Genomic DNA, 55426 nt, shown 5'->3' with positions numbered 1-55426 from the left:
CATCCTCGAAAGCGTGGAGAAGACCGGGCGCCTGGTGGTGATCGATGAGGCCAACCCGCGCTGTTCCATGGCCACCGATATTTCCGCGCTGGTGGCGCAAAAGGCCTTTGGCGCGCTCAAGGCGCCGATCGAAATGGTCACCGCGCCGCATACGCCGGTGCCGTTCTCCGATGCCCTGGAAGACCTGTACATCCCTGACGCGGCGAAAATCGAGCAAGCCGTGCTCAACGTGATCGAGTGGAGCAAGCGCTGATGAGCCAGATTCATACCTTGACCATGCCCAAGTGGGGCCTGTCGATGACCGAGGGCCGGGTCGATGCCTGGCTCAAGGAGGAGGGCCAGGCCATCGCCAAGGGCGAGGAAGTGATGGATGTCGAGACGGACAAGATCTCCAGCAGCGTCGAGGCACCGTTCTCCGGAATCCTGCGCCGGCAGGTTGCCCGCCAGGACGAAACCCTGGCAGTCGGCGCCTTGCTCGGCATCGTCGTCGACGGCGAAGCCAGCGACGCCGAGATCGACGCGGTCATCGAGCAGTTCCAATCCAACTTCCTGCCCGGTGACGCAGCCGATGAAGACAGCGGTCCGACACCGCAGAAAGTCGAGTTGGACGGCCGGGTGATTCGCTATTTCGAACGCGGCGAGGGCGGCGTGCCGTTGGTGCTGGTGCACGGTTTCGGCGGCGACCTGAACAATTGGCTGTTCAACCATGAAGCACTGGCTGTCGGACGTCGGGTCATTGCCCTGGACCTGCCGGGCCATGGCGAATCGTCGAAAACCCTGCAACGCGGCGACCTGGACGAGCTGAGCGGCGTGGTGCTGGCCTTGCTCGATCACCTGGACATCCACGCTGTGCATCTGGTGGGGCATTCCATGGGTGGGGCGGTGTCGCTGAATGCCGCGCGTCTGATGCCCCAGCGGATACGGTCCTTGACCTTGATCGGCAGCGCCGGGCTGGGCGCGCAGATCAACGGCGGCTACCTGCAAGGTTTCGTCGAAGCGGCCAACCGCAACGCCCTCAAGCCGCCACTGGTGCAACTGTTCTCCAATGCCGAGCTGGTCACGCGCCAGATGCTTGACGACATGCTCAAGTACAAGCGCCTGGAAGGCGTGGACGCCGCCCTGCGGCAACTGTCAGCGACGCTGTTCGCCGACGGCCGCCAGCAGATGGACCTGCGCGATGTGGTGCAGGCCGGCCACGTACCGACCCTGGTGATCTGGGGCAGCGACGACGCAATCATCCCGGCGGCCCACAGCGAAGGGCTGGATGCCCAGGTCGAAGTGCTCTCCGGCCAGGGCCACATGGTGCAGATGGAAGCGGCCGAGCAGGTTAATCGATTGATTATCGAGTTCATTGGACAGCACTGACCAAGCGGGCGGCGATGAATCGCCGCCCCATAAAATACTCTGGAGGCAACTATGAACGTTTCAATCAAGCCGACCCGCAGCATGCGCGCCGCCGTCTGGCATGGCCGCAACGACATTCGCGTCGAAGACGTGCCACTGCCGGTTTCGCCGCCCGCCGGTTGGGTGCAGATCCGCGTGCAATGGTGCGGCATCTGCGGCTCGGACCTGCATGAATACGTGGCCGGGCCGGTGTTCATCCCGGTGGACGCGCCGCACCCGCTGACCGGGATCAAGGGCCAGTGCATCCTCGGCCACGAGTTCTGCGGCGAGATCGTCGAACTGGGCGCCGGCGTCGAAGGTTTCAGCGTCGGCGAGCCGGTGGCGGCCGATGCCTGCCAGCACTGCGGCACTTGCTATTACTGTACCCACGGGCTCTACAACATCTGCGAGAACCTGGCCTTCACCGGGCTGATGAATAACGGTGCGTTCGCGGAGTTGGTCAACGTGCCGGCGAACCTGCTCTACAAACTGCCTGCCGACTTTCCGACCGAGGCCGGTGCGTTGATCGAGCCGTTGGCGGTGGGCATGCATGCGGTGAAAAAGGCCGGCAGCCTGTTGGGGCAGAACGTGGTGGTGGTCGGTGCCGGAACCATCGGCCTGTGCACGATCATGTGCGCCAAGGCGGCCGGTGCGGCCAAGGTCATCGCCTTGGAGATGTCCGGTGCCCGCAAGGCCAAGGCCCTGGAAGTCGGCGCCAGCCACGTGATCGATCCGAACGAGTGCGACGCCCTGGCCGAAGTTCGCCGCCTGACCGCTGGCCTGGGGGCCGATGTCAGTTTCGAATGCATTGGCAACAAGCACACCGCCAAGCTGGCCATCGACCTGATCCGCAAGGCCGGCAAATGCGTGTTGGTGGGCATTTTCGAGGAACCGAGCGAGTTCAACTTCTTTGAACTGGTCTCCACCGAGAAACAAGTGCTCGGCGCGCTGGCTTACAACGGTGAGTTCGCCGATGTGATTGCCTTCATCGCCGACGGACGCCTGGACATCTCGCCGCTGGTGACCGGGCGCATCCAGTTGGAGGAGATCGTCGGGCAGGGCTTCGAGGAACTGGTGAACAACAAGGAGCACAACGTGAAGATCATCGTGTCTCCCGCACGGATCTGAGAGCGCCCGGGTGGGCGATTTGGCGATGGCCGGCAGCGGCCATCGCTTTTTTTTCAGGTATAAGCCAGCAGGCGGCCGCAGCAGATCACCGCGATCCATAGCGCCATGGACACCAGCGCCTGGATTCTGGCCAGGCCGGGTGCCTTGTGGCCGATATTCCATTGCTGGACGCCGCGGTAGGTTCCAACGTGGAACACCAGGGCGTTGAGGCCCGCCGTCGCGATCAGGCAGAGCTTGAGGACGAAGACGTCGTTGCCGGCAAAGTCATGGGGGTGCGCGCTGAACATCATCAGCCCGGCAGGTACGATCAGCAGCAGGGCCGCAATGGCCCAGGTCAGCAGATGACGGGCCAGGGCGGTCACGGCGATGCCCTTGGACAGCCCCAGGATGCGCAGGTCGAACATCACCACCGCGCCCACCAGCACCGAAAAGCCGATGATGTGCACGACTTCCACCAGCGGGTAGAGCCACAGCTCGCTGCGCATGGCCACCGCCAGGGATGAATCCGTCAGTTGGTCCATCCAGCCTTGGGTCGCGCCAGCCTCGGAGGCCTGCATCAGCGCAACTCGGTCGTCTTGTCGTCGATGGTGATGCGTTCGGCGCGCAATTCGTCGGGTTTGTTGCGGTTTGCATAGCCGACCACGGTGGCCCGGTTACCCGCTTTGAGCATGTCTTTGGTCAGGCCCCGATTCTCCATGCGTGACGGCGGGGCCAGCACGACGGTCCAGGTTTTATCGGTGGTTTGCAGGCGCACGTAGCCATGGGGATGGGAGTAACCGGCTTCCTTGATAGTGCCGTCGAGTTCCAAGGGGGTGCTGGCGTCGTATTCGCTCCAGCCGTGATGAGCGAGTGCTGCCGTGGCCATCAGCATCGACGCCAAACCGATGCAACGAAGGATAACGTTCATGGCAAGGTCTCCTTTTGGGGGGCGGTTCAACCGGGCAAGTAATCACGCCAGATCCGCCGTTCATCGAGTTGAAGTCGCTGTTCCTCGTTCTTGCGCAACGGTCGGTCGCAGTCGAGAAAGAACTCATCGAGTTGTGGCGGCTCGACGTGGGTGGCGCTGAGCATGGTGTGGACCTGCCCACGATGATGGATCTGATGTTCGAACAGGTGCAACAGCAGCCGGTCGATTCGTTCACGCACGACACCGTCGGCCCGCACCAGGTCGACGCAGCGGGCGAGGTCTTTTTCTCGCAGTGATTCGCAGAAGGCCACAAGCCGCTGGTCGGTTTGAGTCTGGCTCTGCATGAACTGGGCAAAGGGCAGGATCTCGGAGAAATCCTTTATCTGGCCGTCACGATCACCTTCAAGGGCGGTGAGGTAGTAACGGTCCACTTCCAGGATGTGGCAAAGCGTGGCTTGGATGGACGGGAAGAACCCCGTGCGTTGGGCCACATATTCGGCCTCGCTCAGTTGCGCGCAGGTGTTGAGCAGCCTGTGATTGGCCCATTGGTTGTTCAGGGCCTGGGCCAGGAAATAGTTCATGGGAAGCCTCCCTGTCATGGCCGCCACAAATCCTGTGGGAGCGGGCTTGCTCGCGAAGACGGCGGCACATACAGCATAGTCCTACCAGACAGACCGCTTTCGCGAGCAAGCCCGCTCCCACACAGGCCTCCTTACTTTCTTGGGGGAGGTCTTAAAGCCCAACATCCGGCAACGCCGGCCGATTGGCCATGGCCTTGGCCATGATCTGCTCCACATACACTCGGTCTTCCTCTGGCAAGGCCAGGCGCGGTGGGCGGGTGAGGGCGCTGCCGCGGCCGGCGATGGCTTCGCACAGCTTGATGCATTGCACCAGGTCGGCGCGGGCGTCCAGGTGCAGGATCGGCATCAACCATTCATAGATTGGCATCGCCTCGGCAAAGCGTCCGGCACGGGCCAGGCGGAAAATGGTTTCGCCTTCTTTCGGGAACACGTTGGACATGCCCGAGACCCAACCTTCGGCGCCCACGGCAAGGCTTTCCAGCACCACGTCATCGAGGCCGGCGAACAATACAAAGCGATCGCCGACTTCGTTGCGCACGTCGATGAAGCGCCGGGTGTCACCGGAGGAGTCCTTGAAACACACCACGTTGTCGCAATCGGCCAGGGAAATCAGGATGTCCGGCGTCACGTCATTCTTGTAGATCGGCGGGTTGTTATAGACCATCAGCGGCACATCGGCGTGACGGGCCACGTAGCGGAAATGCTCGGCGGTCTCGAAGGGTTTGGAGCCGTAGACCAGCGCCGGCATCAGCATCACCCCGTCGACGCCGACCTTGCGCACCGCGTTGGCGACCTTGGCGGCCTGCACGCTGGTGAACTCGGCCACGCCGCAGATCACTGGCACGCGGCCACGGGAGGCGTCCACCGCCACTTCAGTCACGGCGATTTTTTCCTCGGCGCTCAGGGACGTGTTTTCCCCCACCGAACCACAGACCACCAGGCCGGAAACGCCATCGCGAATGACGTTGGAAATCACTTGGTGGGTTTTTTCCAGGTTGATGGAAAAGTCATCATTGAATTGAGTGGTGACGGCAGGGAACACGCCGCTCCAGTTGATGCGTTTGCTCATGGGTTGTCTCCGGTGGTTAATGGTTTGTGGCGAGGGGATTTAGCGAAACGTCGCACCGCCCCGTTGGGCCGCGAAGCGGTCCTGAAATCTGGCGACTCGGTGTATCAGTAGGAACCAGGGGGCTGCTTCGCAGCCCAACGGGGATGAATCCCCTCGCCACAGGGGTGTGTGCAAGTTGAAAGATCATGCGCCAGGCCAGGTGTCGGAAAGCCGATAGCCCTGCGGCCACGGATCGGCCGGGTCGAGCAGCAGCTGATGGGTTCCGGTGATCCACGCCCGGCCGGCGATGCACGGGTAAATCGCCGGGCGTCCGGCCACGTCGGTCAGTGAGTCGATGCGGCAGTGGAATTCGGAGCCGATGATCGAGCGTCCGATAAACCGCTCGCCCACCTGCATCAAGCCCTTGGCCTGCAACACCGCCATGCGTGCCGAGCAGCCGGTGCCGGTGGGGGAGCGGTCGATCTTGCCGGGCTGGATCACCACGGCGTTGGCACCAGTGGCGATGCCGTTCTCCTGGACGATGGGCGCGGCGATCTGGCAGAACGAGATGTGCGACCAATCAGGATTCAACGGGTGCACGAAGCCCAGTTGTTCGTTGGCGGCGCGGGTGATCTTCAAGCCCACAGCCACCAGCTCGGCAGCTTCATCGGGGCGAATGGCAAAGCCCAGGCGTTGGGCGTCGACGATGACAAAGCTGTCGCCGCCATAAGCGGTGTCCACCTGCAGGGAGCCCAGGCCTTCGACTTCGATCCAGGCATCGAGGCGGTCGGCGAAGGAGGGCACGTTCTTGATCTCGACCCGTTGCACCTTGCCGTCGCGGCAGTCGGCCACCGCTTCGATCAGGCCGCCGGGTGCTTCCAGCACCAGTCGGGTCTGGGGTTCGGTCATCGGCAGGATGCCGCTGTCCAGCAACACGGTGGCGACGCACAGCGAGTTGGAGCCGGACATCGGCGGGGTATCGGCCGGCTCCATGATGATCCACGCCAACTGCGCCCGCGGGTCCTTGGCCGGCACCAGCAGGTTGACGTGGCGGAACACACCGCCACGGGGTTCGTTGAGGACAAAGTTGCGCAGGGTCTGGTCCTGGGCGATCCAGCGTGACTGCTCCCACACCGTGGCACCGGGGGGTGGGGCGACACCGCCGACGATCACATCGCCGACTTCGCCCTCGGCGTGGCAACTGACTACATGGATGATTTTTGATGAGCGCATGAGTCAAATCCTTGGGTTGTCTGGTCGGGCCTCATCGCGAGCAAGCTCGCTCCCACATTGAAATGCGTTCCCCTGTGGGAGCGAGCTTGCTCGCGATAGGGCCATCCGCTATTTCACCGACTTGAGAAACGCCGCCGTCTCCGGCTGCATCGGGTTGCCGATCACTTGGTCCGGCGGGCCGATTTCATGGACCCGCCCATTGCAAAAGAACGCCACGCGGTCGGACACGTCCCGGGCGAAGCGGATCTCGTGGGTCACCAGCACCATGGTCATACCGTCTTCGGCGAGCATGCGCATGGTGTCCAGCACTTCGCCCACCAGTTGCGGGTCCAGGGCCGAGGTGGCTTCGTCGAAGAGCATGTAGTCCGGCGACATCGCCAGGGCCCGGGCGATCGCCATGCGTTGCTGCTGGCCGCCGGAAAGCTTGCCGGGGAAGGCCTTGAGCTTGTCCCCCAGGCCCACATGTTCAAGCTGCTGCACCGCCAGCGCCTCGGCGTCCTGCTTGCTCTTGCCCAGTACCTTGCGTGGCGCCAACATCACGTTCTCCAACACGGTCAGGTGAGGGAAGGCGTTCCATTGCTGGAACACGATCCCGATCTTCTGCCGCAAGCGATTGAGGTCAGTGGCCCGGTCATGAACCTCGATGCCGTCCACGCGGATGCTGCCTTTCTGAATCGGTTCCAGGCCGTTGATGCACATCAGCAGGGTCGACTTGCCAGAGCCGGAACCGCCGATGATCGACACCACTTCGCCCTTGTCCACCGTCAGGCTCACACCCTTGACCACTTCCAGGTCGCCGAAGGACTTGTGCACATTTTCGATCTCAATCATTTTCCTGCCACCTTCTTTCCAGGCGTGCGCCGAGGCGGGCGACCACCAGGCTCATGACGTAGTAAATGAGGCCCGCGATGCACAGCACCAGCAGGGGTTCCTGAATGCGTGTGACGATGGTTTGCGAGGCCCGCAGCAATTCGACGATGCCGATCCACATCACCAGCGCGGTGTCCTTCATCACGCCCAGCACCAGGTTCAGCCAGCCGGGAAAGGCCACCCGTGTGGCAATCGGCAGGACGATGAAGCGCAGGTCCTGCACATAGCTCAGGCCCAGCGACCGGCTGGCCCGGCGGGTGCTCAACGGCACCGCCAGCACGCCACCGCGCACGATCTCGGTGAAGTACGCCGCGGCGTAGATCCCTAGTACGATGCAGCCGACGGCAAAGGCGCTGAGGTTCAGGCCGGCGATGCTCTTGAGGGAGTTGAATAGCACGAACTGGATCAGCAGCGGCACACTGCGAAACACGTCCAGCAGCCAGGCCAGTGGCAGGCTGGCCCGCGGCAACAGCGCCCGCAACAGGCCGAACAGCAACCCGGCGAGAGTGCCCAGCAGGATCGACCACACGGTCAGTTGCAGCGTGACCCAGGCCCCCTCGAGCAAATACAGCAGGTCGTTAACGCTGAGGCTTGTAGAAAACATGACCCACCCTCCTCAGTAACGAAACAACCGCCAGGACAACAGCCGGGCCAACCCGACGATCAGCTTGGCGATCAGGTAATACAGCACCGCCGCGAGGGCGAAGTATTCAAAGGTGCGGAAGGTCTTGACGTTGTATTCCTGGGTGACACCGGTGAGGTCGTTGTTCAGGCCGACCACCACCCCCAGGGACGTCATCAGCACCGCCCAGACCATCTGGTTGGTCAACGGGTAGAAGACGATGCGCAACAGTTGCGGGACGATGATCATCCGGTAGGCCTGGAAGGCACTCATCCCCAACGAACGGGCGGCGCGCATTTGCGTACCGGGCACGGCCTTGAGGCCGCCGCGAAAGTTTTCCGCCAGGTAGCCGGCGTTGTTGAAGGTGATCCCGGCCAGCAAGGCCAGCCAGGAACTGACGTGCAGCCCGAGGGAGCCGAGGCCGAAGTAGAGGATGTAGATCTGGAATAGCGAGGGCGTGTTGCGGGCGATGGATACCCAGCCATTGCCCACGCCTCGCAGCAAGCGATTCGGGGCCTGGCGCATCACCGTCAGCACCAGGGCGATCAGCACGCCGAAAATCATCGACAGCGCGGCAGTCTCGAAGGTCACCCAGGCCCCGGCGAGCATGTCGGGCAGGGCGCGCAAGGCTGGGCGCCATTGGAAGCTGTAGTCAAACATGGGGCTGGCTCCCAGTGCGGGTGGGTTGCAGCCACGTCGGCGGCTGGCCGCGAGTCGCGGCGGTGCACGCGGCCTCGACGCAATCGGCAAGGGCGGCAAAGTGCACGCCGCGACCGACCAGGCCGGGTGCGTAGTGGGCGTACTTACCGGAGTTGGTCATCAGCGTGGTGGCGTGGGGCGGAATCACCGGCTCACCCAACATGCACCAACAGGTGTCGGTCACCAGCACCGCGCCGAAGGCCTCGATGGCGGTCAGATACCCGGCTTTGCGGGCCTGCTCCAGCACCGCCCGGCCGCAGGTGATTGCCAGCACCACGTAGGGATGCTTGACCCGGCCCGCGCACAAGGCCGCGAGGGCGGCGAATTCGCTGAGGGAAAAATGCGGATTGCCCAGGGACACCACGTCCACCCAGTTATCTCGGGCGCTGTTGAGTTCGCGCCAACTGGCAAGCAGGCCCGCGGCATCGACGCGTTCCTGTGGCAACGCGACGTCACGCTCCAGGACATCGGCCGGGTCGAGGGCTTCTGGTGTCACCCCGGCGATGTGGAACAGCGGCGCGGCGCTGGTGGTGGCGAACGCGGCGCCGAAGGCCTTGAGGTCGTCCAGGCTCGGTGCGGCGTGTTCCAGGCCGCGTATCAGCGGAATACGCCGGCCGGCCAGACTACCGATGTGGTAGCCCAGCAGCGGATAGAAACTGTCGTCGACCTCGCCCAGCGCCGGCACGTCGACGATCAGCCGGGCCTTGCGCGGGTCGTCGAGATGGCAGCCAGTCAACGGTGCTCGCCCGCACAGGGCGATGCAAATATCGAGGAAGTCCGGGTACTTTTGCGTGCGCGCGCCCAACACGCTGTTGGCATAGACCACCGCGTTGGATTCGGCCCAGACGATTTGCTCGCCAGCCTTTGGCGCGGTGTCCAGCAGATAGGGGGCGCAGGTGAAACTCAGCTGGGCGCCCATCGCCATGTAGGCATCGCCCAGGGCACTGGCCGGCTCGCCCAGGGCAGGATCGACGCCCAGTTCGCGCCAGCGACGCTGGTCCACGGAGATGGAATTGAGGGTGGTGGGTACACGGACTTTCGCGCCCCACTGCACCAGTTGTTCAGCAAAGCGCAGGCTGGCTGGACCGGTGTAGATACAGCCGTCGATGTGGGCCTGGGTCACGTCCAGCAATTGCGTAGCGCCCTGGATCTCGGCCATGCGCAGCACGATATGCATCGCCACTTGGGCGGCCTTGCCATGGCTGCCGTCGAGCAATGCCCGGTCTTGTTCGGTCAGTTCCAGGGTTGAGAACGTGGGCGGCTGGGACGCCGCGTACGAACCTTGCCAGCCGTCGTCGAGGGGCCGGCCAGACAAGGTCAGGACATCGCCTTCCAGACGGACAAAACCCTGGCCGCGCAGCCCATTGAAGGCCTCGTGTCCCACGCACAACACCGGCAGCGAACGCTGGAAAATCACCTGCGCCACCAGCACGCCCAGGGTCAGGATTTCATCGGCTTCGGCCAGCACCAGGGCCGCGGGGGCGTGGCCGTTGCTGATCAGTTCCATCAAGACGCTGCTGCCGGTGCAGGAGCCGCGTCCGCTGGGAATCGCCAAGACGCGCCCGGCCAGGCGCTGGCCACTCAAGGGGTGGTGCCGGTCGATGACCTCGCCACTGGCTGGATCGACTCCACCCCAGAAACTCAGCCCCACCTCGGCGAACAGCAGGGCGCCCTGGGCGGCACCCTCCACCAGGCTGCGGCCTTTCACATGGACAGGCGTGCTTGGCATGCGCCGATCCTCAGTAGTAGACCTGGGGAACGGTCAGGTTGGCCGGCGGGATGTCGGTGCCGACCCATTTGACGAACAGCTCCTTGTAGCGGCCCGTGCGCACCTGCTGGTTGACGAACAGGTTGAGGTAGTTGAGCAGGCCGTACTCGCTGCGCTTGGCGCCAAGGGACACATAGTCGATGACGTAGGGCGCGTCACCGGCGATCTTCAGGCCCTTGTACTTGCCCGACTTGATGGTCGCGGCGGCCACGGTGTTGGTCACCACGGTGGCATCGATGTGCCCCTGGGCGACGGCCAGCAGGGTGTCGTTCTGCGACTGGTAGGCGCGGAAGCTGCCGCTGCCCCAGCTCTTCTGGTCCTTTTCCAGGGCGATGGCTTCGTAGGTACTACTGGTGTTGCCCAAGGCCTTGCCCTTGAGGTCGGCGTAGCTGTTGATGCCGGTGTTGTCGCGGGTCAGCACCACCATCTGGAAGGCGAAGTAGGGCACGGTCAGGCCGACGGTCTTGGCTCGCTCCAAGGTGTCCGAAGTGGAAGCGACGATGACGTCGGCTCGGCCGGACAGCAGCGCGGGGATTCGGTCGGAGAACGGCGTTTCCACCACTTCGGCGTCTACGCCGAGGACCTTCGCCAGGTCTTGGCAATAGTCCACGTCGAAGCCCGCCGGTTTGTTGCTTTCGTCGCGAAAGCCCATGGGCGGGAAGTCCAGGGTCACGGCGCAGCGCAGTTTGCCGGAACCGATGATGTCGTCGAGTTTGTCGGCGTGGGCCGGGGCGATGAAAAGCGGGGTCAGGACAACGCTGAGGGCTACGGCCAATGCAGGGTTTTTCATAAATGCCTCGCTGTCGAATAAATGCGGTGAGATATCGTATTGAGGATTTCGTATACGATATTAAATAAGCAATCGGCATGCCTGTTTCTGGTTGAGTCGCAGTAATTGTGTTGGAGGACTGACCTAGAGGCTTTTCCGGCGGGCGGTGGCGTATCAGGGCAGGGTGCTACGTTGGCCTGTGGTGTTACAGATGGGAGCAACCACGGGACCCGACGCCCCATCAGGGAACAAGGATCAGCGCTGATTCTCGCGATATTGGCTCGGGGACAGGCTGGTCAGGGCGCGGAACTGGCGACTGAAGGCGCTGTGATCGGTGTAACCGCAGCGCAGGGCGATCTCGGTGATCGGCAGGTCCTGGTCGAGCAACAACCGCGAGGCTTCCTCCAGCCTTGCCTTGTGAATCATCTGCCGCGGTGTGAGTTGGAAGATGCGCTTGCAGTGGCGTTCCAGTTGCGCCACCGACAATTCGGCGATGGCGGTCAGCTCGGCAAGGCTGATGGGGCGGGCGAAGTGCTGCTTGATATGGGCGTCCACCGCCGCCAGTTTGTGAAACGCCGGGTGGCCCGATTGCGGCAGTTGCAGGTCGCGGGAAATGCCGGCCAGGCCGACGATCCGGCCATCCGGATCGTGCAGGGCGAGCTTGTGGGTCAGGCACCATATGGGCTGGTTGCCGTAATACAAATGCAGTTCGAGCTGGTCGGCCAACTCCCGCCCGCTGGCCAGCACTCGGCGATCCTGTTCGGTGTACAGCGGGCCGAAGCGTTCGGGGAACACCTGGTCGGCGGTGAGGCCGAGCAGGTCGCCGCGGTGTTTGAAACCGCAGCGCCGGGCCAGGGTCTGGTTGACGAAGGCGTAGCGGGCCTGCGGGTCCTTGATGAAAAACACCACATCCGCGAGGGTGTCCAGCAGCGGGGCGATGGGTTGCAGGCTGCCTAGCAGGGTGTCGAGGTCGCAAGGGGCTAGGGAGGTGAGCGAGGGGTACATGGTCTGGATTCTGAGAGGACGCAGAGATCATAGAGCCAAAACCATTGAGGCAGGAAGGTCTGGAACCGACTCGGTCTACTGTGGGAGCGGGCTTGCTCGCGAAGGCGTCGGCACATTCAAAATCGTTGCAAACTGAGCCACCGCTTTCGCGAGCAAGCCCGCTCCCACAATAGAATCTCAGTCCGGTTCAGGTGGGTGGAGTTTCTGCCAGGTTCAGCAAGGTCTCGATCCGCGCCGGGCTGAAGGGCGGGCGCGGCAGGGGCGCAGGCCAGCCGAACAGGTGTTCCAGGGCGGCGCCGCACACTCGGCCCTGGCATGCGCCCATGCCGCAGCGGCTGGCCAGTTTCGCTTCACGCCAGTTGTCATGACCGGCCAGTTCCCCATACGGCACGTCCTCGCAGCGGCAGACCAGGGTATCCGCCGTGGCCAGGGTCTTGAGTCGTGGATCGAGGGCGAAGGCCGTGTTCAGGGCCCGGGCGAACCCCTGCCAACGTGCGCGACGCGGCCACAGCTGTTGGGCGGCGCCGCTGTTGCCGACGGCGGCATGGCCGGCGATGGCGCCTTCCACCAGCGCTAGTTCGCTGCCGCCGAAACCGGTGCACTCACCGGCGGCGTAATGTTCGCGGCGAGAGGTCGCTTGCCAGGCGTCCACCGCCAGCGCCTGGTTTTCAACCGCGCAGCCCAGGGCCAGGCCCAACTGGGTATTGGGAATGAGCCCGAAACCGCAGGCGAGCCGATCGCAGGCCAGTTCAATCGTCTTGCCTTGCTGTTGCAGGCGCACGCCCTCCAGCCGGTCCCGGCCGAGCGCCTCCACCACATGGGTGTCGGTGCGGTAGTGCCGGTCGAGCAGACTGAACGATTGGAAAAACTTCCCCGGCCAGCGGGGCAATTGCGCGGCGAAACCGGCGACGGCGCCGCGACGGGCCTGCTCGGCGATGCGTACCACCTGTGCGCCCTGATGTTTTGCCGTGGCGGCGCTGGCCAGCAGCAAGGGGCCGCTACCGGCGATCACCAGCCGTTCGCCTCGCACCGGCAAGCCGCCCTTGATCAAAGCCTGCAAACCGCCGGCGCCAGTCACGCCAGGCAGTGTCCAGCCGGGAAACGGCAGCAGCAACTCACGGGCACCCGTGCAGAGGATCAAGCGCTCGTAGCTGATCTGCCAGCCGCGCTCGGCGTCTTCCACCAGCAAGGTTTTATCCGCCGCGCAGGCGATCACGCGAGTACCGGCATGGCAGCGTACGTTGGCGCAGGTGTGCAGTTGATCGCGCAGGCGTCGGGCGGCGCCGGGCAGGTTGGCCTGGGGGCCGTCGCGCCAGATCTGCCCGCCGGGCAGCGGGTTGTCATCCAGCAGCACGATGCGTGCGCCGCTGCTTGCCGCGGCGAGGGCAGCGGCCATGCCTGCGGGGCCGGCGCCGATGATCAGCAGGTCGGTGGTTTCGTTCATGGTCGGGTCTGCACATGCATGCCATCGAGGCACAAGGTCTGGCAGGCCAGGCGGCGACGGCCATCGATCAACACCCGGCACTCCTGGCAGATGCCCATGCCGCACAAAGGGGCGCGACGCTGGCCGCTGACGGACGTGCGGCTGCAACCGTCCGCACCCAAGGCCAAGGCCGCCGCGACGCTGGTGCCGTTGGCAACCGAGAGCGGGCGGCCGTCGAGGAATAGATCAGGCATAGGAACAATCCCCCAGGGGTAAATGGACATCAGCGTCAAACGCCCATCCCGTGGCGAGGGAGCAAGCTCCCTCGCCACGAGGACTTGTGTCGGGCTTCAGGCATGGGCGGGTTCTCCCAGGAAACGCTGTGGCAGGTAAGGCTGCGCGGGCAGTGGCGAGGTTTCGTCGAACAACTGCGCCACCAGCAGATCGGCCGTCGCGGGTGCCGTGGTGACGCCCAGGCCTTCATGACCGACCGCCAGCCACAGTCCCTTGCATTGTGGATGTTGACCCACCAGCGGCAAGCCGTCGGGGCTCGCCGCGCGGAAACCGGTCCAGGCCCTGATGCCGTTAAGATGCGCCAACCCAGGCATGTATTCGACGGCACGCTTGAGCATTTTCGCCAGCATCCAGCCTTCCACCTGCGGATCGACGGTACCGAACTGCCGTGAGGCACCGATGAACAATTGTCCGGTCGGACGTGGTTGGATATTGCAGGCCACCGACGGCCCGCTGGCGTTATGGGCGCTGGTGACGTAGCCCAGTTCCACCAGGGTATGAGTGACGGTGGCGGGGTAGCGGTCGGTGATCAACAGGTGGCCCTTCTTCGGCTCGATCGGCAGTTCCGGGCATAACTCGGTGGCCTGGATGCCATTGGCGAGGACCACTGCGTCGGCGCTCAGCCAACGACCGTCGCCGAGGCGCACGCGGTGACCGTCGACTTCGCTGACCTGTGCCCGCTGCTGGCGAATGTTGGGCGCGTCCAGCATCCAGCGGGCGGCTGCCGGAGCGTAGAGGATGCCGTCGCCCTTGATCAGCAGCCCGCCTTCCAGCCCTGGGCGTAGCTCGGGCTCACGTTGATGCAGAGCGGCTTGGCCGATCAGTTCACAGGCTTCGCCATGGGCCAGCAGGTTCAGGTATTTGCTGTGGGCCACCGCCATTTCTTCGGCATTGGCCGCCAGCCACAAGGTGCCGTTGTTGCGCCAGGCACAACCCTCGGGCATGGCCGGGGCCAGTTCGCGCCAGCGTTGCAGGGAATATTGACTGAGGGCCAGTTCCGCCGGGTTGTCATCCAGCACCAGCAGATGCCCCATACCGGCCGCCGTGGCGCCGTGCCAACCGGCGTCCAGCACCAACACGTTGACGTTGCGCCGGGCCAATGCCTGAGCACAGGCCGCGCCAATAATGCCCGCGCCGATGACGATCACATCGGCGACATGGCCCTCGCTCACGGACGAATGCCCCAGGCGAACGGGTCGTCCGCTTCGATGATCAGGGTGGTTTCGGCACTGATGTAGGCGCGACCGCGAATGGTTGGCACGATGCGCTCGCCCGAGTGTTCGTAGGAGCCTTCGAACTCGCTGCCAATGACACTGGCCTGGCGCCAGATCTGGCCAGGCTGCAGTTTTCCATCGGCCGCCAGGCACGCCAGTTTGGCGCTGGTACCGGTGCCGCAAGGGGAGCGGTCATAAGCCTTGCCCGGGCAAAGCACGAAGTTGCGGCTGTCGGCTTGCGGGTCATCGGCAAACAGTTCGATATGGTCGATCAGGCCGCCGTCCTCGCCGCGAAAACCCTGTTGCTCCAAGGCTTGCTGTACGGCGTAAGTGTAGGCGGTCAATGCGTCGAGGTTATCGCCGGCCACACGCTGGCCATGTTCGGCGATCAGGAAAAACCAGTTGCCGCCCCAGGCCACGTCGCCGACCACCTGGCCGATGCCGGGCACTTCCAGGGCCAGTGCCTTGCGGTAACGGTAGGCCGGCACGTTGCGCACGCTGACCGAGCGGTCTTCGTGCAAGGTTGCCTGTACCGTGCCCACCGGGGTTTCGATGCTGTGCACGCCGGGGCCGATCCTGCCCAGGTGGGCCAGTGACGCCACCAGGCCGATGGTGCCGTGGCCGCACATGCCCAAGTAGCCGCTGTTGTTGAAAAAGATCACGCCGGCACAGGCGCTCGGGTCCACCGGCTCGCAGAGCAGCGCCCCCACCAGCACATCGCTGCCCCGTGGCTCCAGCACGCAGGCGGTGCGCCACGCGTCATGCTCGGTGGCCAGGCGTTGCTTGCGCTCGGCCATGGTGCCCTGGCCCAGGTCAGGAAAACCGTCGGTGACCAGTCGGGTCGGTTCGCCGCCGGTATGGGAATCGATCACGGTGATGCGTTTCATGGGAGGGCCACGTCCGTTCAGATGAGTGATGGCAAGCGTGGCCTGCGCCCGGGGGTGACGGCTTGATGGTTTTATCTGTCGTCGATGACGAAATCGGCACAGCGTTGGCCCATCAATGGCTGGAAGGCAGGAACTTGAACAAGGTCTCGCAGACCCCGGCAATGTGCTCGTCCAGCAGCGCCACGGCCCGCTCGACATCACCGGCGCGGCAGGCCTTGATGATTTCCCGGTGCTCGTGATCGGCACGGTCCTTACCGGCCGAAAGGCTCATCTGCATACGCAAGTAACGCTCCAGCTTATCGTGGACCGAGCGAATCAGACTCACCATGAACGGCCGTTGCGCCGGTTCGTAGAGACAGGCGTGCAGTTGCCAGTTCAGTTCGGCCCAGCGCCCGACGTCGTCTTCACCGACGAACTCTCGGCAGATGCTTTCGGCGCGGGCGAAGGTGTCTTCGGTCATGTTGGGAATCGCCAGGCGCAGCACTTTATCTTCCAGCAACATTCGCACTTCGAACATCTGCGCCAGCTCCGCCTCGGAAATGCGCGTCACCATCGCCCCGCGATTGCGCTGGAACATCACCAGGCCCTCGGCCTCCAGACGCTTGAGGGCCTCGCGCACGGGGATCTTGCTGACATTGAACTGGCGGGCGATGTCATCCTGGCGAATCGGCTCGTCCTCGGCAAAATGACCAGCCACGATGGCATCGCGCAGATGGCGGGTGATGATTTCCGAGGTGGAAGGGGTGTTGCCCAGGTCAGGCAGGTTGAACTTGGATAAAGTCACGGCGGCGGGTCGTTCGGCTTAGGTGGGGATATGGTATACGACTTTGCCGGGACGGTCGTTGGGGCTTTGAACCGTTAGGTCGACCCCAATTTGTGGCGAGGGGATTTATCCCCGCTGGGCTGCGCAGCAGCCCCCAACAATGTATAAACACCTGCTACAGCGGGTGATGGATTTAAGGGCTGCTGCGCAGCCCAACGGGGATAAATCCCCTCGCCACAAGGGTTTGTGTTCAGCCGTGGGACAGGTGGCTCACATAAGCCTCGGTCCGGACGATGCGCCATCCTGTAACAGACACCCCAGCCAACAACGCCAGGCCGAACACGATCAACGCCACGTCAGCGCCGAAATGATCGGCCAGCAACCCGGTCACCACCACCGGGATGCTGAACCCGACATAGGCGAACAGGAAAAACCCGGCACTGACCCGGGCCTTTTCCGCGCCAGCCATGGCCGTGACGGCCGACAACCCACCCAGATACAGGAAACCGTAGCAAGCGCTGCTGGCGCCCAGCGCTCCCAGCAACACGGCGAGCAGGGAGCCGGCGCTCGCGCCCCAGGCCAGCAACGCATAGCTCGCAGGCAGGATCAACAGGCCCAAGCCCGTGGCCCTGGCCGGCGACATGCGCCGCACCCAAGGCTGGAAGAGCAAGCCGCAACTGATGACCGTGAAGGTCGACAGGCCCGACCAACGCTGCAAATCGTGGGTTGCCAGCACCGACGGCAATATGGCGATGACCAGGCCCGAAGTCGCCCAAGCCAACAGCATGGAAAAGCTGTAGGGCAGGCTACCGGCGGGAAACAAAGGCAGGCGCAGCAGCGGCGCGTCTTTGATTTTCCGCGCCGGGTCCGGTAGCCGCCAGACCACGACAATCGCCAGGGCGGCCAACAGCAGCTGCAACCAGAAGCTGCCAGGCGTGGCGCTGGGATGGACGAACAGGAACAGACTGGTCAACGCCGCGCCCAGGCCAAAACCCAGTGAGGTGCTGGCGGTGACCCGGTTGGCCGGCGAGCGGGCATCGCGGGTTGCCATGAGCTCTGTCATATAGGCGGTCGACGTGGCCGAGGCCAATCCCGTGCCGACCCCCATCATCAAGCGCGCCACGCCCAGCGCCACCAGGCTCGGCCAGAGCAACGTCACCAGCGTCGCCAACATCGACAGCCCGAGTGCGACCAGGATCAACGGCTTGCGGCCCACCAGGTCGGCCAACCCACCGAACGCCAGCAGAACCGGCAACACCCCTAGCACATAACCGGAAAACGCCACCGCCGTGGCCCCAGCCCCGGAGCCGGACAACTGCGCGTAGGTGGTGTACAGCGGCGCCTGCAAGTTGACCGCGAGGGTGATCAGGCAGAGGCCGAAAGCCAGCCCCCAGGAATGTCGATGCTGTGGGTTCAAGAGTGTTCCTTAAAGGGTGTGCATGAAGTCCCGGGGACTATCACCGCCGGGCACAACGCAAACAAGGAACAGCCGCCGGTCATTTGTGTTTAACTGTTTTCCAGAAAATCGAGAACACTTAGCCAAGAGTGCCCGCCGTGGACCTGAAGATTGATCGCAACACTACCGAGCCCATGATCCGCCAGCTCGTGACGCACCTCACGGGCTGGATCAGCGCCCATGGCATTCGCCCCGGCGCGCGAATGCCGTCCATTCGCCAACTGGCCCGGGAAAATGGCCTGAGCCTGTCGAGCGTGATCAAGGCCTATGACCAACTGGTTGCCAGCGGGGTGCTGGAGTCTCGGCATGGCGCGGGCTTTTTTGTCGCGCAACAGGTGGCCCGGCCGGTGGAGCCGATACCTGAAACGGATAACCCGTCGTGGCGGTTGTTCGACAATGAATCGACGCAGCTCAAGCTCGGTTGCGGCTGGCTGCCCGACGCCTGGCGCGACGACGCCGACCTGGGCCAGGCGATCCGCCAGGTGGTGCGCAGCGACAACCACGCGTTGTTCAACTACAGCACCCCGTTGGGCTCGCCTCATCTGCGCCTGCACCTTCAAAAACGCCTGGGCCTGATCGACATTCACGTCGACTCGGCACAGATCATCACCACCCAAGGCGCCAGCCAGGGCCTCGACCTGCTGGTGCGAACCCTGCTCAAGCCAGGCGACCTGGTGCTGGTGGAAAGCCCCGGCTACTACAACCTGTTCAATCTGCTGAAGCTGCAGGGGGTCAAGACCGTGGCGGTGCCAAGAACCGCCCAAGGCCCGGACATCGCCCGCCTGGAACAGCTTCTCGGCGAGCACAAACCCTCGTATTTCTTCATCAACAGCATGTACCAGAACCCCACCGGCACCAGCCTGGCGCCGAGCGTGGCCTATCGTCTGCTGCAACTGGCGACGGCCCATGACTTTCGCCTCATCGAGGACGACATCTACGCCGATTTCCAGAATGGTCCGACGTCCCGCCTGGCTTCCCTGGATGCCCTGGACCGGGTGATCTACCTGGCGAGTTTTTCCAAGACCTTGTCCAGTTCCCTGCGCATCGGTTATGTGGTCGCCCAGCCCGACATCATCCGGCGCCTGGCCGAAGTCAAGATGATTACCGGCATCGGTTGTTCGCTGCTGGCGGAGAACGTGGTAGCGACGTTGCTGGCCAACGGTGCTTATCGCAAGCTGATCCAACGTTTGCGCCAGCGCCTGAACAAGCAGATGGCAAATACGCTGCGCCAACTGGACCCCGCCCACTGGGAGGTGTTTGCCGAGCCGATGGGGGGAATGTTCGTCTGGGCCAGGCCTCGGTGCCTGGCGGCACAACGGGTGCAGCAGATCGCCCGGCAGTTGCAAATCCAACTGTCCCAGGGCTCGACGTTCCTGCCCCAGGGGGAGGCGTGCGATTGGTTGCGGTTGAACGTGGCTTACACCCAGGATCATCGGGCGCAGAGGTTTTTCCAGCGGGTTGAGCAGGAGTCGATTGCGGCGAGTCAATAAGGTGGGGGAGATTGTTCTGGCGCCATCGCGAGCAAGGGTTACGCGATCAACTGTGGGAGCGAGCTTGCTCGCGATGACGGACTGAACGGTCACAAAAAATATCAGTGTTAATGGGAATAGATATCAAACAGCAATGAGTTACTGTATCTTTCGCGACACATTCTGTCAGCCTCCCGATGTGGAGGCTTTTTTCCATTAGGATTGTGCATCGATGCGTCGGATACTCGTTTCACTGTGTGTGCTCCAGGCTTATTCCGTTCCCACCTGGGCTGAAGAACCCATCCCTGCCAAGCCGGCCTCCCTTGAGCTGCAAGCCACGGATATCGTGGGTAGCGCCGAGTATGAATCAGCCCAGGGACCGGTGAAGGGCTATCACGCCACCCGTTCGGCCAGTGCCACCCGTACCGACACGGCGATCCATGAAACCCCGCAGTCCATTTCCGTCGTGTCCCGCGATGTGGTCGAAGACCTGAGCGCCACACGCTTGCAGGATGCCCTCGATTACGCCGGCGGTGTGGGCCGGGCCAACAACTTCGGCGGCCAGGGCCTGACCACCTTCACCGTCCGCGGTTTCACCACCGGGGAGTTCTACCGCAACGGTTTCCCGATCAACCGTGGCTACCCGAACATGCCCGACGCCAACACCATCGAGCGACTGGAAGTCCTGCGCGGCCCGGCCACCATGCTCTATGGCCGTGGCGACCCGGGTGGCACGTTCAACGTGGTGTCCAAGCAACCGTTGGCCGAGCGCACGGTGACCCTGGGCAGCCAGGTCAGCGACCAGGGGATGCGTCGCGGTACGCTGGATGCGTCCGGTCCATTGGACGAAGAAGGGCGCCTGGCTTATCGCCTGAACGTGATCGGCGAGGGCGGCGATACGTTCCGCGACCACGTCGAGACCGAACGATATGGCGTCGCGCCGGTGGTGACTTGGCAGGTCAACGACACCACGCGCCTGACTTTCGAAGGCGACTTCATGCGCAACAATGCGCCGCTGGACCGTGGCCTGACCCATTACGCCGGCCAACGCGGCACCGCTTCGCGCGATACATTCTTCGGCGAGAAAGACGCCGGCAAGCTGCACAACGACAACAACATGCTGCAGGTGCGTTTCGAGCACATGCTCAACGACGACTGGACCCTGGCTGGCGGTACCCAGTGGCTCGACGGCACCTTGCAGGGCAATGCCGTCGAAGGCAACGGCATCGCCGCCGATGGCCGCACCCTGGGGCGTAACTTCAACTACCGCAAGCTGGAATGGACCGACCGGGACACCCAACTCAACCTCACCGGGCATTTTTCCACGGGCGGGTTCGAGCACACGTTGTTGACGGGCGTCGAGTATGAAGACTACGACTACCAGTCCATCATCCAGCGTTCCTCCGGCGCCGTCGGTGCCTACCCGATCGATATCTTCGACCCGGTGCATGGCCAGCCACGCCCGGCATTGACGCGCAAGCCCACCGATGACCAGGAAAACCTCAAGACGTTTGGCGTGTTCGTCCAGGACCAGGTGGCGCTGACTGAGCGTTTGAAGTTGTTGGCGGGGGCACGGTTTGAGCGATTCGAGCATCAGTATGAGAGTTTCGTCCCCCAGAACCCGCCTGGTAGTCGGAACTGGGACGTCACCGACAGCGCCGTCACCCCGCGCCTGGGTGTGATCTACGATCTGACCGACACCGTGGCGGTCTATGCCAATACCGCACGCTCGTTCAAGCCCAATAACGGTGCCAGTCGCGTAGGTGGCGGGTTCAAGCCGGAAGAGGGCAAGTCCTATGAGATGGGGATCAAGTGGGAAGCCTTGGATCGTCAGTTGAGCGTCGATGCGGCGGTGTACCAGATCGAAAAACGTAACGTGCTCACGACTGACCCGGTGGATTCCACCTTCAGCGTGGCAGCCGGCGAAGTGCGCAGCCGTGGCTTTGACCTGAACGTGGCGGGCAACCTGACGCCGCAATGGCGCGTGATCGGTGGTTACGCCTATGTGGATGCCGAAGTGACCAAGGACATCAATATCCCGTCCGGCACCCGCTTGCTCAACGTACCCAAGAACACTTTCAGCCTGTTGAACGTCTATGAGTTCCAGGATGGCGGCCTCAAAGGGCTGGGCCTGGGGCTAGGCGCCAAGTACGTGGATGAACGGGCCGGCCAGACCGCGGCGAATGCATTCTCCATGGACAGCTACACGGTGGTGGACCTGCTCGGCTACTACAAGGTCAACGAACGGATCCGCCTCAACCTGGATCTGAAGAACCTGTTTGACGCCGACTACGAAGAAGGCGCTTTCGGTAACGTCTACGCCTACCCAGGTGCACCGCGGACGGTACAGGCCGGGATTTCCTACACCCTTTGAAGTCGCGCGCAGTCGCAGCCCAGGTGGGAGCGAGCTTGCTCGCGATGGCGTCGGGTCAGTCAATAAGAGGCTGACTGACTGGACCTCATCGCGAGCAAGCTCGCTCCCACAGTTTTTTCCTACCACTTACCGGTGCTCATCCCGCCGTCCACCGGCAGTATCGCGCCCGTCGTGAAATCAGCGCCCGCCAGGTACAACACAGCCTCGGCAATTTCCTCGATGGTGCCCACGCGACCGGCCGGGGCCAGGCTGTCGAGGAAGTCGCGGTGCGCCGGGTCGTGCATGGGCGTGTCGATGATGCCGGGGGCGACCGCGTTGACCTTGATGTTGTGGGGCGACAGTTCCAGGGCCAGGGCGCGGGTCATCTGGTTGACGCCGCCCTTGATCAACACTGGCAAAGCCGCCGGCACCTGGATGTTCGGTTGCAGCGCCACGGCGGCTGAAATGTTGATGATGAAGCCGCGCTGGCGGCCGATCATGTGCGCCGCAGCGGCCTGGCTGGCGTAGACGAGGCCCTTGAGGTTGGTGTCCAGCAGCGCGTCCAGGTCCTGGGGGCTGTATTCGACAAAGGGTTTTGGCAGGAAGAAACCGGCGTTGTTCACCAGCCCGTCAACGGCGCCAAACGCCTCGACAGCTTGGGCGACGAGGGCGGTTGAAGTGGCCGGGTCAGCGATGTCGCCGGCCACACCCATGAAACCGGCCGGGTGGCCGAGCTGGGCGGCGGCAGCGTCCAGTCCGGACGGAGAGCGGGCATTGCCCACCACGTTGTATCCCCGGGCCAGGAACGCCTTGACCAAACCCAGGCCGATCCCGCTGGAAGCGCCGGTGATGATGACGGTTTTGTTGAGGCTCATGATTGACTCCTGATCACATTGAATGGAACCGATGCGCCTGAATGGCGCTGGTTGAATTCAGGGTATTGATGCATCAGGGTTTGATAAATAAGGCTTCTGGTACTTGAGTTGATACGTCATGTAATCAATGGCAAGGGCAGCACATAACCCCTGTGGGAGCGAGCTTGCTCGCGATAGCGGTGAGTCAGCTTGCATCGATGTTGGATGCACTGCCGCCATCGCGAGCAAGCTCGCTCCCACAATGTTCCCGGCTGATCGCAAACCCATGTTCGCCGGTAACTCCCACAGGGTTGTCGGATTGGCAGGCAGAAAAAAGCCCGGTCAATCGGACCGGGCTCGCAAGGGTGGGAGATTACTCCTTGGGAAGACTTCGATACTCCGTCGTGGTCATGCCCGCGTAGCCCCAATTATCCGTATCCACTTCCTCGATCACGATATGGGTCAAGTGAGGATCCTTGCCCAGCACGCGCTGGAGGGTGTCGGTGATTTCGGCAATCACCTGGGCTTTCTGTTCACGGGTGACGCCATCTCGGGTAATTCGTACGTTGACGAAAGGCATGTTGCACTCCAACTGATGGGAAATGGACGCAGGACAACGCCCGCGTGTTGCAGGACCACTGTATTTATACGCCGCAGGCTGATAAACAGGCCTTTGGAAACTTCAGTTGATACGCGGTGTAATGAATCATGAAGCGGCATTTCGAAGACCTGCAGTTGGGCAGCATAGAACTGTTCTGCCTCGCGGCGGAGGCGGGCAGTTTCACGGCCGCGGCGCAGTTGGCGGGGGTTACCCCGGCGGCGGTGAGTCGCTCGATCTTTCGCCTGGAAGAGCGCCTGGGCTCACGGCTTTTCGTGCGCACCACCCGCAGCATCCGCCTGACCGAAGCCGGCAAGACCTATTTCGAACAATGCCGGCAAGCGTTGACGCAACTGGTCGAGGCGCAACAGGAAATGATGGGCGCCCAATCGGTGCCGTCCGGGCAACTGCGCATCAGCTTGCCCACCACCTATGGTCATCACCGGATCCTGCCGTTGCTGCCGGCGTTTCGTGCACTGTACCCGCAAGTCAGCGTGGACCTGCACCTGAGCAACCGAAACATCGATTTCGTTGCCGAAGGCTATGACCTCGCCATCCGGGTGCGAGCCCAGCCGGACTCGTCGATGATCGCCCGTCTGCTGGAAGACGCGAAACTGGTGGTGGTCGCGTCCCCGGATTACCTGCGCAAGGCCGGCACGCCACAGGTTCTTGAAGACCTGGACGACCATGAGTGCATCCAGTTCGAATTGCCCAGCAGCGGGCGACGGATTTCCTGGTTGTTCAATGTCGAGGGCAAGGAAAAGGAGGTGTTCGGCGAAGGGGGGTATTGCTGTTCGGACGACGTGCTCGGCGGCGTGACGCTGGCCAAACATGGCGCCGGCTTGTTCCAGACCTACAAATTCATCGTGGAGCAGGAGCTGGCCAACGGGCAATTGGTGGAAGTACTTGCGCCTTTTGCGGGGCGCTCGCGTCCGTTTACCTTGCTGTATCCCCATGGCCGGTATGTGCCGCAACGGGTGCGTGCCTTCGTGGATTTTCTACTGCAGTACCGGGAGCAGTGGGCCGCGGATTGAGGTGATTGTGATCTGTGTCGAGGGGATAAATCCCCTCGACACAATGAATCACAGCGCCTTCAAGTTGACAGGACGCTTTGCGCAAAAAGTTCTCTATCAGAACCGAAACGCCTGGCGGCCAATCAGCAGCCACTTGCCATTCTTCTGCTTCTGCCAGATCTGGAAGTTCTCGATTTCCGTCGGCACCACTTCCGTGCCTTTGAGCGCCTGTGCCGAGAAATGATTGCGCACCAGCGCAGTATCCCCGGACAAGGTGATCTTCTGGTTTTGCATTTCCAGGGTCTTGAACGCGCTCTTGCCCGTTTCGATGTCGGCGATGAAGGCTTTCTTATCCTGGATGTTGCCGCTGGAGTGCCCGTAAGTGAGGTTCTCGGCGGCCAGGGCCTGGAGTTGCGGGATGTCTTTGTGCAGCATGGCCTGGGTCAGGTGGTCGACAGCCAGGGCCACTTCCTGCTCGGCGGATGAAGTGGCCGCCGCTGCGTAACCGCTGAACAGGCACAGGAAGCTGATGGCGAGTGTGGTCTTCTTCATGGGGGTTCCTTGTTTTTGTTGTATTGGAGAAGGACGAGCGTTACATTCTCGTCGGTCATCGTACAACCTCAAGGGAAAGCCGGGAATAGCCAATGCGCCGGTTAATTTCTGAAGGAGCCAAATCAGTGGGGCGCCCCCCTGTGGCGAGGGAGCTTGCTCCCGCGGGGCTGCACAGCAGCCCCAACAACGCCCTGGCGACTCGGTGTGTCAGGCAAATACCGGGGGCTGCTTCGCAGCCCAGCGGGAGCAAGCTCCCTCGCCACAGGAGACGCTTTAGCCATGGTGGCGCATTCACAACCCCTCGCGAACCGCCCCCCTAATCCCTTCCAGCAACATGGTGAACGCTGGATTGTCGTTGTCCTCGCGCCACACCAGGTGCAACTCGCTCTGCACCCCTTCGCCCAGGTCTATCTCACGGAACACCACTTGCTTGAACACCACGCTGGTGGCGCAACGCGGTACCAGGGCCAGGCCCATGCCGGCGTTGACCAGCGCCAGGATCGTCAGCGACGACCCCAACCATTGCACGAATTGCGGCGCGACCCGGGCCGAGCGGAGCATGCCGGTGAGCAGTTCGTTGAAGGGCGGGTAGGCGGAGTGGGAGTACATGAGGAACGGCTGGGCGTCCAGGTCCTGGACGCTCACCGTGTCGGCAGTCGCCAGGGGATGTCCGGCGGGTACCGCCAGCACGAAGGGTTCGCGCACCAGGCATTCAGTGGCGTAGCCGGTTTCCAGCAGCGGCGAGCGGACGATGCCCAGGTCGATGCGCCGGGCACGCAAGGCTTCGTGCTGCTGGTAGGTGTTCATTTCCGCCAGGACGATCTTGACCTGCGGCTGCTTCAACCGCGCCTCGGCAATCACCTTGGGCAAGAACTCGTACACCGCGCTGCCGACGAAGCTTATGGTCACCGAACCGATGTCGCCCTGGGCGAAACGCCGGGCCGCCACGGCGGCTTGTTGCGCCTGTTCCAACAGGTTCTGCGCTTCGATGAAAAACGCCCGGCCGGCGGCGGTGAGCGCCACGCTGCGGGTGCTGCGGGTGAACAGTTCGACGCCCAGGTGATGTTCCAGCAATTGAATCTGCCGGCTCAGTGGTGGCTGGGTCATGTTCAGGCGTTCGGCGGCGCGACGGAAGTTGAGTTCGGTCGCCACGGTGGTGAAGCAGCGCAACTGGGCCAGTTCAAACATTGATTCAATCCAGGTATCAATCAAGTGCCAAGTTAGATTAGACGGGAACAATCCACCGCGTCCATCATCATCCCGTTCCCCACAAAAACAATGAATCGGGAGGCACCCTTGAATAACGTAACGGACTCCACCCATGACAGCACCCTGGCGCTCGCGGCGGCCAAGGTCAAACGTCATGTACTGCCGTTGGTGGTGGTGATGTTCATCGTCAACTACATCGACCGGGTCAACATCGGCTTCGTGCGCAGCCATCTGGAAACCGATCTGGGCATCGGTGCCGCGGCCTACGGGCTCGGCGCTGGGTTGTTCTTCGTCGGCTACGCGCTGTTCGAAGTCCCGTCCAACATGCTGTTGCAACGCTACGGCGCACGGGCCTGGTTGACGCGCATCATGTTCACTTGGGGCGCGGCGGCCATGGCCATGGCCTTTGTGCAAGGTGAAACCAGCTTCTATGTGCTGCGCTTCATTCTCGGCGCGGCGGAGGCGGGCTTCTTTCCCGGCATCATCTACTACTTCACCCAATGGCTGCCTGCCAATGAGCGCGGTAAGGCGATGGCGATCTTCCTCAGCGGCTCGGCCATCGCCTCGGTGATTTCCGGCCCGGTGTCTGGCGCCTTGCTGCACATCAGCGGGATGGGGCTGCATGGCTGGCAATGGATGTTCCTGATCGAAGGTTTCGCCTCCATCGTGCTGTGCGGGTTTGTCTGGTTCTGGCTGCAATCGCACCCGAGCCAGGCCAAATGGTTGACCGCCGAAGAGAAGACCGTGCTGATCGCTGCCATCGCCGAAGAGCAGCGGGCCCGAGAAGCCGCGCAAGTGATCAAACCATCGATGTTCAAGTTGCTGGCCGACCGACAGATCGCGCTGTTCTGTTTCATCTACTTTTCCATCGCCCTGACCATCTACGGCGCCACGTTCTGGCTACCGAGCATGATCAAGAAAATGGGGAGCCTGGGGGACTTCCAGGTCGGTTTGCTCAATTCCATTCCGTGGATCATTTCCATCGTCGCGATGTACGGCTTTGCCGCCCTGGCCGGCAAATGGAAATTCCAGCAGGCGTGGGTCGCGGTGACGCTGGTGATCGCCGCGTTCGGCATGTTCATGTCCACCACCGGCGGGCCGATCTTCGCCTTCGTGGCGATCTGTTTTGCGGCGATTGGTTTCAAGGCGGCCTCGGCGCTGTTCTGGCCGATTCCTCAAGGCTACCTGGATGCGCGCATCGCGGCGGCGGTGATCGCCCTGATCAACTCCATCGGCAACCTCGGCGGTTTCGTGGCGCCCACGGCTTTCGGTTTCCTGGAGCAGACCACTGGGTCCATCGAAGGTGGCCTGTATGGGCTGGCCGCCACCTCGCTTGTCGCCGCCGTGGTGATCTTTTTCGCCCGCACCACGCCGAAGCGCGATACCCCGAACTCACTGTCCGGCCGGCCCGAAACCGTTGCCGAAGCCAATCAGCCGGAAAAAAACCAAGCCTTGAACCCTGGCCCATCGGGAGCCGCTGTATGAAGATCAAACGCGTCACCGTGACACCCATCGCTTTTCGCGATCCACCTTTGCTCAACGCCAGCGGTATCCATGAGCCGTTCGCGCTGCGCTCGATCATCGAGATCGAGAGCGACAACGGTTACATCGGCCTGGGGGAGAGCTACGGCGATGCCCCGGCCCTGGCGATCCAGCAGCAGTTGCAAAGCCAGTTGATCGGCCTGGACCCGTTCAACCTCAATCAGTTGCGAGCCATCGTCCAGGCGACCGTCGCCGCGCAGAAACCGGCCAGCGTTGCCGGTGCCGAACTGGCACCGGGTTCCCATGCGAGCAAGGCGGTGAGCAATGCCTACTCGGCGTTCGAAGTGGCCTGCCTGGATTTGCAGGCCCACTATTTGAACGTGCCCCTGGTGGACCTGCTGGGCGGCGCGGTTCGCGACGAGATCCCGTTCAGCGCCTACCTGTTTTTCAAGTACGCCGAGCACATCGATTCGCCATACCCGCCAGACAGTTGGGGCGAGGCGCTGAGCGAACAGCAGATCGTTGCCCAGGCCCGGCGGATGATCCAGGACTATGGCTTCAAGAGCATCAAGCTCAAGGCCGGCGCCCTCGATCCGGAACATGAAGTGGCGTGCATCAAGGCGTTGAAACAGGCCTTTCCCGGCTACCCGCTGCGCATCGACCCCAACGGTAACTGGTCCTTGGAGACCTCGATTCGCATGGCCGAGCTGCTGGGGGATGACCTGCAGTATTACGAAGACCCGACGCCAGGGCTGGAAGGCATGGCCGAACTGCACAAACGCACCGGGCTGCCCCTGGCGACCAACATGGTGGTCACCGATTTCGATGAGTTCCGCCGCAGCGTGGCCCTGGGCAGCGTGCAGATCGTCTTGGCCGACCACCACTACTGGGGTGGGCTGCGGGACACCCAGGCCCTGGCGAAAATGTGCAGCACCTTCGGCCTGGGCGTGTCGATGCATTCCAACTCGCACCTGGGCATCAGCCTCATGGCCATGGCCCACGTGGCGGCCGCGGTGCCGAACCTGGACTACGCCTGCGACACCCATTACCCGTGGCAGGAGCCGGATGAAGAAGTGATCAAGGGCGGCAAACTGCCGATTGTCGACGGCTGCGTGAAGATCACCCGGGCGCCGGGCCTTGGCTTGGAGCTGGACCGGGATCAATTGGGCAAGCTGCATGACCAGTTCCTCAGTTGCGGCATCCGCCAGCGCGACGATGTGCGGCAGATGCAGCGCTACCGGCCGGAGTGGAAGACCGTCAAGCCGAGGTTCTGAGCGGATAGCGAGGGGGCCTGCTGCGCAGACCAGCGGGAGCAAGCTCCCTCACCACAAAAGCAACACGGTGCAAACCTGTGGGAGCGAGCTTGCTCGCGATAGCGCTGTGTCAGCCAACCGCATTGTTGAATGACCTGCCGCCATCGCGAGCAAGCTCGCTCCCACAATAAGCAGGACAACCGGCCCACACCCAAAGTATCGCACCCGTCGGCAAGGCAGTCTTACACCCAAGCTGTCGCGCCCCTCGTCCTCGCCGTCTTACACCCAAACTGCCGCGCCGGGCCGGCGCTTCCAAAGCATTCGCCAATTGCCTCCAAGGCAGCGTATGACGCGCCCTGGCACCTTTCGATAATCGCCTCCGACATCCCGTCCCCTGTTGCGGAGCGCGCCATGCACAACAATAAAAATACCTGCCTGCGTTTTTTGCCTGCGGTCATCGCCGGTCTTTCCAGTCTGGGCCTGACGTCTTGGGCCAACGCTGAAATCATGCTGTACGACAAGGACCAGACCACCTTTTCCACCGACGGCTACATCAACGCTTTTTACGTCAACAGCGACGTGGACCGCGCGGGTGAGCAGTACGACCGTCGGCAGGCGCGGGTCAAGATGGGCTTTTTGCCCAACTACCTGGGGTTCAACATGGGCAAGCAGGTCGATGACCTCAAGCTCGGCGCCCGGGCTTCGTTCTGGGTGACTATCAACGACAGTGAAACCAACGGCACCGACACCGCCATCGACGTACGGCAGTTCTACGGCACCGTGGCCAATCCGGAGTGGGGCGAAGTGCTGATCGGCAAGGACTTCGGCCTGTTTGCCCGCTCCAACATCCTGCTGGACGAACTGCTCGCCGGTTATGGTCAGGTCAGCGACACCCTGGGGCTGGTGGACGGCGGTGGCGTGTCGTTCGGCAACATCGGCAGCGGTTACCCGTACCCGTTCCCGACTTCGCAGATTACTTATCGCACGCCGGTGATGGACGGCCTGCGGGTGGCGGTGGGGATCATGGATCCGGTGGACACCAACGACAACAGTGCTACCGGCAAGGCCTATCAGGAAAACCCGCGCACCGAGAGCGAAATTACCTACCAGTTCGACCTGGGCGGGGCGAAGATCTACAGCTGGCTCAACGGCAGCTACCAAACCTCGGACAACACCGACTCCACCGTCGAATCGGTGACTTCCAAAGGCCTGGGCTATGGCGTACAGGCGAAGATGGGTGGGTTGTCGCTCACCGGTTCGGGGTTCCAGGCCAAGGGCATCAACCCGTTCTTCACCAACAATGCCGGTGAAGCCACCCTGCGCAATGTCGACAGCAAGGGCTACCTGTTGCAGGGCTCGTACAAGCTGGGCAAGAACCGCCTGGCGCTGTCCTACGGCAAGACCGATGACGACGGCAACGGCGTGGTAGGCAGTGGCGCCGATTACGAAACCCGGGGCATCGCGCTGTTCCACGACATCAACGACAACCTCAAGCTCGTGGCCGAGTACAACCAGTTCGAAATCAACGGCCACGACAGCAGTGCGCAGAACGAAGACACCGACACCTTTGCGGTAGGTGCGGTGCTCACCTGGTAAGGGTGACCCCCTGGCTGCGCACATAACCCTGTGGGAGCGAGCTTGCTCGCGATGGGGTCAAGTCAGTCGGCATGGATGTTGACTGACCCGCCGCTATCGCGATCAAGCTCGCTCCCACAGGATGTTTCACTGATGTACCCCTCCGATCGCTTTTGTGGCGAGGGAGCTTGCTCCCGCCTGGCTGCGCAGCAGCCCTGAGGCCTGGTGCCTCGGGTCGATTGATATTGGGGCTGCGCATCAGCCCCCTTTTTTTCAGTGGGATGTCCCCTCGGCGAATTCGATCTTGTTGCCGACGTTGTACTTGCCCGAAGGCTTGTTCATGGGCAGGCGCTTGATTTCCTCGAGGGTGTCGCTGTCGTAGACGATCAGCGCGCCATCGGTGTCCCAGATGCTCAGCAGCAAGTAGCGCCCGTCGCGGGTGAACTCTACGTGGGCGGCGGTCTTGCCGGGCATGGGCCGCAGGGTGTGGGCGATTTCCAGGGTCTGTTTGTCGATCAGGTGGATGGCGTCGTTGTCGGGGCCGAAGAACACATCGGTCCAGGCGTAGCGAGAGTTGGCATGGCTGCGCAGAAAGAAACCCGGCCCCAGGGTGGGGATCTGCTTGATGACTTTCCAGGTGTCGAAGTCGATCACCGAGATCAGTCCCTTGCTGATGTTGGGTGTGGCGAACACCCAGTGCCCATCGCGTTTCCAATAGGTTCCCGAGCCCAGGTGCGGCATGCCCGGCAGCGCGATGTCGGTGACGATCCGCCCTGTGTCGAGGTCGATCACTTGGCCGCCCTGGGCCTTGCGCGAGGTGGCGAGCAACTGCCGGTAATCGGGCGAGAAGGAAAAGTCGTCGAGATAATCCTCGGCCTCGATCCGCCTGGGCACGAAGTCCGGGTTCGGCCCGGTGGACAGCTCCCAGACCTCTTTCACGTCCTTCAAGGCCACGATGAAGCTGTTGCGCGGCGGCGCGGTATAGACCGCACTGACCCGCGAGGCCTGGCCGTCCAGCCCCACCGTTGCAACCGTCTTGACCAGCGACAGGTCGCGGGCATCCAGCACCACCACGTTGCCCGGCAGGGTATTGCCCACTAGCACCCAGCGCCCGTCCTTGCTCACCGCCAGGTTGCGGGTATTGAGCCCGGCCCGCACCTCGGCGATGAGCGTGAGGTTGTGCAAGTCATACAGACTGATCCAGCCATCCCGGGAGGCGAAATAGACGAAGCGTCCGTCCGGCGAAAATTTCGGTCCGCCATGTAGCGCGAAGTGTGAGGCGAAGCGGGCCAGGACCTCGAAGCGATCCCCGTCGACGATATCGACGTGATGGTCGCCAGCCTCCACCACCACGAACAGGTTCAGCGGATCGGCGTGGTACTGGGGTTTGTCGGGCAGGGTGGCGACATCCGCCAGCAGGCGATGGCTGCGGCGAGTGTCGTCCTCGCTCCAGGTCGGTTCGACGGCAGGCGGACGTTGGAGATAATGGGTCAGGCCATCGATCTGCGCGGGCTCCAGCACCGCGCCGAATGCCGCCATCTGGCTGGCCGGACGTCCATGCTCGATCACCTGGCGAATCTCGTCGGGCTTGATCCGGCTCAGGCTCTGGGGCAACAGCGCCGGCCCGGCAGCGCCGATGCGATTGACCCCGTGGCACTGCTGGCAGTGTTGCTGGTAGTTGCGTTCGGCCAATGCCAGGTCCGGTTCAGGCGCCGTGGCAGCGTGGACGGCACCGACCCACAGCAACGGGGCAAACCAGCCGAGGTTCATGATGCCACCCTCGCGATACCGGGCTGGAGCGGTATGGCCGGGTGCAGGCGCGCCGGATGCTCCAGCAACTGATGGGCAAACAAGCCGACCACCTTGCCGATCACCGTCAAGGTCGGCAGGCCTTCGGCGCACGTCAGTGCCATCTCCGGCAATTGCTGGAGGGTGCCACGCAGAACCTGCTGGTCGGGTCGCGTGCCGTTGCTGATCAAGGCCGCCGGCGTGTCGGCCGCCAGGCCCGCCGCGATCAGCCGCGTGGCGATGGTGCCGAGGTTCGACAAGCCCATGTAGAACACCAGGGTCTGGCTGTCATCCGCCAGGCTTTGCCAGGGCAGGTTCAAGTCGCCTTCGCGTTGCAGATGACCGGTGATGAAACGACAGGAATTGACCATGTCGCGATGGGTCAGGGGAATCCCGGCATAGGTGCTGCAACCGGCCGCGGCGGTGATGCCGGGCACCACCTGGCAATCGATACCCCGGGCCAGCAGATACTCCAGCTCCTCGGCACCGCGACCGAAGATGAACGGATCACCGCCCTTGAGCCGCACCACCCGTTGGCCCTGGTCGGCCAGGTCGGCCAGCAGTTCGTTGATTTGTGGCTGGGGCAGGCTGTGGCAGCCGGCGGCCTTGCCGACGTAGTGCCGGGCGCAGGGCAGGGGGATCAGGTTGAGCAGTTGCGGGCTGATCAAGCGGTCGTAGACCACCGCGTCGGCCTGCATCAACAGGCTCCAGGCGCGCAACGTCAGCAGGCCCGGGTCACCGGGGCCGGCGCCGACCAGGGCGACCTCACCCGGTCTGAAGGGCGATTGCAGGGCAGCGGGCAAAACGATGGAGGCAGGCATGGGACTTCCTTGGTTCGTCATCAGGTTCGCCGTCGGTTATCAGGCGCAGGGCATCGCAACGCTGGGAATCGCGTGCAGGCCAATTTCGTCATCGTTGAGGTGGCAGCCGGGGTCCTGGCCCCACAGGTCGCCGTCGGCCCAGGCGCGGGTGCGGGTATTGCCGTTGCAGATGTCCAGCCAGCGGCATTGCCCACAACGGCCGCCCACGGCCCGTGGATGTTCGCGCAGCTTCAGCAGAAGGGTATCGGGGCGGTCTGACCAGAGTGTCTTGAACGGCGTCTGGCGCACGTTGCCCACCGAGTGCTGCCACCAGTACGTGTCGGGGTGGACCTCGCCGGTATTGTCGATGTTGGCGATGCCGCTGCCCGACGCATTGCCGCCCCAGGCCCGCAGCATCTGCTCCAGTGCGGCGTAGTGCTGGGGCATGCGCCGGGATACCCACTGCAGCAACAGGATCGCATCGGCGTCGTTGTTGCCGCTGACGAAGTCACTGTCGCGGCCCTGTTCGATGTCGTGCCAGGCTCGCTCGAAGATCAGGGTCATGGCCTCGCGACTCATCTGCTGGTGGGCATCGAGCTTGCGACTGCGCTTGCCCCGGCCGCTGTAGTTCAGATGCGACAGATAGAATTTCTGCACGTCGTACTCATTCATCAAGTCCAGCAAGCGCGGCAACTGGGCGTGGTTGTGCTGGGTGAGGGTGGTGCGCAATCCGACCCGGATGCCTTGCTCGCGGCAGAGCCGGATGGCCGCCATGGAGCTGGCGAAGCTGCCCTTGAGCTGGCGGAACTCATCGTGGGTCGCTTCCAGGCCGTCGATGCTGATGCCGACGTAATCGAAGTTCGCCGCGGCAATCTGTTGGATATTGGAGGCGTCGATCAGTGTGCCGTTGGTGGATAGGGCCAGGAAAAAGCCCTTGCTGCGGGCATAGGCACTGAGTTGGAACAGGTCGTCGCGCAGCAGCGGCTCGCCGCCGGACAGGATCAGCACGCGCACCCCGGCGTCATGCAAGTCATCGATGACCTTGAGCGCCGCCGCGGTGTCCAGTTCGTCGCGAAACACGCTGTCGGCCGACGTCGCATAGCAGTGCTTGCAGGTCAGGTTGCAACGCCTGAGCAGGTTCCAGATCACCACCGGCGGGCGGTGCTTGCCCGGTGGCGCGACGCGTGGGGCGGGGCATTGCCCGGCCAGGGCTCGCAGGTAGTGGCTGATCCTCAACATAAAGCGCTCCTTCGATTTCGATCGACGTGCGGGTTCAGCGCGGCTTGCTCCCGCGTTGTGGGAGCAAGGGTTGGTGGGAGCAAGGCTTGCCCGCGATGAAGCCGATGCGCTCCTTCATAAAACCGACGCCCCTGTTTCGCGAGCAAGCTTTGCTCCCACAGGCGTCAGGCGCAGGCCGGTTTTCTTCAGGATGCGGCTGCTCACCAGCATGTCGTCGGCGGCGCAGGCGTCCCCCAGCAGGTAGCGCAGGTGTTCGCGGTAGCTGTCGATTTCTTCGCGGCTGCGGCCGTGGACCATGGCGAACAGGTTGTAGCGCCAGCCGGGCCGGCGCGGCCGCCGATAGCAGTGGCTGACGAAGGGCTGCGCCCCCAGCAGCGCGCCGAGGCGCGACATGTCGGCGTCGGCCACGTCCCAGACCGTCATGCCGTTGTGGCGATAGCCCAGGCGGTAGTGATTGGGCACGGCGGCGATGCGCCGGATCGCTCCTTCGGCCTGCAGGCGCTTGAGCAGGTCGAGGGTGGATTCCACGCTCAAGCCCAGTTGCTCGGCCAGCCAGGCCCAGGGGTCTTCGAGCAAGGGCAGGCCGGCCTGGGTCAGTTCCACCAGGCGCAACGCCAAGGGCGTTTCATCCAGCCGCGGTGGCGTTTGCCACGAAGCCTCAGACGGGGAAGTACAGGCCGACATGGTAGGTCTCCTCTTTAGGCAGGTTCAGTGGCACCAGGCCGGTCAGGTGTTCGATGCGCCGCAGCGTGTCGTCGATCGCCTGTTCGCTGGGGCAGGCGAGCACGAACCACATGTTCCAGGTGTGCTCGCGGCGGTAGTTGTGGGCCACTTCTGGCATGTCGGCGAGCAGCTCGGCGATGGCTTCGAAGCGCGGCTCGGGCACCGCCAGCGCCGCCAGGGTGAACGCGCCGCCCAGGCGGGCGATGTCGAACATCGGGCCGAAGCGGGTGAGTACGCCGTCGTTGAGCAGTTCGTGCAGGCGGTCGAGCAATTCAGTGCTGCTGCTGTCCAGTTCCTGGGCCAGGGCTTGCCAAGGATGGTGGACCAGCGGCAGGCCCAGTTGCAGGCGATTGATCAGGCGGCGGTCGAGGTCATCCATCGATACGGGCTCCGACCGGTGCGGCGTAACGTGCGCCGCATTGCTTGAACAGGTGTGTGCTGAACAGCAATTGGTGGGGCAGGTCGTCCAGCAAGTGTTCTTCCAGCAGCGCCTGGACCTGGGCTTCGACGCGGTCACGCTGGCGACCGTGGATCATGCAGAACAGGTTGTATTGCCACTGGGGCAGGCGCCGCGGGCGCTGGTAGCAAAGGTTGATGCCGGGGGCCTGGCCGAGGCGCCGACCGACCTCATCGACCAAGGCGTCCGGCACGTCCAGCACCAGCATGGCGTTGGCGGCAAACCCCAGGGCGCGATGGTTGACCACCAGGCCGACGCGCCGGAACAGGCCCTGTTCATGCCAGCGCTGCATCTGCTCGAGCACCTGGGGCTCGCTGGCCTCGATCTGCTCGGCCAGGGCCTGGAAGGGCCGCGATGTCAGGGGCAGGCCGGTTTCCAGCAGACGGCGCAGCGCCAGTGACTGTTGCTCGCTCAGGGCGTTTTTCATGGGGTGGCCTCCAGGGCAAAGCCCAGGTCGATGCGGTAGGCGGTGAGCATGGGCAGGTCCAGTGGCGTGAGACCGGTGTCGTGTTCCAGTTCCTGGAGGATGTTGTCCAGGTGGGGCCGGTTGGGGCCGGTCAGTACGAACCAGAGGTTGTAGCGATGCTCCCGGGCATAGTTGTGATTGACTTCCGGGTATTGGCTGACGCGTGCCGCCACCTGGTGCAAGCGGTCTTCGGGCACGGCCAGGGCGGCGAGGGTGCTGGCCCCGGCCCGGGTGTGTTCGAACACCGGGCCGACGCGCGATAAGGTCCCGGCCACTTGCAGGCGGTGCAGGCAGTCGATGACTTGGGCTTCGCTGCAGCCCAAGGCCTCGGCCATGGCTTGATAGGGCTCGGCGCACAACGGCAGGCCATGCTGGAATCGATCAATCAGGCGCCGGGCCAGTGAGTTGAGTGTCATGGTCAGTACCCCGGCTTGTGCGCGCGGCTGCTGAAGAAAATGCCGCTGGGGCTCAGGGCTGGCAGGCTACCCAGGCGTTCGAGGCGATAAGGGTCCCAGACCTGCACCTGACCGCCATCCCGGGCGGACAACCACAGTTGGTCGCCCCGGGCGGTGAACTCCATGTGCAGCACCGCTGGGCCGGGTCGCAGGTCGGCGACGATGGCGTGGGTCTGGGTGTCGATGACCTGGACGCGGTCGTTGTCCGGGTAGGCGAAGTTGATCCACAACTGCCGGCCATCCGGTCGCGCCGTGACGAACACCGGTTGACCGGCCACGGCGATGGCGTCGGTCTGTTGCCAGTCCTGGGCGTTCATCACCAACACTTGGTGATGCCCGACGGCGGGCACGAAGGCTTGCCGGTCGGCGATGGCCCAGCCTTCCAGGTGCGGCATCTTGTACACCGGGAGCCGCGCCTGGCCGCGCCCGTAATGCCCCAGTACCCGTTTCACCCCGCGCTCCGGGTGCCAGAGATCGAGTTGGGCCATGCCGTCTTCACCGAACAGTCCGGCCATGTAATAACGCCCGTCCGGGGTGATCAGGGCGTCATAGGGTTGCTGGCCAATGGTGGTGAAACGCTCGATGCGCGGGGTGAGGCCCAGGCTGAAATCGGCGGTCCAGATTTCGCCGGTGTCGAACAGACTGAACACGAAGCGTTGTCCTGGCGCATCCACCAAGCCCACCACCCGTGAGCGCTTCTGGCCACCGGGCAATGGCGTGGCCGGGATGTCGGCGACCTGTTCCAGGGTCTGGGCATCGAACACCTTGACGCCGCCGGGCTCGTAGTTGGAAACGGCGATCAGCTTGCCGTCCTGGCTGATCGCGCCGCCGATGCTGTTGCCGCCCTGGATGATCCGGCGTTCGACGTGCGCACTCAGCAGGTCGACCTTGCTCAGGCCGCCATCACGGCCGAAGACATAGGCGTAGCGCTGGTCGCGGGAGAACACCACCGAGGCGTGGGACAAGTCGCCCAGGCCTTCGACGCGGCCCAGGGCGGTGCGGGTGTCGCTTTCGATGATTTGCAGGCTGCCGCTGGCGCGCTCCACCACCACGCCCAAATCGCCGGTGCCGCGCAACGGTGTCTGGGCGCAACCGCAGAGCAGCAGGGCGATGGCCGTGGAGGACAGGAAGGAACGGATCATGGGGCGGGTTTTCCTTGAAGGAGCCGGTCCACCAGCCAGCGAATGTCGTCGGGCGCAAGCAACGCTGCCCAACCGGGCATGGCGCTGCCGGGCCGTCCGAGGCTGACGGTGGCGATGAGGCTGTCGCGGGACTTTCCGGCCAGGGCTTCGTGGGTCAGGGGCGGACCGAGGCCGCCGGTCAGGTACAGGCCGTGGCAGGCGCCACAGTCCTGGTCCAGCAGGTGTTGCAATTGGGCCTGGCGCTGGCTGTCGGGAGCGGCCAGCACGCTGGAGGAAAAAACCAAGAGCAGGGCGGTCGCCAGGGTTGTAACACTGTGTCGTTCCATGACGCCTCCTGATCAAGACAAAACATCGGCTATAGCTTTTGTGGCGAGGGAGCTTGCTCCCGCTGGGCTGCGCAGCAGCCCCAATAGCAACCTGACGACTCAGTGTGTCAGGCAAACCCAAGGGGCTGCTTCGCAGCCCAGCGGGAGCAAGCTCCCTCGCCACGGGTGTGTGGTTATTTAAGGGTCAGGACCCACGCAGCCAGGATCCTGGCTTCCTCTTCCGTCACGGGGTTGGCCGGCATCGGCATCGGTCCCCAGTTGCCTTGCGTGCCTTCCTTGATGTGCTTGGCGAGCACGTCCTGGGCCCCGGCGACGCCAGCGTTTTTCGCCGCGACCTCCTTGAGCGCTGGGCCCACCACCTTGGTGTCGATGGAATGGCAGGCGGCGCAGGGTTTGCTCTTGAACAGCGTCGGGCCGTCTTGCGCCAACGCCGGCAGGCTGTAGGCGGCAGTCAAGGCCAGGGCAATCAGAATAGGCTTCATGGTTTTTCCTCTTATTGATGGGGCTCAATAGATGTCGTGTTGGGTGTTGTAGACGTTGAATTTCCCGGTCGGGGTGATCAGGCGCTTGTCCTTGATCACGTTCTTGACCTTGAGGGTCTTGTCGTCGATCACCACCAGCGCTGACTCGTCTTCCTGACCACTCCAGACCGAGAACCAGACCTCGTCGCCGGCCTTGTTGTATTCCGGTTGCACCACGCGCAGCGCGCCTTTCTCGATGCCCGCGTATTCGGCGATCGGCAGCACGGTGTAGCCGGCGTCGAGCTTGTCGATGTTGAACACCGCCACGGACTGGCTGAGCTTGGCGTCCGGGCTGAGGGTGGTGTCGACATACAGGTGGCGCGAGGCGGGGTGGGTCTTGATGAACAGCGAGCCGCCACCCTGGCCCTGGAGCGAACCGACCTGCTTCCAGGCGTATTGCGGATGCTTGATCGGGTCGGTGCCGATCATGGAAACCCCGGCGTCGCCCAAGTGGCTGGTGGCCCAGACCGGTCCGTAGAGTGGATGGTTGAAGTTGGCGCCGCGCCCTGGGTGCGGGGTCTTGCCGACATCCACCAGGGCGGTGAGCTTGCGTTCCTTGGAGTCGATCACAGCGACCTTGTTGGAGTTGTTGGCGGCCGTCATGAAGTAGCGATGGCTGCTGTCCCAACCGCCGTCATGCAGGAACGGCGCGGCGTCGATGCTGGTGATGGTGAGGTTCTTGATGTCCTGGTAGTTGACCAGCATCACCTTGCCGGTTTCCTTGACGTTGACGATGAACTCCGGCCATTCGTGGGAGGCGATGATGGCCGCGACCCGCGGCTCGGGATGGTATTGCTGGGTGTCGACGGTCATGCCCCGGGTCGAGACGATCTGCTTGGGCTCCAGGGTCTCGCCGTCCATGATGGTGAACTGCGGCGGCCAGTAGGAACCGGCGATGGTGTATTTGTCCTCGTAGCCCTTGAACTTGGAGGTCTCCACCGAGCGGGCTTCGATGCCCACCTTGATTTCCGCCACCTTTGTCGGCTCTTTCGGCCATAGGTCGATCATGTCGATCTTGGCATCGCGGCCGATCACCAGCAGGTAGCGCCCCGATGCGGAGATACGCGAGATGTGCACCGCATAACCGGTATCGATCAGCTTGACGATCTTCTTGGTATCGCCGTCGATCAAGGCGATCTTGCCATCGTCGCGCAGAGTGACTGAAAACAGGTTTTGCAGATTGAGGTTGTTGAGCTGCCGGGTCGGACGGTCCTCGGGTTTGACCAGGACCTTCCAGGTCTTGAGGGTTTCGGCCATGCCCCATTCCGGCGGTGTCGGCGGTGTGTGCTGGATGAACTTGGCCATCACCGTGATCTGGTCTTTGGTCAGGGCATTGGAGGTGCCCCAGTTCGGCATGCCGGCGGCGGAGCCGTAGGTGATCAGCGCCTCCAGGTAGGCCTGGCCGCGGGACTGGGTGATGTCGGGCGTCAGCGGTTTGCCGGTGGCGCCTTTGCGCAAGACTCCGTGGCAGCCGGCGCAGCGCTGGAAATAGATTTCCTTGGCCGAGTCGAAGTCGGCCTGGCTCAGGTCCGGCGCGCCTTCGGTCTTGACCACGCGGGACGGTTCCGGCGTGGTGGGTTGGTCGGCGAAGGCGTAGGGAGCAACCAGCGCTGTACACAGCGCCGTCACCCTCAGGGCCCACGTTTTTTTGTGGCTGATCAGCATTCCATTTCTCCTCAGGCATGACCCGCGCTGCGCTGTAATTGACGTTCGGCGCGCAGGTTCTTGGTGCGATGCAAGGCTATGCCCAGGTCGGTGGTGAGCCGCTTGACGGCGATCAAGTTTGCTGGCCGCCGCCCTTGCCAGGTTGTCGCAGTGCGCCGTAGCGTGGCCGGCAATCGTGTTGTTTGATCAGGCCCTCGCCATGAACGCTATCCACACTCTGCAGCACCCCGACGAACCCTTTTATCAACCCCAGGACAACGAGCAGGCGATGTTCGAGCAGGCCTGGCATCACGGCATGCCGGTGCTGATCAAAGGCCCCACTGGCTGCGGTAAGACCCGCTTCGTCCAGCACATGGCTCACCGCCTGAAACTGCCGCTGTACACCGTCGCTTGCCACGATGACTTGAGCGCGGCTGACCTGGTGGGCCGTCACCTGATCGGCGCCCAGGGCACCTGGTGGCAGGACGGTCCCTTGACCCGGGCGGTGCGTGAGGGCGGCATCTGCTATTTGGATGAGGTGGTCGAAGCGCGCCAGGACACGGCGGTGGTGCTGCACCCGCTGGCCGATGATCGCCGGCAGCTGTACCTGGAACGCACCGGCGAAGTGCTGCAGGCACCGCCGTCCTTCATGCTGGTGGTGTCGTATAACCCCGGTTACCAGAACCTGCTCAAGGGTATGAAGCCCAGCACGCGCCAGCGTTTCGTGGCGATGCGCTTTGGCTATCCGGCGGTGGCCGATGAAGAGCGCATCGTCGCCCGCGAGGCGGGCGTGGACCTGGCCCTGGCGGCCCAGGTGGTGCGGCTGGGACAGGCGCTGCGCCGGCTCGACCAACATGACCTGGAGGAAGTCGCTTCAACGCGCCTGTTGATTTTCGCCGCGCGCATGATCGGCTCCGGCATGGAACCGCGCCAAGCCTGCCTGGCCTGCCTGGCCGAGCCGTTGAGTGACGATCCGCAAACCGTTGCAGCCTTGATGGATGTGGTCGATGTCCATTTCGGCTGAAACCGCTGGCGTGCCCCGGCGGTTGCCCGGGGATCTGGCGATGTGGTTTTTCATCCTCGCCGAGCTGTCGGTGTTCGCGCTGTTGATCCTGGCATTCACTGTCGCCCAGGCGTTGCACCCGCAGATGTTCAGCGAGGGCCGGCAACTGCTGGACCGCTCCACGGGCCTGGCGATGACCCTCAGTCTGCTCACCGCCGGCCTGTTTGCCGCCCTGGCCCAGGAGCAAGTCAGGCGGGACCGGCCGCGTCGCGCCGCGCTGTTGTTGTGTGGGGCGTTGTTGCTCGCCTGCGGTTATGTGGCGATCAAGCTCACTGAGTATGCCTATCTGCTGGCGAACGGCTTGGGGATGGAGCGCGACACGTTCTTCACCTTGTACTGGATCCTCACCGTGTTCCATTTTCTCCATGTGCTGCTGGGCATGGTGATCCTCGCCTGGCTGGCCGAGGGTTGCCGGCGTCGGCGCTACGGTGCGCAGGAACACAGCGGGTTGGAGTCCGGCGTGCTGTATTGGCACATGGTCGATCTGGTTTGGGTCTTGCTGTTCCCGGTTGTCTACATTCTCGGTTGAGCGGAGGTGCTCATGTCGGCTTCCCGTGTCTTGATCGCCTGCTGGATGACCCTGGCCGTGCTCAGCACCGGCACCGTCGCCCTGGGCCAGGTCGCCGCCACCGGGCTGGTGTCCATCGCCATCCTGGCGGTCGCGGTGACCAAGGCCTGGCTGATCGCCGACGGCTTCATGGAACTGCGCCATGCGCCGCGCCTGTGGCGGCGGTTGATATTGAGTTGGGCCGCACTATTGGCCGTGCTGATTGCCTCGACACTCATGTCTGGCACATAACCGTGGCGAGGGAGCTTGCTCCCGCTGGGCTGCGCAGCAGCCCCAAGGCCAGGCATCCCGGTGTATCAGGCTGACCGCGATCAACTTGCCTGGGGCCGCTTCGCGCCCCGGCGTGAGCAAGCTCCCTCGCCACAAAAGCTCATCTGCCTTTTGGGCTGTATTGGAACAACCTACCAAAACCATCGGAGATTCTTGATCGCCATCAAGCGGTTTCAGCCCCCTCGGTTCCTAAAATGGTCACGCCAAGCAATGAGGAAGTGACCATGTCAGATACCTTCACCAAAGGCATGGCCAGGAATATTTACTTCGGGGGAAGCATCTTCTTCTTCCTGATATTCCTGGCCCTGACCTACCACACGGAACAGACCTTTCCCGAACGCAGCAACCAGGCGCAATTGACGGAGTCGGTGATACGCGGCAAGGGCGTCTGGGAGCGCAACAACTGCATCGGCTGCCATACGCTGTTGGGCGAGGGCGCATATTTTGCGCCGGAGCTGGGCAACGTCGTGAACCGGCGTGGTGGGGACGAGGCCTTCAAGCCGTTCCTGCAGGCGTGGATGAAAATGCAGCCGCTGAACGTTCCGGGTCGTCGGGCCATGCCCCAGTTCAACCTCAGCGAGCAGGAGGTCGACGACATCGCCGAGTTCCTCAAGTGGAGTTCGAAAATCAATACCAATGGCTGGCCGCCAAACAAGGAGGGCTGAGAGATGAGCATGGCTAATCCGCATCTGAAATTCGCCTCGCAGGCCGTCGCCAAACCCTATTTCGTGTTTGCCCTGATGCTGTTCCTCGGGCAGGTGCTGTTCGGTTTGATCATGGGCCTGCAATACGTGGTCGGCGACTTCCTGTTCCCGCTGATCCCCTTCAACGTGGCCCGCATGGTCCACACCAACCTGCTGATCGTCTGGCTGCTGTTCGGCTTCATGGGCGCGGCGTATTACCTGATACCGGAGGAGGCCGACCGCGAACTGCACAGCCCGAAACTGGCGCTGGTGTTGTTCTGGGTATTCGCCGCCGCAGGCGTGGCGACGATCCTGGGTTACCTCTCGGTGCCTTATGCCACGCTGGCGAAATTCACCGGCAACGACCTGCTACCGACCATGGGCCGCGAGTTCCTGGAACAGCCGACCATCACCAAGATGGGCATCGTCGTGGTATGCCTGGGGTTCCTCTACAACATCGGCATGACCCTGCTCAAGGGGCGCAAGACCACGGTCAGCATGGTGATGATGACCGGGCTGATCGGCCTGGCGGTGTTCTTCCTGTTCTCCTTCTACAACCCGGAAAACCTCGCACGCGACAAGTTCTACTGGTGGTGGGTGGTGCATCTTTGGGTGGAAGGCGTCTGGGAACTGATCATGGGTTCGATGCTCGCCTTCGTCCTGATCAAGATCACCGGCGTGGACCGGGAAGTGGTGGAAAAATGGCTCTACGTGATTATCGCCATGGCGTTGATCACCGGGATCATCGGCACCGGTCACCACTTCTTCTGGATCGGCGCGCCCGAGGTCTGGTTGTGGGTCGGCTCGATCTTCTCGGCGATGGAACCGCTGCCGTTCCTGGCGATGGTGGTCTTCGCCTTCAGCATGGTGAAAAACCGCCGTCGGCAGCATCCGAACCGTGCCGCCACGTTGTGGGCCAAGGGCACCACGGTCACCGCGTTCTTCGGCGCGGGTGTCTGGGGTTTCCTGCACACCCTGGCACCGGTCAACTACTACACCCACGGTTCGCAACTGACCGCGGCCCACGGGCACCTGGCTTTCTACGGTGCCTACGCGATGATCGTGATGACGCTGATCAGCTACGCCATGCCGCGCTTGCGGGGCTTGGGTGAAGCGGCGGACGAACGCTCCCAGCGCCTGGAGATCTGGGGCTTCTGGTTGATGACCCTGTCGATGGTGATGATCACCTTGTTCCTCACCGCCGCCGGTGTGGTCCAGGTGTGGTTGCAGCGGTGGATGACGGATGGCAGTGCCTTGCCGTTCATGGCGACGATGGACCATTTGAAGCCGCTGTTCTGGGCGCGACTGGTCAGCGGCGTCGGGTTCCTGGCCGGGTTGCTCTGCTACCTGTTCAGCTTCCGTCAACGTGGTCGTGCGGCCCTTCGCGCACCGGCGGCGGTGGTGCCTTCTTGAGAGGACGCTACTGAGTCCGTGGCGAGGACGCTTTTGTGGCGAGGGAGCTTGCTCCCGCTGGGCTGCGCAGCAGACCCTTGTTGATGGGCGCTTCGCACCCAAGCGGGAGCAAGCTCCCTCGCCACAAAGAGCAGTGCGAACCAGTTCTTTCACCGCAACGGGTCGATAGGAGAACAACCATGGCATTCACCCTCGAGCTGGAAGAGTGGGTCGGCAGTGTCTGGCACCGTTTCATCACCCGCCGCGCCAGCGTGGATTTTCCCGAAGCACGGGTGGAACTGATTGCGCGGCAACGCTCCCTTCAAGTGCTGTTTCACGCGACGGGCGGCTCTCGCCAGTTGGGTGTGGAGGCGGTCAGCGACCGTGATCTGTTACTACGTCGCAACCTGTTGCAGCAGATCGCCGGCACCTGCAAGCAAGTGCCCCTGGCTTGCTGCGATGGCAATAACCTGCGTTTGCCGGCGAGCCTGGCGGCGTTCCCCGATGTCGGCCTGAACGAAGAGCTGTATCGCTGGCTGGCGTTGCTGGCCGCGCAGTCGGGGCCGATGAAGCATTGGGGACGGGACAATCAGCGCTGGACCCAAGCGGTGTTGAAGCGCTACCCGGCGCTGCGCCCTCGCTACCGACGGCTGGTGGACGCGCACCTGTCCCTGCGCCCCGATCCCGCCACGCTCAAACCGGTCGAAGCCGCCCTGGAGCGGGCGTTGTGCCAAGCCTTGCGCGAACCGGGCAGTGTCGAACATTTTCCCCGCAGCGAGCGGGCCGCCTGGCCGTTGCCGCTGTGGCTCTACCCACCCCAACACCTGGCCAATCCCCAGGCCGCCAATCTCGAAGAGTCCGAGCAATACCTGGCGACGCCACCCGGTGAACAGCAAGGTGGGCGCAAGCGCGCCGAGCGAATCGATGACACCACCCGTGACGGTGGGTTGCTGATCGTGCGCCTGGAAAACCTGTTCAGTTGGACCGAACACGTGGACCTGGATCGCTGGGCCGATGACAGCGAAGACCCGGACGCCGCTCGCGTCGCCGAGGACCTGGACCAGTTGACCTTGTCACGCACCCGCATACGCAAGGGCGGTGGCTTGAAACTGCACCTGGACCTGCCTCCGGCCGATGTGGACGACATCCCGTTGGGCGCGGGCATCCTGTTGCCGGAATGGGATTATCGCAAGCAACGCCTGCAGGACGACTTCGTCAGCCTGCAAACCTTCACCCCCCGCGATTGCCAGCCCCAGCCGTTGCCCGTACGCCTGCGAAGCTCGGCCCAGCGCCTGCGTCGCCAGTTCGAACACTTGCGCAACGATCGCCAGTGGTTGCGCCAGCAAACCCAAGGTTCGGAGCTGGACCTGCAAGCCTGGCTGGATTTTCATGTCGAGCGCCAGCATGGCCCGTGCAGCGAACGCGGACTGTTCATGGACCAGCGCCAGACCCGTCGCGACCTGGCCTGCCTGCTGCTGGCCGACCTGTCGATGTCCACCGATGCCCACCTCAATGACGAGCACCGGGTGATCGATGTGATCCGCGACAGCCTGTTGCTGTTCGGCGAAACCCTGTCGGTGCTGGGGGATGATTTCGCTTTGTACGGGTTCTCCTCTCTGCGTCGCCAGCAGGTGCGCATGCATGAACTCAAGGCTTTCAACCAGCATTACGACGATCACACCCGCGGGCGCATCCAGGGCCTCAAGCCTGGTTACTACACGCGCATGGGCGCAGCGATTCGCCAGGCCACGCAACGGTTGGCGGGCTGCAAACGCCGGCGCAAATTGTTGTTGCTGCTCAGTGACGGCAAGCCCAATGACCTGGACCTCTACGAGGGACGCTACGGCGTGGAAGACACCCGCCAGGCGGTGCTCGAGGCGCGGCGTCAAGGGTTGACGCCGTTCTGTATCACCATCGACCGCGAAGCGGGGGATTACCTGCCGTACATGTTCGGGGCCAATGGCTACACCTTGATTCGCCAGCCCGAGCAATTGCCGCTGCGTCTACCGCAGTTGTACCGGCAATTGACTCAGGATTGAGGGTTCAGACGATGCTGCGAGGCAGCCAGAAGAACATGACGATGCAGAAGATCGTCAGCCCGCCACAGAACCAACCGAAGCGCCGTAGCCGGCGTTCGCCGGCCCTTGCCACCTCGGCCGGCAAGGGCATGCCGCACAGATGGCATTCGGTGGCATCGACAGGGTTGGCCTGTTGGCAATACAGGCAAGTGGGCTGCGCGCTCATTCGAATTGTTCCAGGCGCAGACGATCGAGAATGGCGATCTGGCGACCGTCCTGGGTGATGATTTTTTCGTCGATCAGGCGCCGGATGATCCGCGAAAAGGTTTCCGGCTGGATCGACAAGTGCCCGGCGATCAGTTGCTTGGCCATCGGCAATTCGAACTGGCTGTCCACGGTTTGCAGGCGCACCAGTTGCGTCAGCAGGTAGCGCACCACGCGGTGAGTGGCGTTTTTCAGCGACAGGGTTTCAATCTCGTTGACCCGCTGGTGCAGGCGCACGCAGAGCTTGCCGAGCAGGGCGAAGGTCAGCCGGCTATTGCTTTGCAACAGGCGCATATAGGTGATGTTGGACAGTCGATACAGCTGGGTCGGGCCCACGGCTTCGGCGGACGCGACGTAGTTGGGCGTATCCATCAGCATCATGGCTTCGGCGAAGGTCTGGCGCTCGCCGATGACCTCGAAGACTTTTTCCTGGCCGTCCGGGGTCAGCCGGTAGATTTTCACCGCCCCGGAAATCACGAAGTAAAACGCCTGCGCCGGCTCTCCCTGACGGAACAACGGGTCGCCCTTGTCGATGCTCAGAAGTTGGCTGTTGCTCATCAATTCGTCGAGCTGTTCTTCGTTCAAGGGTTCGAACAGATGATGGCTGCGCAGAATCTGGTGATGGACACGGTGGAGCACCATGGCATGGATCCTTGTAATGGCTAAAGAGAAGGCGGGGTCAGACCAGGCTCAGGGACAGGCCGCTGGCAAGCGCCACGACGCAGGAGAGCATGACGAACCAGGTAAGCGGCAGAACGACGGATTTCATGGATGGCCCCGACAAGAAAGGTGATGCCGTGGCTGAGCAAGAGCCGGGCCAGGCCCGGGGGCTTTGATTGGTGGGGCGTTGGGGCTGGTGAGGGTAGAAATGACCCTGGCGCGATAGGGTAAAAACAACCATTAAAGGGTCATAAATACCCCATTCAGCTACAGTCTTTGTGGGAGCGAGCTTGCTCGCGATGACGGCCGCACATCCAACATCAGTGCAACTGAGCCACCGCCATCGCGAGCAAGCTCGCTCCCACAGGGGGGACAGAGGTATTTGGCGAGCGGCTCGACCCGGTTCGGCAAGCCCCTTGCAAGTGTCTGGCCGAGGCATCTGGTTGGCTTGATCTGAGACAAGGCCTGCCAGCGTCGATAGCCGATCATTCGAACCCTGGTTTGTCGTACCTCGCTGACGGTTCAGCGAGGCAAAGGAGTGGTGTATGCAAGTGCTTGACCGTCGCAAGGCCATGGCCATCGCGCCGCTGTGGCGCCTGGCGTTTCGGCCGTTTTTTCTGGCCGGTTGCGTGCTGGCGCTGCTGGCCATTCCCTTTTGGCTCGCCGCGTTTACCGGGCGCTTGTCGGCCTGGCAGCCAGCCGGCGGTTGGTTGGCCTGGCACCGCCATGAACTGTTGTTCGGTTTCGGCCTGGCGATCATCGCCGGGTTCCTGTTGACGGCGGTGCAGACCTGGACCGGCACCCCGGGGCTCAGCGGCAAGCGCTTGGCCACGCTGGCGCTGCTGTGGCTGGGCGCGCGGCTGGCCTGGCTGGTCAATGCACCCTGGCCGGTGTTGACGCTGCTGGAGCTGGGGTTTGCCCTGGCGGTCGCCGCGTTGATGGGGCTGACGTTGTGGCGTGTGCGGCAGAAACGCAATTACCCGATTGTCCTGGTATTGCTGCTGTTGGCTGCCGCCGATGGGTTATCCGTGTACGGCCTGGTGCAGCACAACGAGGGCTTGCAGCGCCAGAGCGTGCTCACCGGTCTGTGGCTGGTAGCGGCGATGATGGGGTTGATCGGCGGGCGCGTGATTCCATTCTTTACCCAGCGAGGCCTCGGTCGGGTCGAGGGCGTGGCCCCTTGGCCGTGGCTCGATCGCCTGTTGCTGGCGGGGTCGGCGCTGGTGGCGTTGTTGTATGCCTTCGGCCAGGCACTGGCGGCCAGCGCCTGGGTCGGCCTGTTGTTCGCCGCATTGGCGGTGGGACACGGGATTCGACTGGTGCGGTGGCATGACCGGCACTTGTGGCGGGTGCCGCTGCTGTGGTCGTTGCACCTGGCCTACGCTTGGCTGGCGGTGGCCTGTCTGGGGATGGCGCTGTGGCACTTCGGCGTGCCGGTGAACCCGAGCCTGGCGGTGCACAGCCTGACCATCGGCGCCATGGCCGGGTTGATCCTGGCGATGATTGCCCGCGTTAGCCTGGGCCATACCGGGCGAGCGCTGGAGCCACCGGCGGGCATGACCCTGGCGTTCATCCTGCTGAACCTGGCATGCCTGAGCCGCGTGCTGTTGGTGCTGCTGTTGCCGCTGGCCGGGCTGTGGCTCGCGGGGTTGTGCTGGACGTTGGCGTTCGGTCTATACGCCTGGCGCTACGGGCCGATGCTGCTGAAGGCCCGGGTGGATGGGCATCCGGGATGAGTCGTTGGGGCGTAGGGGAACGATGATGTACGGGGTCTTGCTGGTCACGCATCTGCTGGCGGCCATCGCCTTCATTGGCACGTTGTTTTTCGAGGTTTTTATCTGGCATGCCGCCCGCCGGCCCCTGGCCCAAGGTGTCAAGGACGCCGCCGACCAGGCCATCGCCAAGCGCTCGCGACACGTCCTGCACGGCGTGGTGCTGTTGCTGTACGGCGCCGGGATGGCCCTGGCCTGGCAGCATCGCAGCGCATTGAGCCAGCCGCTGAGCAACAGCTTCGGCCTGCTGCTGAGCCTGAAGATCCTGCTGGCGCTGAGCATCATCGGTCACTATTTGTGGCTGGCGTACTGGCTCAAGAGCGGCCGCCTGACGCCGAACCGAGCCTGCTGGTTGCGCCGCAGTATCCTGGGGCACATGGTGTTGATCGTGGTGCTGGCCAAGGCGATGTTCTATTGGCAGTTTTGAGCTGGAGGGTAAGAGCCGGTATTTGATTCAAGGGCTTTGCAAAATAGGTCGAACAGCATCAATCCCTTGTGGGAGCGAGCTTGCTCGCGATAGCGGTGGGTCAGACAACTCAATATTGACTGATCCGGCGCCATCGCGAGCAAGCTCGCTCCCACAGGGGCAAATGCGTTGTTTGAGGGTTAGCGGGTGGGCTTCATCGCATTGACGAACAACACATTGTTTTCCAGGTGGATGTGCTGCATCAGGTCGTCGCGAAACTCCACCAGCCCGCGATACAGGGCGCGCCAGGTGTTGCAGGCGTCGGAGGGCGGGGTGATCTGGTCGGTCAGGGCGAGCATGGTTTCCAGGGCTTCACCGTGCTGATCGTGTTCGTAGCGCAACACCTGGATCGGCGCCGAGGCCCGTTCGCCCAGGCCCTGTTGCAGCATCGGGAACAGCACCTGTTCTTCCTTGAGCATGTGGCCTTCGAGTTCCTGATACATGTCCTGCAAGTGATCGGCAAGGCCGTTGGGGCAACTGGACCGCGCGCCATGGACCTGCTCGACGCGCCGGGCCAGGCGGATCAGTTCCGGCAGTTGTTCGCGATGGCGCGCGTGGTAGCGTTCCAGGATGTGGGCGATCAGGAGCGCCTGGGGCTCGTCGCGCCAGTCATGGCTCAGCTCTCCGGCGGCTTGCAGGGTGTTGAGGGCATCGGCGATCAGCAGCGGGTTCAGGCCTTTGCCCAGCGCGGCTTCGCGCAAGGATTTTTGCCCGCCGCAACAGAAGTCGAGGTTGTAATGATGGAAGGTACGGGTGGCACCGGGAATGTCGCAGGCCAGTTGGCCGAGGCTTTGGTCCAGCAATTCGAGGCTCATCATGTTTCCTTGGGTTGAATCCCGGGAGGGACAGACGAGTGGACTTTGCAGCCGGCGTGCCAGATTTAACTGGCTGAAAATAAACGAATAATTTTTTTCAGGGTGATTGTCACCCTGACTGCGAAGGGTCAAACGAACCCTGGAGGGTCACCACTACCATGCTGCGTGAAAGCCTGGCCGCCGACCTGATCGTCGAGCTGCCCAATGCGGTGCGATTGCAGCGCCTGGTGCAGACCCTGCGCGAATACTTCGACAGTGGCGCCGTGGGGTTGCTGCGCCTGGACGATGACAGCCTCAGGCCCGTGGCCACCGTGGGCCTGGTCCACGAGGCGCTGGGGCGGCGCTTCGTGATTGCCCAGCACCCGCGCCTGGCGGCGATCATGGCCTCGCGCGAACCCACCTGGTTCGAACCGGACAGTCGCTTGCCCGATCCTTATGACGGCTTGCTCGACAACCACGTTGGTGAACCGCTGCCGGTGCATGACTGCATGGGCGTAAGCCTGTACGTGGAAGGCCGGCTGTGGGGCGCGATCACCCTGGATGCGTTGCACGCCGGCACCTTCGACAGTCGCGCCCGGGAGGAACTCAAGCGCTGTACCTTGCAGATCGAGGCGGCGGTGCGGGTCACTCGACTTGAACAGGAAAACCGTAGCCTGCGGGCATCGCGCAGCGACCAGACGGACCTGCGCTTGCCAGCCGAGGAGGGCGAGATCCTTGGCCGCAGTGAAGGTTTGCAGCAACTGCTCAACGAGCTGGATGTGCTGGCCGACTCTGAACTGCCGGTGCTGTTGCTGGGGGAAACCGGTGTGGGCAAGGAGCTGTTCGCCCGCCGCCTGCATCGCCTGTCCCGGCGCGGTCACAAGCCGCTGGTCCAGGTCAACTGCGCGGCGTTGCCCGAGTCCCTGGCCGAAAGCGAGTTGTTCGGCCACGTCAAAGGCGCGTTCTCCGGGGCGACCACCGACCGCGCCGGGCGTTTCGACGCGGCCAACGGTGGCACGCTGTTTCTCGATGAGGTCGGTGAGTTGCCGTTGAGCGTACAGGCCAAGTTGCTGCGCACTCTGCAGAACGGCGAGATCCAGCGCCTGGGGGCGGACAAGCCGCTGCACGTCGATGTGCGGATCATCGCCGCCACCAACCGGCACTTGCCCGACAGCATTCGCGACGGGCTGTTTCGCGCCGACCTGTACCACCGGCTTTCGGTCTACCCAGTGCCGATCCCGCCGTTGCGCGAGCGCGGCCACGATGTGTTGATGTTGGCCGGGCACTTTCTCGAACTGAACCGCACGCGACTGGGCCTGCGCGGCTTGCGCCTGTCACCGGCGGCCGAACAGGCGCTATTGGCGTATAGCTGGCCGGGTAATGTGCGGGAACTGGAACACGTGATCAGTCGCGCCGCGTTGAAGCAACTGAGTCGTGGCGCCAGTCGCAGCCTGATCATGACTCTGGAGCCGCATGTGCTGGACTTGGATGTCAACGCCAATACCGCCACGGTCCATGCACTGCTGGAGGCACCCCTGGAGGCGCCCGATGTACCGATCCAGCCGTTGAGCGAAGCGGTCGATGGTTGCCAGCGACAGGCGATCCTCAACGCCCTGGAGCGTTGCGGGCAGAACTGGGCGGGGGCGGCGCGGCTGTTGGAAGTGGATCCGAGCAACTTGCATAAGCTGGCGCGGCGGTTGGGGCTCAAGTAGCTGTTGATCTGTTGGACCGCGTTGCCTTCATCGCGAGCAAGCTCGCTCCCACAGGGATCTTGTGAACACAGCAGATCACCTGTGGGAGCTTGCTCGCGATAGCGCCCTTCAACTCACCACAAGAACCGGCATTGACAACGATCAAGGCCAGCCAACGCAGTCGACTCCACACTGGCCCAAACCCATAGTGGAGATCACCCTCATGCCCCTTTCCCTGGCCAAAATGCGCCGCCAGTACACCCTCGACGGCCTGGATGAAGCCCAGGCACCGGACGATCCCCTGGTCCTGTTCGGGCTCTGGATGCAACAAGCCCGCGAGACCGAAAGCCCACCGGTGGAAGCCAACAGCATGGCCCTGGCGACGGTGGACGAGCAGGGCCGGCCCCATTGTCGGGTGCTGTTGCTCAAGGGGTTCGACGCCCAGGGTTTTTCGTTTTTCGGCAACTACGAAAGCGCCAAGGGACAGGACCTGGCGACGAATCCCTGGGCGGCCATGGCGTTTTTCTGGCCGGGGCTGGAGCGGCAAGTACGCATCGAAGGGGCTGTCCACAAACTCGATCCGGCGCTGTCGGATGCCTATTTCGAGTCCCGCTCCGCAGGCAGTCGCCTGGGTGCCTGGGCGTCGCCACAAAGTCGCCCACTGGCAGATCGGGCCGCGCTGGAGACCTTGCTGGCGCAGACGGAACAACGCTTCGCCGATCACCCCATGCCGCGCCCCGACCATTGGGGCGGTTATTGCCTGCGGCCCGAGCGGTTGGAGTTCTGGCAGGGCCGCGCCGACCGTTTGCACGATCGCCTCGACTATCGCCTGCGCGATGGCGCCTGGCAGCGCAGCCGCCTGGCACCCTGACGCCATGGGAGGTACCTCCAAGGAGGAATAGGCCCGGCAACGTTTGCGGTTCAGGCTGGGCCATCTTTTCTGACAGGACGGCTGATCATGGCCCATCTGACGCAACGCCTCTTTCAACCGCTGAACATCGCGGTCCTCACCATCAGCGATACTCGAACCTTCGACACCGACACCTCGGGCCAGACCCTGGCGGACCTGCTGCAGACGGCTGGGCACGTGCTCATCGACCGTGGGCGGGTGAAGGACGATATCTATCAGATCCGCGCCCAGGTCTCCCAATGGATCGCCGACCCCAAGGTGCAGGTGGTGTTGATGACCGGCGGCACTGGTTTCACCCCGCGCGACAACACCCCCCAAGCGGTGGCGCCGTTGCTGGACAAGCAGGTGGACGGTTTCGGCGAGCTGTTCCGCCAGGTGTCGCTGGCGCAGATTGGCATGTCCACTCTGCAATCGCGGGCATTGGCGGGCATGAGCAATGGCGTGCTGGTGTGTTGCTTGCCAGGCTCGCCGGGGGCTTGCCGGACCGGTTGGGAGCAGATCCTGGCCGGGCAACTGGATAGCCGCACCGGCCCGTGCAATTTCACTCCGCACCTCAAGCCCCAGGCCGGCATCGCCCCTGTCGCATGCGAGACGCGCTCGTGAGCGGTCGGGTGTGCGACAGCGGCGTGTTGATGCCGGTGGATGAGGCGATCCGGCATTTGCTCGACCAGGCACCGCCACCACCGCCCGTGCAACGGGGCGGCCTGGACCAGGCCCTGGCGCGTGTGTTGGCCGCCGATATCCTGTGCCCGATGAATCTGCCGGCCTGGGACAACAGCGCGATGGACGGCTATGCCCTGCGGGCCGCTGACCTGCCGGTTGACGGCGGCTACCTGGCGTTGGCCGGGCGCATCGCCGCCGGTGACGAGCCGGGCAAACCGTTGCAGGCCGGGCAGGTCGTGCGGATTTTTACCGGTGCGCCGCTGCCACCGGGGGCCGACACGGTGGTGCCACAGGAAAGTTGCCAGGTCGATGGCGAGCGGGTCTGGTTGCCGTCGGTCAATAGCGGTGACCATGTGCGCAAGAAAGGTGAGGAACTGCGTCGAGGAGACCGGCTGCTTGAAGCCGGCACGCGCCTGCGCGCCCAGGAGTTGGGTTTGCTCGCCGGTGCCGGAGTCCCTCAGGTGGACGTCTATCGCCCCTTGCAAGTGGGCTTGCTCAGCAGCGGCGATGAGCTGCGCGAACCGGGCGAGCCACTGGCGCCGGGGCAGATCTACAACAGCAATCGCCATAGTCTCGCCGCGCTGTTGCGCGGCTGGGGCCTCGAGGTGCATGACTTCGGGGTCATGCCCGACCAGTTACTGGCCAGTCGGCAAGCGTTGCGCCTGGCCGCGGCCGAATGCGATGTGCTGATCACATCGGGCGGTGTTTCGGTGGGTGAAGAGGACCACCTCAAGCAAGCCATCGAAACCTTGGGCAGCATCGACCTCTGGCGCCTGGCGATCCAGCCGGGCAAGCCCCTGGCCTTTGGCGATGTGGAAGGCAAGCCTTGGCTCGGGCTGCCGGGCAATCCGTCGGCGGCGTTGATTACCGCGCTGATCGTCGTGCGGCCGTTCCTGTTTCGGGCCCAGGGCATGGGCGATGTCCTGCCGGTGCCGTTGCAACTGCCGGCGGGGTTCGACTGGCTCAAGCGCAACCAGCGCCGACAGTATTTGCGCGCCAGGTTGGTGGCGGATGCCAACGGCCACCTGTGCGTGGCGCTGCACCCGCAGCAAAGTTCGGCGATGCTGACGGCCGCGTGCTGGGCCGATGGGCTGGCGGTGGTGGAGTGTGAGGCGCAGTTGCACAAGCACGACAAGGTGCTGTACCTGCCATTCACTGACCTGATGCATTGATGGCAATTGATTGCCGTCAAGGTCGCCGGCCGAGGGCTGGCTAGACTGGCGGCGCCCTTAGTTTTCTCACGAGGATGCCCCATGCAACTGGTTTGCCCGGCAGGGAATCTGCCTGCCCTCAAAGCGGCGGTGCGCCAAGGCGCCGATGCCGTCTATGTCGGCTTTCGCGATGACACCAATGCTCGGCACTTCGCCGGGCTGAACATGGACGACAAACAGTTCGACGCCGCGGTCGCGCACATCCGTCAGCACCAACGCAAACTGTACGTGGCGGTCAATACTTACCCGCAACCCAAGGGTTGGGAGCGCTGGCAACGGGCCGTGGACCGTGCCGCCGATTTCGGCGTGGACGCCTTGATCGCCGCCGACCCCGGCGTGCTCGGCTACGCCAGCCAGCGCCATCCGAAACTGGCGCTGCACCTGTCGGTACAAGGCTCGGCGACCCACGCCGCGGCCCTGGCTTTTTACGCCCAGCGCTATGACATCCGCCGCGCGGTGCTGCCGCGGGTGCTATCCCTGGCCCAGGTGCGGCAGGTGGCGGCGGGCAGCCCGGTGCCTATCGAAGTCTTCGGTTTCGGCAGCCTGTGCATCATGGCCGAGGGCCGTTGCCACTTGTCTTCCTACATCACCGGCGAATCGCCGAACCTGTGCGGCGTCTGCTCGCCCGCCAAGGCGGTGCGCTGGAGCGAGGACGCCCAAGGCCTCAGCGCACGCTTGAGCGAGGTGCTGATCGACCGCTACACCCCCGAAGAACCGGCCGGTTACCCGACCCTGTGCAAGGGCCGCTTCCTGGTGGGTGGCAAACGCTTCCATGCGCTAGAAGAACCCACCAGCCTCGACACCCTCGACCTGCTGCCGGAACTGACCGCCATCGGCGTTGAAGCGGTGAAAATCGAAGGCCGCCAGCGCAGCCCTGCCTACGTTGAGCAGGTAACCCGGGTCTGGCGCGCCGCGCTGGATGCCCACCAGGCCGCGCCGCAGCGGTTCCGGGTGCGGGAAGAATGGCGCCAGGTGCTGGCTGGTCTGTCCGAAGGCAGCCAGACCACCCTGGGCGCCTACCATCGATCATGG

The 55426-nt window shown here is 63.4% G+C and carries 57 protein-coding genes (2 of these 57 cut by a window edge); 22 read left to right on the top strand and 35 right to left on the bottom strand.

The window, feature by feature from the left end; translation table 11 throughout:
* The 3 genes from AB7M32_RS20175 to AB7M32_RS20165 form a co-directional block, all read left to right on the top strand.
* Positions 1–253: the 3' end of an alpha-ketoacid dehydrogenase subunit beta gene (locus AB7M32_RS20175; RefSeq protein ID WP_092172940.1), read on the top strand. 764 nt of this gene lie to the left of the window's left edge; only the last 253 of its 1017 coding nucleotides appear in the window; the start codon falls outside the window, past its left edge; it ends in the stop codon at positions 251–253.
* Positions 253–1365, top strand: a complete 1113-nt coding sequence (locus tag AB7M32_RS20170) for an acetoin dehydrogenase dihydrolipoyllysine-residue acetyltransferase subunit (protein ID WP_454251105.1) — start codon at positions 253–255, stop codon at positions 1363–1365. Before AB7M32_RS20175 ends, AB7M32_RS20170 begins: the two co-directional genes overlap by 1 nt.
* An 81-nt stretch (positions 1366–1446) precedes the next feature.
* Positions 1447–2511, top strand: a complete 1065-nt coding sequence (locus tag AB7M32_RS20165) for a 2,3-butanediol dehydrogenase (RefSeq protein WP_407807054.1) — start codon at positions 1447–1449, stop codon at positions 2509–2511.
* Between the two features lie 53 nt (positions 2512–2564).
* On the opposite strand, the gene AB7M32_RS20160 is transcribed toward AB7M32_RS20165, so the two are convergent.
* The 17 genes from AB7M32_RS20160 to AB7M32_RS20080 form a co-directional block, all read right to left on the bottom strand.
* Positions 2565–3068: a DUF6644 family protein gene (locus tag AB7M32_RS20160; protein ID WP_454251104.1), complete on the bottom strand. Its 504-nt coding sequence runs from the start codon at positions 3066–3068 to the stop codon at positions 2565–2567.
* Positions 3068–3418 (bottom strand): DUF6152 family protein, encoded by a 351-nt coding sequence (locus AB7M32_RS20155; protein ID WP_092327853.1) that lies wholly within the window; start codon positions 3416–3418, stop codon positions 3068–3070. Before AB7M32_RS20155 ends, AB7M32_RS20160 begins: the two co-directional genes overlap by 1 nt.
* A 26-nt stretch (positions 3419–3444) precedes the next feature.
* The gene (locus tag AB7M32_RS20150) at positions 3445–3999 is read right to left on the bottom strand and encodes a DinB family protein (RefSeq protein ID WP_454251103.1); all 555 of its coding nucleotides are present in this window, start codon (positions 3997–3999) and stop codon (positions 3445–3447) included.
* A gap of 151 nt (positions 4000–4150) precedes the next feature.
* Positions 4151–5068, bottom strand: a complete 918-nt coding sequence (locus AB7M32_RS20145; RefSeq protein WP_025213515.1) for a dihydrodipicolinate synthase family protein — start codon at positions 5066–5068, stop codon at positions 4151–4153.
* Positions 5069–5251: 183 nt separating this feature from the next.
* A complete protein-coding gene (locus AB7M32_RS20140) occupies positions 5252–6280 on the bottom strand; it encodes a trans-3-hydroxy-L-proline dehydratase (RefSeq protein ID WP_454251102.1) in 1029 nt (342 codons plus the stop codon).
* A 108-nt stretch (positions 6281–6388) separates the two neighbouring features.
* Positions 6389–7111: an amino acid ABC transporter ATP-binding protein gene (locus AB7M32_RS20135; protein WP_454251101.1), complete on the bottom strand. Its 723-nt coding sequence runs from the start codon at positions 7109–7111 to the stop codon at positions 6389–6391.
* A complete protein-coding gene (locus AB7M32_RS20130; protein ID WP_092172958.1) occupies positions 7104–7754 on the bottom strand; it encodes an amino acid ABC transporter permease in 651 nt (216 codons plus the stop codon). Before AB7M32_RS20130 ends, AB7M32_RS20135 begins: the two co-directional genes overlap by 8 nt.
* Positions 7755–7766: 12 nt before the next feature.
* A complete protein-coding gene (locus AB7M32_RS20125; RefSeq protein ID WP_060742046.1) occupies positions 7767–8432 on the bottom strand; it encodes an amino acid ABC transporter permease in 666 nt (221 codons plus the stop codon).
* A complete protein-coding gene (gene lhpI, locus AB7M32_RS20120) occupies positions 8425–10200 on the bottom strand; it encodes a cis-3-hydroxy-L-proline dehydratase (protein WP_454251100.1) in 1776 nt (591 codons plus the stop codon). Before lhpI ends, AB7M32_RS20125 begins: the two co-directional genes overlap by 8 nt.
* Positions 10201–10210: 10 nt before the next feature.
* A complete protein-coding gene (locus AB7M32_RS20115; protein WP_072404405.1) occupies positions 10211–11029 on the bottom strand; it encodes an ABC transporter substrate-binding protein in 819 nt (272 codons plus the stop codon).
* Positions 11030–11263: 234 nt separating this feature from the next.
* Positions 11264–12013, bottom strand: a complete 750-nt coding sequence (locus AB7M32_RS20110; protein ID WP_454251099.1) for a helix-turn-helix domain-containing protein — start codon at positions 12011–12013, stop codon at positions 11264–11266.
* Positions 12014–12200: 187 nt separating this feature from the next.
* Positions 12201–13457, bottom strand: coding sequence for an FAD-dependent oxidoreductase (locus tag AB7M32_RS20105; protein ID WP_454251098.1), 1257 nt, complete (start codon positions 13455–13457; stop codon positions 12201–12203).
* Positions 13454–13690, bottom strand: coding sequence for a 2Fe-2S iron-sulfur cluster-binding protein (locus AB7M32_RS20100; RefSeq protein WP_454251097.1), 237 nt, complete (start codon positions 13688–13690; stop codon positions 13454–13456). Before AB7M32_RS20100 ends, AB7M32_RS20105 begins: the two co-directional genes overlap by 4 nt.
* Positions 13691–13786: 96 nt before the next feature.
* Positions 13787–14902, bottom strand: a complete 1116-nt coding sequence (locus tag AB7M32_RS20095; RefSeq protein ID WP_454251096.1) for an NAD(P)/FAD-dependent oxidoreductase — start codon at positions 14900–14902, stop codon at positions 13787–13789.
* A complete protein-coding gene (locus tag AB7M32_RS20090) occupies positions 14899–15831 on the bottom strand; it encodes a 4-hydroxyproline epimerase (RefSeq protein ID WP_454251095.1) in 933 nt (310 codons plus the stop codon). The genes AB7M32_RS20095 and AB7M32_RS20090 overlap by 4 nt, the downstream gene beginning before the upstream one ends.
* A 112-nt stretch (positions 15832–15943) precedes the next feature.
* On the bottom strand, positions 15944–16615 hold the full coding sequence (locus AB7M32_RS20085; RefSeq protein ID WP_060742054.1) for a GntR family transcriptional regulator: 672 nt from the start codon (positions 16613–16615) through the stop codon (positions 15944–15946).
* Positions 16616–16844: 229 nt separating this feature from the next.
* Positions 16845–18011, bottom strand: coding sequence for an MFS transporter (locus tag AB7M32_RS20080; RefSeq protein ID WP_454251094.1), 1167 nt, complete (start codon positions 18009–18011; stop codon positions 16845–16847).
* Between the two features lie 137 nt (positions 18012–18148).
* Here AB7M32_RS20080 and AB7M32_RS20075 point away from each other — a divergent pair, with 137 nt between their 5' ends.
* Together AB7M32_RS20075 and AB7M32_RS20070 are read left to right on the top strand one after the other, a co-directional pair.
* The gene (locus tag AB7M32_RS20075) at positions 18149–19540 is read left to right on the top strand and encodes an aminotransferase-like domain-containing protein (RefSeq protein ID WP_454251093.1); all 1392 of its coding nucleotides are present in this window, start codon (positions 18149–18151) and stop codon (positions 19538–19540) included.
* A 211-nt stretch (positions 19541–19751) separates the two neighbouring features.
* Positions 19752–21893: a TonB-dependent siderophore receptor gene (locus AB7M32_RS20070; RefSeq protein WP_454251092.1), complete on the top strand. Its 2142-nt coding sequence runs from the start codon at positions 19752–19754 to the stop codon at positions 21891–21893.
* 119 nt (positions 21894–22012) lie between these two features.
* On the opposite strand, the gene AB7M32_RS20065 is transcribed toward AB7M32_RS20070, so the two are convergent.
* Positions 22013–22747: an SDR family NAD(P)-dependent oxidoreductase gene (locus AB7M32_RS20065; RefSeq protein ID WP_454251091.1), complete on the bottom strand. Its 735-nt coding sequence runs from the start codon at positions 22745–22747 to the stop codon at positions 22013–22015.
* A gap of 352 nt (positions 22748–23099) precedes the next feature.
* The gene (locus AB7M32_RS20060) at positions 23100–23306 is read right to left on the bottom strand and encodes a tautomerase family protein (protein WP_454251090.1); all 207 of its coding nucleotides are present in this window, start codon (positions 23304–23306) and stop codon (positions 23100–23102) included.
* Between the two features lie 128 nt (positions 23307–23434).
* Here AB7M32_RS20060 and AB7M32_RS20055 point away from each other — a divergent pair, with 128 nt between their 5' ends.
* On the top strand, positions 23435–24358 hold the full coding sequence (locus tag AB7M32_RS20055) for a LysR family transcriptional regulator (RefSeq protein WP_158455974.1): 924 nt from the start codon (positions 23435–23437) through the stop codon (positions 24356–24358).
* Between the two features lie 96 nt (positions 24359–24454).
* Here AB7M32_RS20055 and AB7M32_RS20050 read toward each other — a convergent pair whose 3' ends face one another.
* On the bottom strand, positions 24455–24889 hold the full coding sequence (locus tag AB7M32_RS20050) for a nuclear transport factor 2 family protein (protein WP_454251089.1): 435 nt from the start codon (positions 24887–24889) through the stop codon (positions 24455–24457).
* A 291-nt stretch (positions 24890–25180) separates the two neighbouring features.
* Complete coding sequence (locus tag AB7M32_RS20045) at positions 25181–26077, bottom strand: LysR substrate-binding domain-containing protein (protein ID WP_060742062.1); 897 nt, start codon at positions 26075–26077, stop codon at positions 25181–25183.
* A gap of 108 nt (positions 26078–26185) precedes the next feature.
* On the opposite strand from AB7M32_RS20045, the gene AB7M32_RS20040 reads away from it, so the two are divergent.
* The 3 genes from AB7M32_RS20040 to AB7M32_RS20030 all read left to right on the top strand — a co-directional run bounded on the left by AB7M32_RS20040 (position 26186) and on the right by AB7M32_RS20030 (position 30429).
* Positions 26186–27583 (top strand): MFS transporter, encoded by a 1398-nt coding sequence (locus tag AB7M32_RS20040; protein WP_256573608.1) that lies wholly within the window; start codon positions 26186–26188, stop codon positions 27581–27583.
* Positions 27580–28854 carry a glucarate dehydratase family protein gene (locus AB7M32_RS20035; RefSeq protein WP_454251088.1) on the top strand — a complete coding sequence of 425 codons (1275 nt, stop codon included), beginning with the start codon at positions 27580–27582 and terminating at the stop codon, positions 28852–28854. Before AB7M32_RS20040 ends, AB7M32_RS20035 begins: the two co-directional genes overlap by 4 nt.
* 390 nt (positions 28855–29244) lie before the next feature.
* Positions 29245–30429: a porin gene (locus AB7M32_RS20030; protein WP_454251087.1), complete on the top strand. Its 1185-nt coding sequence runs from the start codon at positions 29245–29247 to the stop codon at positions 30427–30429.
* A gap of 252 nt (positions 30430–30681) precedes the next feature.
* Here AB7M32_RS20030 and AB7M32_RS20025 read toward each other — a convergent pair whose 3' ends face one another.
* The 11 genes from AB7M32_RS20025 to nirS all read right to left on the bottom strand — a co-directional run bounded on the left by AB7M32_RS20025 (position 30682) and on the right by nirS (position 39990).
* A complete protein-coding gene (locus tag AB7M32_RS20025; RefSeq protein ID WP_454251086.1) occupies positions 30682–32178 on the bottom strand; it encodes a cytochrome D1 domain-containing protein in 1497 nt (498 codons plus the stop codon).
* Positions 32175–33017 (bottom strand): uroporphyrinogen-III C-methyltransferase, encoded by an 843-nt coding sequence (cobA, locus tag AB7M32_RS20020; protein WP_192261297.1) that lies wholly within the window; start codon positions 33015–33017, stop codon positions 32175–32177. The genes AB7M32_RS20025 and cobA overlap by 4 nt, the downstream gene beginning before the upstream one ends.
* A gap of 39 nt (positions 33018–33056) precedes the next feature.
* On the bottom strand, positions 33057–34235 hold the full coding sequence (gene nirJ / locus AB7M32_RS20015) for a heme d1 biosynthesis radical SAM protein NirJ (protein ID WP_454251085.1): 1179 nt from the start codon (positions 34233–34235) through the stop codon (positions 33057–33059).
* A 114-nt stretch (positions 34236–34349) separates the two neighbouring features.
* Positions 34350–34919, bottom strand: coding sequence for a siroheme decarboxylase subunit beta (ahbB, locus tag AB7M32_RS20010; RefSeq protein ID WP_454251084.1), 570 nt, complete (start codon positions 34917–34919; stop codon positions 34350–34352).
* Positions 34894–35337 carry an Lrp/AsnC family transcriptional regulator gene (locus AB7M32_RS20005; protein ID WP_454251083.1) on the bottom strand — a complete coding sequence of 148 codons (444 nt, stop codon included), beginning with the start codon at positions 35335–35337 and terminating at the stop codon, positions 34894–34896. The genes ahbB (AB7M32_RS20010) and AB7M32_RS20005 overlap by 26 nt, the downstream gene beginning before the upstream one ends.
* On the bottom strand, positions 35330–35842 hold the full coding sequence (gene ahbB / locus AB7M32_RS20000; RefSeq protein WP_454251082.1) for a siroheme decarboxylase subunit beta: 513 nt from the start codon (positions 35840–35842) through the stop codon (positions 35330–35332). Before ahbB (AB7M32_RS20000) ends, AB7M32_RS20005 begins: the two co-directional genes overlap by 8 nt.
* Complete coding sequence (locus AB7M32_RS19995) at positions 35839–36297, bottom strand: Lrp/AsnC family transcriptional regulator (RefSeq protein ID WP_454251081.1); 459 nt, start codon at positions 36295–36297, stop codon at positions 35839–35841. Before AB7M32_RS19995 ends, ahbB (AB7M32_RS20000) begins: the two co-directional genes overlap by 4 nt.
* A 2-nt stretch (positions 36298–36299) precedes the next feature.
* Positions 36300–37478 carry a cytochrome D1 domain-containing protein gene (locus AB7M32_RS19990; protein ID WP_454251080.1) on the bottom strand — a complete coding sequence of 393 codons (1179 nt, stop codon included), beginning with the start codon at positions 37476–37478 and terminating at the stop codon, positions 36300–36302.
* Complete coding sequence (locus AB7M32_RS19985; protein WP_454251079.1) at positions 37475–37804, bottom strand: c-type cytochrome; 330 nt, start codon at positions 37802–37804, stop codon at positions 37475–37477. The genes AB7M32_RS19990 and AB7M32_RS19985 overlap by 4 nt, the downstream gene beginning before the upstream one ends.
* Positions 37805–37977: 173 nt before the next feature.
* Complete coding sequence (locus AB7M32_RS19980; protein ID WP_454251078.1) at positions 37978–38286, bottom strand: c-type cytochrome; 309 nt, start codon at positions 38284–38286, stop codon at positions 37978–37980.
* Positions 38287–38310: 24 nt separating this feature from the next.
* Entirely contained in the window at positions 38311–39990 is a 1680-nt protein-coding gene (gene nirS, locus AB7M32_RS19975; protein WP_072404353.1) for a nitrite reductase, read from the bottom strand.
* A gap of 268 nt (positions 39991–40258) precedes the next feature.
* Here nirS and AB7M32_RS19970 point away from each other — a divergent pair, with 268 nt between their 5' ends.
* From AB7M32_RS19970 to AB7M32_RS19945, 6 genes are all read left to right on the top strand, one after another.
* Positions 40259–40993, top strand: a complete 735-nt coding sequence (locus AB7M32_RS19970; RefSeq protein WP_371857778.1) for a CbbQ/NirQ/NorQ/GpvN family protein — start codon at positions 40259–40261, stop codon at positions 40991–40993.
* Positions 40977–41561, top strand: coding sequence for a cytochrome c oxidase subunit 3 family protein (locus AB7M32_RS19965; RefSeq protein WP_454251077.1), 585 nt, complete (start codon positions 40977–40979; stop codon positions 41559–41561). The genes AB7M32_RS19970 and AB7M32_RS19965 overlap by 17 nt, the downstream gene beginning before the upstream one ends.
* 12 nt (positions 41562–41573) lie before the next feature.
* Entirely contained in the window at positions 41574–41831 is a 258-nt protein-coding gene (locus tag AB7M32_RS19960; RefSeq protein WP_454251076.1) for a cytochrome C oxidase subunit IV family protein, read from the top strand.
* 263 nt (positions 41832–42094) lie between these two features.
* The gene (locus tag AB7M32_RS19955) at positions 42095–42535 is read left to right on the top strand and encodes a c-type cytochrome (protein ID WP_003202495.1); all 441 of its coding nucleotides are present in this window, start codon (positions 42095–42097) and stop codon (positions 42533–42535) included.
* Positions 42536–42538: 3 nt separating this feature from the next.
* Positions 42539–43966: a cbb3-type cytochrome c oxidase subunit I gene (locus tag AB7M32_RS19950; RefSeq protein WP_072404347.1), complete on the top strand. Its 1428-nt coding sequence runs from the start codon at positions 42539–42541 to the stop codon at positions 43964–43966.
* 179 nt (positions 43967–44145) lie between these two features.
* Positions 44146–45984: a nitric oxide reductase activation protein NorD gene (locus AB7M32_RS19945; RefSeq protein ID WP_158455986.1), complete on the top strand. Its 1839-nt coding sequence runs from the start codon at positions 44146–44148 to the stop codon at positions 45982–45984.
* Positions 45985–45988: 4 nt separating this feature from the next.
* Here AB7M32_RS19945 and AB7M32_RS19940 read toward each other — a convergent pair whose 3' ends face one another.
* Complete coding sequence (locus AB7M32_RS19940) at positions 45989–46189, bottom strand: protein DnrP (protein WP_072404343.1); 201 nt, start codon at positions 46187–46189, stop codon at positions 45989–45991.
* On the bottom strand, positions 46186–46869 hold the full coding sequence (locus AB7M32_RS19935) for a Crp/Fnr family transcriptional regulator (RefSeq protein ID WP_072404341.1): 684 nt from the start codon (positions 46867–46869) through the stop codon (positions 46186–46188). The genes AB7M32_RS19940 and AB7M32_RS19935 overlap by 4 nt, the downstream gene beginning before the upstream one ends.
* Before the next feature lie 563 nt (positions 46870–47432).
* Here AB7M32_RS19935 and AB7M32_RS19930 point away from each other — a divergent pair.
* Positions 47433–48623 (top strand): NnrS family protein, encoded by a 1191-nt coding sequence (locus tag AB7M32_RS19930; protein ID WP_072404339.1) that lies wholly within the window; start codon positions 47433–47435, stop codon positions 48621–48623.
* A gap of 25 nt (positions 48624–48648) precedes the next feature.
* Positions 48649–49086, top strand: a complete 438-nt coding sequence (locus AB7M32_RS19925; protein ID WP_454251075.1) for a hypothetical protein — start codon at positions 48649–48651, stop codon at positions 49084–49086.
* Positions 49087–49265: 179 nt separating this feature from the next.
* On the opposite strand, the gene ytfE is transcribed toward AB7M32_RS19925, so the two are convergent.
* The gene (ytfE, locus tag AB7M32_RS19920; RefSeq protein ID WP_454251074.1) at positions 49266–49940 is read right to left on the bottom strand and encodes an iron-sulfur cluster repair protein YtfE; all 675 of its coding nucleotides are present in this window, start codon (positions 49938–49940) and stop codon (positions 49266–49268) included.
* Positions 49941–50098: 158 nt separating this feature from the next.
* Between ytfE and norR the strand changes: the two genes are divergently transcribed.
* The 5 genes from norR to ubiU form a co-directional block, all read left to right on the top strand.
* The gene (gene norR, locus AB7M32_RS19915) at positions 50099–51631 is read left to right on the top strand and encodes a nitric oxide reductase transcriptional regulator NorR (RefSeq protein ID WP_454251073.1); all 1533 of its coding nucleotides are present in this window, start codon (positions 50099–50101) and stop codon (positions 51629–51631) included.
* Positions 51632–51833: 202 nt separating this feature from the next.
* Complete coding sequence (gene pdxH, locus AB7M32_RS19910; protein WP_454251072.1) at positions 51834–52481, top strand: pyridoxamine 5'-phosphate oxidase; 648 nt, start codon at positions 51834–51836, stop codon at positions 52479–52481.
* Between the two features lie 87 nt (positions 52482–52568).
* Entirely contained in the window at positions 52569–53123 is a 555-nt protein-coding gene (gene moaB / locus AB7M32_RS19905; protein ID WP_454251071.1) for a molybdenum cofactor biosynthesis protein B, read from the top strand.
* Positions 53120–54355 (top strand): molybdopterin molybdotransferase MoeA, encoded by a 1236-nt coding sequence (locus AB7M32_RS19900; protein ID WP_454252178.1) that lies wholly within the window; start codon positions 53120–53122, stop codon positions 54353–54355. The genes moaB and AB7M32_RS19900 overlap by 4 nt, the downstream gene beginning before the upstream one ends.
* A gap of 81 nt (positions 54356–54436) precedes the next feature.
* Positions 54437–55426 carry the 5' portion of a ubiquinone anaerobic biosynthesis protein UbiU gene (ubiU, locus tag AB7M32_RS19895; RefSeq protein ID WP_060742089.1) on the top strand. Its footprint extends 6 nt past the window's final position, so the window shows 990 of its 996 coding nt (coding positions 1–990); the start codon lies at positions 54437–54439; its stop codon lies beyond the right edge, outside the window.

Source organism: Pseudomonas sp. R151218B TE3479 (assembly GCF_053629195.1).
This window is presented reverse-complemented; position numbering and strand designations above follow the sequence as displayed.

Excerpts from the sequence above, each read along its gene's own strand:
- AB7M32_RS20170 (WP_454251105.1), top strand. The coding sequence starts at position 253 with ATGAGCCAGATTCATACCTTGACCATGCCCAAGTGGGGCCTGTCGATG.
- AB7M32_RS20165 (WP_407807054.1), top strand. The coding sequence starts at position 1,447 with ATGCGCGCCGCCGTCTGGCATGGCCGCAACGACATTCGCGTCGAAGAC.
- AB7M32_RS20160 (WP_454251104.1), bottom strand. The coding sequence starts at position 3,068 with ATGCAGGCCTCCGAGGCTGGCGCGACCCAAGGCTGGATGGACCAACTG.
- AB7M32_RS20155 (WP_092327853.1), bottom strand. The coding sequence starts at position 3,418 with ATGAACGTTATCCTTCGTTGCATCGGTTTGGCGTCGATGCTGATGGCC.
- AB7M32_RS20150 (WP_454251103.1), bottom strand. The coding sequence starts at position 3,999 with ATGAACTATTTCCTGGCCCAGGCCCTGAACAACCAATGGGCCAATCAC.
- AB7M32_RS20145 (WP_025213515.1), bottom strand. The coding sequence starts at position 5,068 with ATGAGCAAACGCATCAACTGGAGCGGCGTGTTCCCTGCCGTCACCACT.
- AB7M32_RS20140 (WP_454251102.1), bottom strand. The coding sequence starts at position 6,280 with ATGCGCTCATCAAAAATCATCCATGTAGTCAGTTGCCACGCCGAGGGC.
- AB7M32_RS20135 (WP_454251101.1), bottom strand. The coding sequence starts at position 7,111 with ATGATTGAGATCGAAAATGTGCACAAGTCCTTCGGCGACCTGGAAGTG.
- AB7M32_RS20130 (WP_092172958.1), bottom strand. The coding sequence starts at position 7,754 with ATGTTTTCTACAAGCCTCAGCGTTAACGACCTGCTGTATTTGCTCGAG.
- AB7M32_RS20125 (WP_060742046.1), bottom strand. The coding sequence starts at position 8,432 with ATGTTTGACTACAGCTTCCAATGGCGCCCAGCCTTGCGCGCCCTGCCC.
- lhpI (WP_454251100.1), bottom strand. The coding sequence starts at position 10,200 with ATGCCAAGCACGCCTGTCCATGTGAAAGGCCGCAGCCTGGTGGAGGGT.
- AB7M32_RS20115 (WP_072404405.1), bottom strand. The coding sequence starts at position 11,029 with ATGAAAAACCCTGCATTGGCCGTAGCCCTCAGCGTTGTCCTGACCCCG.
- AB7M32_RS20110 (WP_454251099.1), bottom strand. The coding sequence starts at position 12,013 with ATGTACCCCTCGCTCACCTCCCTAGCCCCTTGCGACCTCGACACCCTG.
- AB7M32_RS20105 (WP_454251098.1), bottom strand. The coding sequence starts at position 13,457 with ATGAACGAAACCACCGACCTGCTGATCATCGGCGCCGGCCCCGCAGGC.
- AB7M32_RS20100 (WP_454251097.1), bottom strand. The coding sequence starts at position 13,690 with ATGCCTGATCTATTCCTCGACGGCCGCCCGCTCTCGGTTGCCAACGGC.
- AB7M32_RS20090 (WP_454251095.1), bottom strand. The coding sequence starts at position 15,831 with ATGAAACGCATCACCGTGATCGATTCCCATACCGGCGGCGAACCGACC.
- AB7M32_RS20070 (WP_454251092.1), top strand. The coding sequence starts at position 19,752 with ATGCGTCGGATACTCGTTTCACTGTGTGTGCTCCAGGCTTATTCCGTT.
- AB7M32_RS20065 (WP_454251091.1), bottom strand. The coding sequence starts at position 22,747 with ATGAGCCTCAACAAAACCGTCATCATCACCGGCGCTTCCAGCGGGATC.
- AB7M32_RS20060 (WP_454251090.1), bottom strand. The coding sequence starts at position 23,306 with ATGCCTTTCGTCAACGTACGAATTACCCGAGATGGCGTCACCCGTGAA.
- AB7M32_RS20055 (WP_158455974.1), top strand. The coding sequence starts at position 23,435 with ATGAAGCGGCATTTCGAAGACCTGCAGTTGGGCAGCATAGAACTGTTC.
- AB7M32_RS20050 (WP_454251089.1), bottom strand. The coding sequence starts at position 24,889 with ATGAAGAAGACCACACTCGCCATCAGCTTCCTGTGCCTGTTCAGCGGT.
- AB7M32_RS20045 (WP_060742062.1), bottom strand. The coding sequence starts at position 26,077 with ATGTTTGAACTGGCCCAGTTGCGCTGCTTCACCACCGTGGCGACCGAA.
- AB7M32_RS20035 (WP_454251088.1), top strand. The coding sequence starts at position 27,580 with ATGAAGATCAAACGCGTCACCGTGACACCCATCGCTTTTCGCGATCCA.
- AB7M32_RS20030 (WP_454251087.1), top strand. The coding sequence starts at position 29,245 with ATGCACAACAATAAAAATACCTGCCTGCGTTTTTTGCCTGCGGTCATC.
- AB7M32_RS20025 (WP_454251086.1), bottom strand. The coding sequence starts at position 32,178 with ATGAACCTCGGCTGGTTTGCCCCGTTGCTGTGGGTCGGTGCCGTCCAC.
- cobA (WP_192261297.1), bottom strand. The coding sequence starts at position 33,017 with ATGCCTGCCTCCATCGTTTTGCCCGCTGCCCTGCAATCGCCCTTCAGA.
- nirJ (WP_454251085.1), bottom strand. The coding sequence starts at position 34,235 with ATGTTGAGGATCAGCCACTACCTGCGAGCCCTGGCCGGGCAATGCCCC.
- ahbB (WP_454251084.1), bottom strand. The coding sequence starts at position 34,919 with ATGTCGGCCTGTACTTCCCCGTCTGAGGCTTCGTGGCAAACGCCACCG.
- AB7M32_RS20005 (WP_454251083.1), bottom strand. The coding sequence starts at position 35,337 with ATGGATGACCTCGACCGCCGCCTGATCAATCGCCTGCAACTGGGCCTG.
- ahbB (WP_454251082.1), bottom strand. The coding sequence starts at position 35,842 with ATGAAAAACGCCCTGAGCGAGCAACAGTCACTGGCGCTGCGCCGTCTG.
- AB7M32_RS19995 (WP_454251081.1), bottom strand. The coding sequence starts at position 36,297 with ATGACACTCAACTCACTGGCCCGGCGCCTGATTGATCGATTCCAGCAT.
- AB7M32_RS19990 (WP_454251080.1), bottom strand. The coding sequence starts at position 37,478 with ATGATCCGTTCCTTCCTGTCCTCCACGGCCATCGCCCTGCTGCTCTGC.
- AB7M32_RS19985 (WP_454251079.1), bottom strand. The coding sequence starts at position 37,804 with ATGGAACGACACAGTGTTACAACCCTGGCGACCGCCCTGCTCTTGGTT.
- AB7M32_RS19980 (WP_454251078.1), bottom strand. The coding sequence starts at position 38,286 with ATGAAGCCTATTCTGATTGCCCTGGCCTTGACTGCCGCCTACAGCCTG.
- nirS (WP_072404353.1), bottom strand. The coding sequence starts at position 39,990 with ATGCTGATCAGCCACAAAAAAACGTGGGCCCTGAGGGTGACGGCGCTG.
- AB7M32_RS19970 (WP_371857778.1), top strand. The coding sequence starts at position 40,259 with ATGTTCGAGCAGGCCTGGCATCACGGCATGCCGGTGCTGATCAAAGGC.
- AB7M32_RS19965 (WP_454251077.1), top strand. The coding sequence starts at position 40,977 with ATGTCCATTTCGGCTGAAACCGCTGGCGTGCCCCGGCGGTTGCCCGGG.
- AB7M32_RS19960 (WP_454251076.1), top strand. The coding sequence starts at position 41,574 with ATGTCGGCTTCCCGTGTCTTGATCGCCTGCTGGATGACCCTGGCCGTG.
- AB7M32_RS19955 (WP_003202495.1), top strand. The coding sequence starts at position 42,095 with ATGTCAGATACCTTCACCAAAGGCATGGCCAGGAATATTTACTTCGGG.
- AB7M32_RS19950 (WP_072404347.1), top strand. The coding sequence starts at position 42,539 with ATGAGCATGGCTAATCCGCATCTGAAATTCGCCTCGCAGGCCGTCGCC.
- AB7M32_RS19945 (WP_158455986.1), top strand. The coding sequence starts at position 44,146 with ATGGCATTCACCCTCGAGCTGGAAGAGTGGGTCGGCAGTGTCTGGCAC.
- AB7M32_RS19940 (WP_072404343.1), bottom strand. The coding sequence starts at position 46,189 with ATGAGCGCGCAGCCCACTTGCCTGTATTGCCAACAGGCCAACCCTGTC.
- AB7M32_RS19935 (WP_072404341.1), bottom strand. The coding sequence starts at position 46,869 with ATGGTGCTCCACCGTGTCCATCACCAGATTCTGCGCAGCCATCATCTG.
- AB7M32_RS19930 (WP_072404339.1), top strand. The coding sequence starts at position 47,433 with ATGCAAGTGCTTGACCGTCGCAAGGCCATGGCCATCGCGCCGCTGTGG.
- AB7M32_RS19925 (WP_454251075.1), top strand. The coding sequence starts at position 48,649 with ATGTACGGGGTCTTGCTGGTCACGCATCTGCTGGCGGCCATCGCCTTC.
- ytfE (WP_454251074.1), bottom strand. The coding sequence starts at position 49,940 with ATGAGCCTCGAATTGCTGGACCAAAGCCTCGGCCAACTGGCCTGCGAC.
- norR (WP_454251073.1), top strand. The coding sequence starts at position 50,099 with ATGCTGCGTGAAAGCCTGGCCGCCGACCTGATCGTCGAGCTGCCCAAT.
- pdxH (WP_454251072.1), top strand. The coding sequence starts at position 51,834 with ATGCCCCTTTCCCTGGCCAAAATGCGCCGCCAGTACACCCTCGACGGC.
- moaB (WP_454251071.1), top strand. The coding sequence starts at position 52,569 with ATGGCCCATCTGACGCAACGCCTCTTTCAACCGCTGAACATCGCGGTC.